The 56422-nt window shown below is 72.4% G+C and carries 52 protein-coding genes; 32 read left to right on the forward strand and 20 right to left on the reverse strand.

The window, feature by feature from the left end; translation table 11 throughout:
• Positions 1-117 precede the first annotated feature (117 nt).
• A complete protein-coding gene (locus D0Z67_RS08475) occupies positions 118-1734 on the reverse strand; it encodes an MFS transporter (protein WP_031179725.1) in 1617 nt (538 codons plus the stop codon).
• A gap of 121 nt (positions 1735-1855) precedes the next feature.
• Between D0Z67_RS08475 and D0Z67_RS08480 the strand changes: the two genes are divergently transcribed.
• The 3 genes from D0Z67_RS08480 (at position 1856) to D0Z67_RS08490 (ending at position 4746) form a co-directional block, all read left to right on the forward strand.
• Positions 1856-2482, forward strand: a complete 627-nt coding sequence (locus tag D0Z67_RS08480; protein WP_031179724.1) for a TetR family transcriptional regulator — start codon at positions 1856-1858, stop codon at positions 2480-2482.
• A gap of 125 nt (positions 2483-2607) precedes the next feature.
• Positions 2608-3828 (forward strand): alpha/beta hydrolase, encoded by a 1221-nt coding sequence (locus tag D0Z67_RS08485; RefSeq protein WP_031179723.1) that lies wholly within the window; start codon positions 2608-2610, stop codon positions 3826-3828.
• 66 nt (positions 3829-3894) lie between these two features.
• Complete coding sequence (locus tag D0Z67_RS08490; protein WP_031179722.1) at positions 3895-4746, forward strand: DUF4429 domain-containing protein; 852 nt, start codon at positions 3895-3897, stop codon at positions 4744-4746.
• Between the two features lie 3 nt (positions 4747-4749).
• On the opposite strand, the gene D0Z67_RS08495 is transcribed toward D0Z67_RS08490, so the two are convergent.
• Together D0Z67_RS08495 and D0Z67_RS08500 are read right to left on the reverse strand one after the other, a co-directional pair.
• On the reverse strand, positions 4750-5769 hold the full coding sequence (locus D0Z67_RS08495; RefSeq protein WP_031179721.1) for an aldo/keto reductase: 1020 nt from the start codon (positions 5767-5769) through the stop codon (positions 4750-4752).
• A complete protein-coding gene (locus D0Z67_RS08500; RefSeq protein ID WP_031179720.1) occupies positions 5766-6221 on the reverse strand; it encodes a MerR family transcriptional regulator in 456 nt (151 codons plus the stop codon). The genes D0Z67_RS08495 and D0Z67_RS08500 overlap by 4 nt, the downstream gene beginning before the upstream one ends.
• Before the next feature lie 97 nt (positions 6222-6318).
• Here D0Z67_RS08500 and D0Z67_RS08505 point away from each other — a divergent pair, with 97 nt between their 5' ends.
• Both D0Z67_RS08505 and D0Z67_RS08510 read left to right on the forward strand, forming a co-directional pair.
• Complete coding sequence (locus D0Z67_RS08505) at positions 6319-6789, forward strand: GNAT family N-acetyltransferase (RefSeq protein ID WP_031179719.1); 471 nt, start codon at positions 6319-6321, stop codon at positions 6787-6789.
• A gap of 19 nt (positions 6790-6808) precedes the next feature.
• The gene (locus D0Z67_RS08510; RefSeq protein WP_031179718.1) at positions 6809-7630 is read left to right on the forward strand and encodes a serine hydrolase domain-containing protein; all 822 of its coding nucleotides are present in this window, start codon (positions 6809-6811) and stop codon (positions 7628-7630) included.
• Between the two features lie 16 nt (positions 7631-7646).
• Here D0Z67_RS08510 and D0Z67_RS08515 read toward each other — a convergent pair whose 3' ends face one another.
• Positions 7647-8300 (reverse strand): pirin family protein, encoded by a 654-nt coding sequence (locus tag D0Z67_RS08515; RefSeq protein ID WP_031179717.1) that lies wholly within the window; start codon positions 8298-8300, stop codon positions 7647-7649.
• 118 nt (positions 8301-8418) lie between these two features.
• Here D0Z67_RS08515 and D0Z67_RS08520 point away from each other — a divergent pair, with 118 nt between their 5' ends.
• The 5 genes from D0Z67_RS08520 to fabF all read left to right on the forward strand — a co-directional run bounded on the left by D0Z67_RS08520 (position 8419) and on the right by fabF (position 13379).
• Positions 8419-9627 carry a PucR family transcriptional regulator gene (locus D0Z67_RS08520; RefSeq protein WP_031179716.1) on the forward strand — a complete coding sequence of 403 codons (1209 nt, stop codon included), beginning with the start codon at positions 8419-8421 and terminating at the stop codon, positions 9625-9627.
• Positions 9628-9716: 89 nt separating this feature from the next.
• Complete coding sequence (locus D0Z67_RS08525) at positions 9717-10655, forward strand: ACP S-malonyltransferase (protein WP_031179715.1); 939 nt, start codon at positions 9717-9719, stop codon at positions 10653-10655.
• A 16-nt stretch (positions 10656-10671) separates the two neighbouring features.
• Positions 10672-11703 (forward strand): ketoacyl-ACP synthase III, encoded by a 1032-nt coding sequence (locus D0Z67_RS08530; RefSeq protein ID WP_031179714.1) that lies wholly within the window; start codon positions 10672-10674, stop codon positions 11701-11703.
• An 83-nt stretch (positions 11704-11786) separates the two neighbouring features.
• Positions 11787-12035 carry an acyl carrier protein gene (locus tag D0Z67_RS08535; RefSeq protein ID WP_018545314.1) on the forward strand — a complete coding sequence of 83 codons (249 nt, stop codon included), beginning with the start codon at positions 11787-11789 and terminating at the stop codon, positions 12033-12035.
• An 81-nt stretch (positions 12036-12116) separates the two neighbouring features.
• On the forward strand, positions 12117-13379 hold the full coding sequence (fabF, locus tag D0Z67_RS08540; RefSeq protein WP_031179713.1) for a beta-ketoacyl-ACP synthase II: 1263 nt from the start codon (positions 12117-12119) through the stop codon (positions 13377-13379).
• A gap of 79 nt (positions 13380-13458) precedes the next feature.
• Here fabF and D0Z67_RS08545 read toward each other — a convergent pair whose 3' ends face one another.
• Positions 13459-13953 (reverse strand): DUF3145 domain-containing protein, encoded by a 495-nt coding sequence (locus D0Z67_RS08545; protein ID WP_031179712.1) that lies wholly within the window; start codon positions 13951-13953, stop codon positions 13459-13461.
• 266 nt (positions 13954-14219) lie between these two features.
• Between D0Z67_RS08545 and D0Z67_RS08550 the strand changes: the two genes are divergently transcribed.
• Together D0Z67_RS08550 and D0Z67_RS08555 are read left to right on the forward strand one after the other, a co-directional pair.
• Positions 14220-15101: an SGNH/GDSL hydrolase family protein gene (locus D0Z67_RS08550; protein WP_031179711.1), complete on the forward strand. Its 882-nt coding sequence runs from the start codon at positions 14220-14222 to the stop codon at positions 15099-15101.
• A gap of 15 nt (positions 15102-15116) precedes the next feature.
• On the forward strand, positions 15117-16088 hold the full coding sequence (locus D0Z67_RS08555; RefSeq protein WP_031179710.1) for an aldose epimerase family protein: 972 nt from the start codon (positions 15117-15119) through the stop codon (positions 16086-16088).
• A gap of 176 nt (positions 16089-16264) precedes the next feature.
• On the opposite strand, the gene D0Z67_RS08560 is transcribed toward D0Z67_RS08555, so the two are convergent.
• Together D0Z67_RS08560 and D0Z67_RS08565 are read right to left on the reverse strand one after the other, a co-directional pair.
• Positions 16265-17053 (reverse strand): EI24 domain-containing protein, encoded by a 789-nt coding sequence (locus tag D0Z67_RS08560; RefSeq protein ID WP_031179709.1) that lies wholly within the window; start codon positions 17051-17053, stop codon positions 16265-16267.
• Positions 17054-17114: 61 nt separating this feature from the next.
• Positions 17115-17567 carry a MarR family winged helix-turn-helix transcriptional regulator gene (locus tag D0Z67_RS08565; protein WP_031179708.1) on the reverse strand — a complete coding sequence of 151 codons (453 nt, stop codon included), beginning with the start codon at positions 17565-17567 and terminating at the stop codon, positions 17115-17117.
• 94 nt (positions 17568-17661) lie between these two features.
• Here D0Z67_RS08565 and D0Z67_RS08570 point away from each other — a divergent pair, with 94 nt between their 5' ends.
• Entirely contained in the window at positions 17662-18684 is a 1023-nt protein-coding gene (locus tag D0Z67_RS08570) for an NADP-dependent oxidoreductase (RefSeq protein WP_031179707.1), read from the forward strand.
• Positions 18685-18764: 80 nt separating this feature from the next.
• On the opposite strand, the gene D0Z67_RS08575 is transcribed toward D0Z67_RS08570, so the two are convergent.
• Positions 18765-19922 carry an EstA family serine hydrolase gene (locus D0Z67_RS08575; protein ID WP_031179706.1) on the reverse strand — a complete coding sequence of 386 codons (1158 nt, stop codon included), beginning with the start codon at positions 19920-19922 and terminating at the stop codon, positions 18765-18767.
• Between the two features lie 270 nt (positions 19923-20192).
• Positions 20193-21047, reverse strand: coding sequence for an SCO2400 family protein (locus tag D0Z67_RS08580; protein ID WP_031179705.1), 855 nt, complete (start codon positions 21045-21047; stop codon positions 20193-20195).
• 201 nt (positions 21048-21248) lie between these two features.
• Here D0Z67_RS08580 and D0Z67_RS08585 point away from each other — a divergent pair, with 201 nt between their 5' ends.
• From D0Z67_RS08585 to D0Z67_RS08635, 11 genes are all read left to right on the forward strand, one after another.
• Positions 21249-22406 (forward strand): mandelate racemase/muconate lactonizing enzyme family protein, encoded by a 1158-nt coding sequence (locus tag D0Z67_RS08585; protein ID WP_031179704.1) that lies wholly within the window; start codon positions 21249-21251, stop codon positions 22404-22406.
• Positions 22403-23392, forward strand: coding sequence for a zinc-dependent alcohol dehydrogenase (locus D0Z67_RS08590; protein ID WP_031179703.1), 990 nt, complete (start codon positions 22403-22405; stop codon positions 23390-23392). Before D0Z67_RS08585 ends, D0Z67_RS08590 begins: the two co-directional genes overlap by 4 nt.
• An 82-nt stretch (positions 23393-23474) precedes the next feature.
• Positions 23475-24443, forward strand: coding sequence for a hypothetical protein (locus D0Z67_RS08595; protein ID WP_031179702.1), 969 nt, complete (start codon positions 23475-23477; stop codon positions 24441-24443).
• A 59-nt stretch (positions 24444-24502) separates the two neighbouring features.
• Positions 24503-25621 (forward strand): multiple monosaccharide ABC transporter substrate-binding protein, encoded by a 1119-nt coding sequence (chvE, locus tag D0Z67_RS08600; protein WP_031179701.1) that lies wholly within the window; start codon positions 24503-24505, stop codon positions 25619-25621.
• Entirely contained in the window at positions 25621-27189 is a 1569-nt protein-coding gene (gene mmsA / locus D0Z67_RS08605) for a multiple monosaccharide ABC transporter ATP-binding protein (protein WP_031179700.1), read from the forward strand. The genes chvE and mmsA overlap by 1 nt, the downstream gene beginning before the upstream one ends.
• On the forward strand, positions 27186-28418 hold the full coding sequence (gene mmsB / locus D0Z67_RS08610) for a multiple monosaccharide ABC transporter permease (RefSeq protein WP_031179699.1): 1233 nt from the start codon (positions 27186-27188) through the stop codon (positions 28416-28418). Before mmsA ends, mmsB begins: the two co-directional genes overlap by 4 nt.
• A gap of 119 nt (positions 28419-28537) precedes the next feature.
• On the forward strand, positions 28538-30175 hold the full coding sequence (locus tag D0Z67_RS08615) for a pyridoxal phosphate-dependent aminotransferase (RefSeq protein WP_031179698.1): 1638 nt from the start codon (positions 28538-28540) through the stop codon (positions 30173-30175).
• A 275-nt stretch (positions 30176-30450) separates the two neighbouring features.
• Positions 30451-33420, forward strand: a complete 2970-nt coding sequence (locus tag D0Z67_RS08620) for a beta-galactosidase (protein ID WP_031179697.1) — start codon at positions 30451-30453, stop codon at positions 33418-33420.
• A gap of 129 nt (positions 33421-33549) precedes the next feature.
• Positions 33550-34146 carry a hypothetical protein gene (locus D0Z67_RS08625; RefSeq protein ID WP_031179696.1) on the forward strand — a complete coding sequence of 199 codons (597 nt, stop codon included), beginning with the start codon at positions 33550-33552 and terminating at the stop codon, positions 34144-34146.
• An 11-nt stretch (positions 34147-34157) separates the two neighbouring features.
• Positions 34158-35372: an MAB_1171c family putative transporter gene (locus D0Z67_RS08630; RefSeq protein ID WP_031179695.1), complete on the forward strand. Its 1215-nt coding sequence runs from the start codon at positions 34158-34160 to the stop codon at positions 35370-35372.
• A complete protein-coding gene (locus D0Z67_RS08635) occupies positions 35365-36759 on the forward strand; it encodes an NAD(P)/FAD-dependent oxidoreductase (protein ID WP_031179694.1) in 1395 nt (464 codons plus the stop codon). The genes D0Z67_RS08630 and D0Z67_RS08635 overlap by 8 nt, the downstream gene beginning before the upstream one ends.
• A 32-nt stretch (positions 36760-36791) precedes the next feature.
• Here the strand turns inward: D0Z67_RS08635 and D0Z67_RS08640 are convergent, their stop codons facing one another.
• Positions 36792-37637 carry an SMP-30/gluconolactonase/LRE family protein gene (locus D0Z67_RS08640; RefSeq protein ID WP_031179693.1) on the reverse strand — a complete coding sequence of 282 codons (846 nt, stop codon included), beginning with the start codon at positions 37635-37637 and terminating at the stop codon, positions 36792-36794.
• A complete protein-coding gene (locus D0Z67_RS08645) occupies positions 37634-38407 on the reverse strand; it encodes an IclR family transcriptional regulator (RefSeq protein WP_031179692.1) in 774 nt (257 codons plus the stop codon). The genes D0Z67_RS08640 and D0Z67_RS08645 overlap by 4 nt, the downstream gene beginning before the upstream one ends.
• 135 nt (positions 38408-38542) lie before the next feature.
• Between D0Z67_RS08645 and D0Z67_RS08650 the strand changes: the two genes are divergently transcribed.
• Positions 38543-39100 (forward strand): hypothetical protein, encoded by a 558-nt coding sequence (locus tag D0Z67_RS08650; protein ID WP_107059515.1) that lies wholly within the window; start codon positions 38543-38545, stop codon positions 39098-39100.
• Between the two features lie 3 nt (positions 39101-39103).
• Here D0Z67_RS08650 and D0Z67_RS08655 read toward each other — a convergent pair whose 3' ends face one another.
• Positions 39104-40000: an ATP-grasp domain-containing protein gene (locus D0Z67_RS08655; RefSeq protein ID WP_031179690.1), complete on the reverse strand. Its 897-nt coding sequence runs from the start codon at positions 39998-40000 to the stop codon at positions 39104-39106.
• A gap of 152 nt (positions 40001-40152) precedes the next feature.
• Here D0Z67_RS08655 and D0Z67_RS08660 point away from each other — a divergent pair, with 152 nt between their 5' ends.
• The 4 genes from D0Z67_RS08660 to D0Z67_RS08675 all read left to right on the forward strand — a co-directional run bounded on the left by D0Z67_RS08660 (position 40153) and on the right by D0Z67_RS08675 (position 45171).
• Positions 40153-41211, forward strand: a complete 1059-nt coding sequence (locus tag D0Z67_RS08660) for a MerR family transcriptional regulator (protein ID WP_031179689.1) — start codon at positions 40153-40155, stop codon at positions 41209-41211.
• A 38-nt stretch (positions 41212-41249) separates the two neighbouring features.
• Positions 41250-42704 (forward strand): acyl-CoA synthetase, encoded by a 1455-nt coding sequence (locus D0Z67_RS08665; protein WP_031179688.1) that lies wholly within the window; start codon positions 41250-41252, stop codon positions 42702-42704.
• A gap of 202 nt (positions 42705-42906) precedes the next feature.
• Complete coding sequence (locus D0Z67_RS08670; protein ID WP_031179687.1) at positions 42907-43944, forward strand: rod shape-determining protein; 1038 nt, start codon at positions 42907-42909, stop codon at positions 43942-43944.
• A 399-nt stretch (positions 43945-44343) separates the two neighbouring features.
• A complete protein-coding gene (locus D0Z67_RS08675; protein ID WP_031179686.1) occupies positions 44344-45171 on the forward strand; it encodes a glycoside hydrolase domain-containing protein in 828 nt (275 codons plus the stop codon).
• 10 nt (positions 45172-45181) lie between these two features.
• On the opposite strand, the gene D0Z67_RS08680 is transcribed toward D0Z67_RS08675, so the two are convergent.
• The 5 genes from D0Z67_RS08680 to D0Z67_RS08700 all read right to left on the reverse strand — a co-directional run bounded on the left by D0Z67_RS08680 (position 45182) and on the right by D0Z67_RS08700 (position 49062).
• Positions 45182-45706: a DoxX family protein gene (locus D0Z67_RS08680; RefSeq protein ID WP_031179685.1), complete on the reverse strand. Its 525-nt coding sequence runs from the start codon at positions 45704-45706 to the stop codon at positions 45182-45184.
• A gap of 75 nt (positions 45707-45781) precedes the next feature.
• Positions 45782-47320 carry an N-acetylmuramoyl-L-alanine amidase gene (locus tag D0Z67_RS08685; protein ID WP_031179684.1) on the reverse strand — a complete coding sequence of 513 codons (1539 nt, stop codon included), beginning with the start codon at positions 47318-47320 and terminating at the stop codon, positions 45782-45784.
• 86 nt (positions 47321-47406) lie between these two features.
• Entirely contained in the window at positions 47407-48147 is a 741-nt protein-coding gene (locus tag D0Z67_RS08690; protein WP_031179683.1) for a D-Ala-D-Ala carboxypeptidase family metallohydrolase, read from the reverse strand.
• Between the two features lie 40 nt (positions 48148-48187).
• The gene (locus D0Z67_RS08695; protein ID WP_031179682.1) at positions 48188-48610 is read right to left on the reverse strand and encodes a hypothetical protein; all 423 of its coding nucleotides are present in this window, start codon (positions 48608-48610) and stop codon (positions 48188-48190) included.
• A 50-nt stretch (positions 48611-48660) separates the two neighbouring features.
• On the reverse strand, positions 48661-49062 hold the full coding sequence (locus tag D0Z67_RS08700; RefSeq protein WP_031179681.1) for a hypothetical protein: 402 nt from the start codon (positions 49060-49062) through the stop codon (positions 48661-48663).
• A gap of 141 nt (positions 49063-49203) precedes the next feature.
• On the opposite strand from D0Z67_RS08700, the gene D0Z67_RS08705 reads away from it, so the two are divergent.
• On the forward strand, positions 49204-50202 hold the full coding sequence (locus tag D0Z67_RS08705) for a helix-turn-helix domain-containing protein (RefSeq protein ID WP_031179680.1): 999 nt from the start codon (positions 49204-49206) through the stop codon (positions 50200-50202).
• Here the strand turns inward: D0Z67_RS08705 and D0Z67_RS08710 are convergent.
• The 3 genes from D0Z67_RS08710 to D0Z67_RS08720 form a co-directional block, all read right to left on the reverse strand.
• A complete protein-coding gene (locus D0Z67_RS08710) occupies positions 50123-51103 on the reverse strand; it encodes an amidohydrolase family protein (protein ID WP_051887500.1) in 981 nt (326 codons plus the stop codon). The two genes, D0Z67_RS08705 and D0Z67_RS08710, sit on opposite strands and share 80 nt — an antisense overlap.
• On the reverse strand, positions 51100-52395 hold the full coding sequence (locus tag D0Z67_RS08715; RefSeq protein ID WP_051887499.1) for a methyltransferase domain-containing protein: 1296 nt from the start codon (positions 52393-52395) through the stop codon (positions 51100-51102). The genes D0Z67_RS08710 and D0Z67_RS08715 overlap by 4 nt, the downstream gene beginning before the upstream one ends.
• A gap of 71 nt (positions 52396-52466) precedes the next feature.
• Entirely contained in the window at positions 52467-53777 is a 1311-nt protein-coding gene (locus D0Z67_RS08720) for a prenyltransferase/squalene oxidase repeat-containing protein (RefSeq protein WP_031179677.1), read from the reverse strand.
• Between the two features lie 254 nt (positions 53778-54031).
• Here D0Z67_RS08720 and D0Z67_RS08725 point away from each other — a divergent pair, with 254 nt between their 5' ends.
• Positions 54032-54919, forward strand: a complete 888-nt coding sequence (locus D0Z67_RS08725) for an alkaline phosphatase family protein (protein ID WP_031179676.1) — start codon at positions 54032-54034, stop codon at positions 54917-54919.
• Between the two features lies 1 nt (position 54920).
• Positions 54921-56198 (forward strand): MFS transporter, encoded by a 1278-nt coding sequence (locus tag D0Z67_RS08730; protein WP_031179675.1) that lies wholly within the window; start codon positions 54921-54923, stop codon positions 56196-56198.
• Positions 56199-56422 lie beyond the last annotated feature (224 nt).

Raw genomic sequence — 56422 nt, forward strand, 5'->3', positions numbered from 1 at the left:
GGCTTGGGCGTGGCCGCGCGATCACCGTTCTTACTTCGGTGATCGCGCGGCTGCCGTTCCGTCGTGGCTGGTCGCGCAGTTCCCCGCGCCCCTAAAAGCGCCACCCGTACCCGGAATCTAGATGTGGCCCACCCCTGCGCCCGCCTCCGCGTTGACGCCTCGGCGGGTCAGCAGGGCCACCAGGATGGCGGCCGCCGCCACGCCTGCCGCCACCAGGGAGGCGAGGCTCATGCCGGAGATGAAGGTGTCGTGGGCGACGTCGGTGACCTTGGCGATGATCGCCGGGGGCATCTGCTTCGTGACCGGGGCGACGCCGACCTGGACGGCCTGGGACGCCTGGTCGAGCTGAGTGGGGGTCAGCGGGGGCAGGCCCGCGCCGGTCCAGTTGCCCGCGAGGTCGCTGTCGACCTTGGAGGCCATGACGGCGCCGAGCACGGCGGTGCCGAGGCTGCCGCCGATCTGCATGGCCGCCTGCTGGAGACCGCCCGCCACGCCGGAGAGGGCCATCGGGGCGTTGCCGACGATGACCTCGGTGGCGCCGACCATGACCGGGGCGAGGCCGAGGCCGAGGAGGGCGAACCAGATCGACATGGTCGCGCTGCCGGTGTCCGCCTTCAGGGTGGACATGCCGTACATGGCGACCGCGGTGAGCGTCATGCCGCCCGCGAGCGGGATGCGCGGGCCCAGCTTGGTGATGGCGAAGCCGGCCAGCGGGGAGCCGACGATCATCATGCCGGTGAGCGGGAGCAGGTGCAGGCCGGCGTCGACCGGGCTGAGTCCGTGCACGTTCTGCAGGTAGAAGGTGACGAAGAAGAGGCCGCCCATGAAGGCGATGGCCATCATCACCATCAGCACCACACCCGCCGACAGCGGGACCGAGCGGAACAGGGTGAGCGGGATCAGCGGTTCCGCGACCCGGGTCTCCCACCAGGCGAAGACCACGAAGAGCAGCGCCGAGGCGCCGATGAAGCCCCAGGTGCGGCCGTCGCCCCAGCCCCAGGCGGGGGCCTTGATCAGCGCCCAGACCAGGCAGAACATGGCGCCGGAGAGCAGCGCGATGCCGAGCAGGTCGAAGGAGCGCGGGGCGTTCTCCGCGCGGTGGTCGAGCAGGATCAGCGTGCCGAGCAGCAGGGCGAGCAGGCCGACGGGCACGTTGATGAAGAACACCGACTGCCAGTTGACGTGCTGGACCAGCACACCGCCGAGGATCGGGCCGCCGGCGGTGGAGGCGCCGATGACCATGCCCCAGATGCCGATCGCCATGTTGAGCTTCTCGGCCGGGAAGGTGGCCCGCAGCAGGCCGAGCGCGGCCGGCATCAGCAGGGCGCCGAACAGGCCCTGCAGGACCCGGAAGGTGACGACCATCGGGATGCTGTCGGACAGGCCGATCGCGCCGGAGGCCAGCGCGAAGCCGGTCACGCCGATGAGGAAGGTCTGCCGGTGCCCGAAGCGGTCACCGAGCTTGCCCGCGGTGATCAGGGCGACCGCGAGGGCGAGGAAGTAGGCGTTGGTGATCCACTGCACGTCGGAGAAGCTCGCGTGCAGGTCCTTGGCGATGGCCGGGTTGGCGATGGCCACGATGGTGCCGTCCAGGGCCACCATCATGACGCCCACGGCGACGGTGATCAGGGTGAACCAGGGGTGCCCGCGCAGTCCCGTGGCGGGCCGCGGCGACACGTCGGTGGGTGACCCGTCCTCCGGTCCCGTCTTGTCGATGGTGGTCTGACTAGTCATGTAATGAGGCTAGTGACAGTCACTGACAGTTGACAAACGCATTCACAAGTCAGCGTCTGACAGATGCCCGGCGTTCACTCGACCGCATACTCTGATCTGGAAGGACGTACAGGGAGAGGCCATGGAGACGCTGCGCGAGCGCAAGAAGCGGCGTACCCGCGAGGCGCTGGTGCGCGCCGCCCTCGAACTGTTCACCACCCAGGGGTACGAGCGCACGACCGTCGACGAGATCGCCGAGGCGGTGGACGTCTCGCAGCGCACCTTCTTCCGCTACTTCGCGGGCAAGGAGGACGCGGCCTTCGCGGTGCAGGAGATGACGGAGGCCCACTTCGTGGCCGCCGTCCGCGCCCGGCCGCCGCACGAGCCGCCGATGGAGGCGCTCCGGCAGGCCATGCTGGAGGGCTGGGACGACATACGGGAGACCGTCGAGGCGGTCGTCCCGGTCGAGCTGTATCTGCGGATGTACCGCATGATCGAGTCCACGCCCGCGCTGCTCGCCGCGCATCTGCGCCGGTCGGCGGCGACCGAGCAGACCATCGCCGGGCTGCTCGCGGAGCGCGAGGGCGTCGACGTGGACGCCGACCCCCGGCCGAGGCTGGCGGTGGCGGTGTTCGCCGGGGTGATCCGGGTCACCGAGCGGCAGTGGAGCACCGGGGACGACTTCAGCCTGGCGGCCATCCGGAGCCTCACGGCGGCGTACCTCGATCAGGTGGGCCCCGCGCTGACCGGGAACTGGCGCGCGGCCTGAAATCGTTGGCGGAACGGACGTGATCGTTCAGAAAGATCGTCCGTGTTCCGGCCCCGGCACACGAAACGTGATCCCCGCCACTCGATTGACCCGACACCCTTCCGTTCTCCTAGTGTGTCCTCCCAGTGACTTCCTTCGGCATCTCCCCCCAGCTCAGCGTATGGCGCACCCTGCTCGCCCTGGCCGTCGTGTTCGTGATGCTCGCGACCACCGGCTGGACGGCGCTGCACACCCACCGTGAGTCGACCGCGCTGCGGTCCTCCCTGTCCGCGTGGGTGCGCGACAGCGTGCACGGCAAGCCCCTGCCGGACCCGGCGAAGACCGCCCCGGCCCGGCTGGCCCGCTTCTTCGGCTCGCTCACCCCCTACGACCGCCACGACCTGGCGACGCGCTACCCGCTGGCGGTGGGCAACATGAACGGCGCCCCCGTCGGCTTGCGCTACGAGGCCAACCGGGTGGCGCTGGAGCGGGAGCGGGACGTGGAGGCGCGCCGGGTGCACGACAACCGGCTCAGCACCGCCGGCCAGCAGGACGCGGCCCGCCGGATGCACCGGTACGAGGCGCTGATGCGGCCCGAGCGGCACATCCTCGCCTTCGACCCCGAGGGTTCGGGCCGGATCGCCGAGGTCTTCGGCGACCTGCGCCGGGCCCAGCGGATCTCCGTGGTGGTGCCCGGTGTCGACACCGACCTGCTGACCTTCGAGAAGTCCTACCGCCCGTACAGCGCCCCGGTCGGCATGGCCAAGTCGCTGTACTCCGCCGAGCGGCAGGCCGCGCCCACGACCCGTACCGCCGTGATCGCCTGGGCCGACTACACCGCGCCCGCCGGGCTCGGGGTGGACGCGGCGACCGCGATGCGCGCGGTGGACGGCGCCGTGCGGCTGAACGCGCTGCTGCGCGGGCTGCCCGGCCGGGCCGAGGTGTCGATGTTCTGCCACAGCTACGGCTCAGTGGTCTGCGGGGTCGCCGCGCCCCGCATGCCCCGCCGGGTCAGCGACATCGCGGTGGCCGCGAGCCCCGGCATGCGGGCGGCCAGCGCCGCGCATCTGAACCGCACCGCCCGGGTGTGGGCGATGCGGGACGCGACCGACTGGGTGCAGGACGTGCCGTATCTGGAGGTCGGCGGGCTCGGCCACGGCGCCGACCCGGTGTCCCGGGCGTTCGGCGCGCGGGTGCTGTCCTCGCGCGACGCGCAGGGCCACGCCGGTTACTTCCAGCCGGGCACGGACAGCCTGCGCAACCTCGCCGAGGTCGGCGTGGGGGCGTACGGCTCGGTGACGTGCGCCCGCGGGGACGAGGCGTGCCGGGCCGGTGTGCCGGACGCGCCCGCCGCGGGACGCGCGTAGAAACAGCAGGAAGTGCGGTCCGCGCGGGTGGCGACGGAGGGACAAGTGCCGCATACGATGAGCCGCATGGGTGACGTACTGGCGGGTTTTCATGCCGTCTGGGAGTTCGGCCCAGACTCCGTGCTCATCCGCTACGAACGGGGGATACGCACGCCGAAACTCTTCCAGGCGCTCGGTGAGCGGCGGGTTCCGCTCGCCGCGCTGGAGGGCGTGAGCCTGGCCGAGGGCAAGCGGGGCACCGTCGTGCTGCGGCTCCGGCCGCGCGCCGGAGCCGACCCGCTGCTGGAGGCGGCGGCCGGCCAGCTTCCCGAGGGCCTGGACCCGTACCGGCTGGTGCTGCCGGCCGAGCGGGAGACGCTGGCCGAGTACTACGCCGACGAGCTGACGGACGCGCTCACCGAGTCCGGCCCCGCCGACCGGTATCTGATCGCCGCCCCCGAGGCTCCGCTCCGCTTCAAGGCGTACGACGGGAAGGCGTCCTTCGACGGGACCTCGGTGCGTTTCCGCTGGTCGTGGACGGGTGCGTCGTCGGCGAAGTGGAAGGCGGGCGACCAGCGGTTCGCGGTCGCGGACCTCGGCGGGGTGGAGTGGCGCTCCCCGGAGGCGTTCGAGGGGTACCTGCGGCTGCTGCCGAACGACGCCGGCGCCGGCGACCCCGTCCCGCCGGACCAGGACGCGGCGACCGTGGTCTTCGGGCTCGGCTACGGGCCGGTGCACGAGTCGCTGCCGTTCGCGGCGGCCGTCCTCGCGGCGGTACGGACGAGGGGCGCAGTGGCCGCGATACCGGCCGCCGCGCCGCGGCGGGACCCGGCCGACATCGCGGAGCGCATCCGCCACCTGGGCGAGCTGCACCAGGCCGGTCTGGTGACCGACGAGGAGTTCTCCACGAAGAAGGCCGAGCTGCTGGCGGAGCTGTGAGCCCTACTGCTCCCGGCCCGCCGAGGTGAACGTCATGTCGGCGTACCGGTCGCCCGCGACCTGCCCGGCGATCGGCTCCAGCAGGGCCAGTTCCTCCTCGGTGAGGACGAGGTGGGCGGCGCCGGCGTTCTCGGTGACCCGCTCGGCCTTGCGGGTGCCCGGGATCGGGACGACCGCGAGGCCGTACGCCGCAGCCCGCTGGTGCACCCAGGCCAGCGCGACCTGGCCGAGGGTCGCCCCGTGCGCCTCGGCGACCCGGCGCACCGGCTCCAGCAGGGCCGCGTTGGCGGTCGCGTTGTCACCGGTGAAGCGGGGCTGGGAGCGGCGGAAGTCGCCGTCGGTCAGCTCCTTGGCGGCGTCCGTGAAGGCGCCGGTGAGGAAGCCACGGCCCAGCGGGGAGTAGGGCACCAGGCCGACGCCCAGCTCGCGGGCGGCCGGGACGACCTGGGTCTCGATGTCCCGGCTGAACAGGGACCACTCGGACTGCACGGCGGCGATCGGGTGGACGGCGTGCGCAGTGCGCAGTTCGTCCGCGGTGACCTCGCTGAGCCCCAGGTGCTTGACCTTGCCCTCGCGCACCAGGTCGGCCATGACGCCGACGGTCTCCTCGATCGGTACGTTCACATCGCGGCGGTGCATGTAGTAGAGGTCGATCACGTCGACGTCGAGCCGCTTGAGGCTGTCCTCGATCGCCTGGCGGATGTACGGGGCGTCGTTGCGGATGATCCGCTTGCTCGGGTCGTCCGGCGGGATGGTCAGCGCGAACTTGGTGGCGATGACCACCTCGTCGCGGTGGGCCTTGAAGAAGGGGGCGAGGAAGCGCTCGTTGTCCCCGGCTCCGTAGGCGTCCGCCGTGTCGTACAGCGTCACGCCGAGGCCGAAGGCGCGCTCCAGGGCGGCCCGCGACTGGTCGGTGTCGGCGGGGCCGTAGCCGAAGCTCATGCCCATGCAGCCGAGGCCCTGGACGCTGGTCTCCGGGCCGGTCTCGCCCAGGCGTACGGTCGGCATCGTGCGGTCGGTCATCGGGTGGTCCCCTCCGTGGCGTAGAAACCGATCTTCAGGTCGAGCACGGCGAGCGTGTCGCGCAGCTCGTCGATCCGGGAGAGCACGTCCCGGCGGGTCGACTCCAGCAGCTCGCGCCGCTCGTCGTAGGTGCTCTCCCCCTGCCGCACCAGCTCGGCGTACCGGACCATGTCGGCGACCGGCATTCCGGTGAGCCGCAGCTTGGTGACGAAGACCAGCCAGTCCAGGTCGCGGTTGGTGTAGCGGCGCTGGCCGGTGTGCGAGCGGTCGACGTGCGGCATCAGGCCGATCCGCTCGTACCAGCGCAGGGTGTGCGCGGTCAGTCCGGTGAAGGCGACGACCTCACTGATCGTGTACCGGTCCTGGCCGTCGGGCCGGGGATGGCGCGGCGGGGGGCCGGAACAGATGTCCTGGCCGGCCGCCACCGCTTGCGTGGTCTGCATCACCGTCATGCCCTCAACGCTAAGACCTTCGAGCGCACTCCAAGCAAGCGGTACCCGGCAGAAATGGCCGGGACGGACCCGGGGCCCGGACGCTAGCGTGCCGCCCATGAGTCTCGTACGCCGGGCCCTGCCCGAGGACGCGCCGGAAGTGCTGCGCCTGCGCCAGGTGATGATCGACTCCGTCTCCGGGGGCGGTGACGCCGGGACCTGGCACGAGGAGTCCCTGCCCACCCTGCGCGCCCGGCTGGCCGACCCGGACGGCACCTTCGCCGCCTTCGTGGTGGACCACCCGGAGCGGCCGGGGGCGCTGGCCGCGCTCGCGGTGGGGACGGCCGAGTACCGGATCGGGCGGGAGACCAACCCGCACGGCGTGGTCGGCTTCGTGTTCAGCGTGGCCACCGATCCCGGTACCCGGCGCCGGGGGTACGCGCGTGCGTGCATGGACGGGCTGCTGGACTGGTTCCGCGTGCGGGGTGCCCGGCAGATCCAGCTCACCGCCTCCGCCGACGCCCGCCCGCTGTACGAGGCGCTGGGGTTCGAGCCCAAGCCCGACCCCTTGATGGAGCTGCGGCTGTGAGGCGCATAGGGTCGCCGGTATGTCGTTGCAGAGCCTGGCGCTGATCGAGAACTGGCCCGTCCCCACCGCCGCCGCGGGGGTGGTGCGGGCCGACGGGACCGTGCTGGGTACGCACGGTCCGGTGGACCACCGCTTCCCGCTGGCCTCGGTGACCAAGCCGCTGGCCGCCTACGCGGCGCTGGTCGCGTACGAGGAGGGCGCCGTCGAGCTGGACGAGCCCGCCGGGCCGCCCGGGGCCACGGTCCGCCATCTGCTGGCGCACACCTCCGGGCTGGCCTTCGACGAGCACCGCACGATGTCCGCGCCCGGTGAGCGGCGGCTGTACTCCAACGCCGGTTTCGAGCAGCTCGGCGACCACCTCGCCAAGGCCACCGACATCCCCTTCCCCGAGTATCTGCGCCAGGCGGTGCTGGAGCCGCTGGGCATGACCTCGACCTCGCTGGAGGGCTCCCCCGCCAAGGACGGCGTCTCCACGGTGGCGGACCTGCTGCGCTTCGCGGCCGAACTCCAGGCACCGCGCCTGCTGGACCCCAGGACCGTCGCGGCGGCGATGACCGTGCAGTACCCGGGTACCAAGGGCGTACTACCGGGATACGGCCACCAGAACCCCAACGACTGGGGGCTCGGCTTCGAGATCCGGGGCGCCAAGTCCCCGCACTGGACCGGGAGTTCGTCCTCCCCGCGCACCTTCGGCCACTTCGGCCAGTCCGGCACCTTCCTGTGGACGGACCCGGACGCGGGCATGGCCGCCGTCGCCCTGACCGACCGCGCCTTCGGGCCGTGGGCGGTCGAGGCGTGGCCGGTGTTCACGGACGCGGTGCTGGCGGAAGTCCGGGGCTGACCCGCCGGCCTGCCCCCTACGGGCCCATCTCCCACACCAGCAGCTCCGCCGCCGTCACCCCCACCGCCGCCAGCCCCTCGGCGCCGGTGATCCGGGCCGAGTCGCCGGGGCCGAGGGTCTCCCCGGCGAGGCCCACCTCGCCGCGCACCACGTGGACGTAGAGGTGCGCCGCGTCCGGCACGGCCGTCCGCTCCCCCGCCGCCAGCCGCCGCACGTGCAGCATCGCGCCCGCTCCGGGCAGGGCGTACGGGGTGGAGTCGGCGATGCCCGGCACGACCTCGTACGACGGCTCACCGCCGGGCTTCAGCGGGGCCAGCCACATCTGGAGGAAGGTCAGCGGGACCGTGCCGTCGTTGCGCTCGACGTGCCGGACGCCCGCGGCCGCGCTGAGGTGCTGTACGTCACCGGGACGCACCACGCTCTCGTGGCCGGCCGAGTCCCGGTGGGTCAGCTCCCCCTCCACGACCCAGGTGACGATCTCGGTGTGGCTGTGCGGGTGCTCACCGAACCCGGCGCCGGGCGCGAGCCGTTCCTCGTTGCAGGCGATCACCGCGCCGAAGCGCAGGTTCGCGGGGTCGTAGTGCGGCCCGAAGGACAGGGCGTGGCGGGAGTCGATGCCCGCCTCCGGGTCTCCTCCGTGGTAACGCTCAGCGGCGCGCCGTACCTCCATCACGCCCCCCACGGTAGTGCGCGCGGCGCCCGTGCCGCAGGCATGTACCGGCCGGTGCGGAAGGGCGAGACGGACCCGGCGGCACATGCGCGCGTCCCGATAAGGCAGTCTTGTCCACGTGCCCGAACCCGAATCCCACCACAGCGACCCCGCGGTATCCGCCGTCCACCCGCACACCGCGACCCTGCGGCGGCTGGAGAAGTCCTCGGGGAGTCTCGCCGCGCAGGCCATCGCGCGGATGGACGACACCCTGCCGTGGTACCGGGCCATGCCCCCGGAGAACCGGTCCTGGATCGGGCTCGTGGCGCAGGCCGGCATCGCCGCCTTCACCGAGTGGTTCCGGCACCCCGAGGCGCCCCAGGCCATCTCGACCGACGTCTTCGGCACCGCGCCCCGCGAGCTGACCCGCGCGATCACCCTGCGCCAGACCGTGGAGATGGTGCGCACCACCATCGAGGTCATGGAGAGCGCCATCGACGAGGTGGCCGCGCCCGGCGACGAGCGCGTGCTCCGCGAGGCGCTGCTCGTGTACGCCCGCGAGATCGCCTTCGCCACCGCCCAGGTCTACGCCCAGGCCGCCGAGGCACGCGGTGCCTGGGACGCCCGGCTGGAGTCCCTGGTGGTGAACGCGGTGCTCAGCGGCGAGGCCGACGAGGGCGCGGTGAGCCGGGCGGCGGCGCTGGGCTGGAACTCGCCGGAGCACGTCTGCGTGGTGCTCGGCACCGCCCCGGACGGGGACAGCGAGCTGACCGTGGAGGCGATCCGGCGGGCCGCCCGGCACGCCAAGCTCCAGGTGCTCACCGGGGTGCTCGGGGACCGGCTGGTGGTGATCGCCGGAGGCAGCTCGGTGCAGCCGCTGAACGTGGCCAAGTCGCTGATCGGGCCGTTCGCGCCGGGGCCGGTGGTGGCGGGACCGGTCATGCACGACCTCCAGGCCGCGACCCGGTCCGCGCAGGCCGCGGCGGCCGGGCTGAAGGCGTGCACCGCCTGGCAGGACGCGCCCCGGCCGGTGCTGGCGGACGATCTGCTTCCGGAGCGCGCCATCGCGGGCGATCCCGGTGCGCGCGAGCAGTTGGTGGAGGAGATCTACAGACCGCTGGAGGAGGCCGGCTCGGCGCTGCTGGAGACCCTGAGTGTCTACCTGGAGCAGGCGAGCAGTCTCGAGGGCGCGGCGAGGATGCTCTTCGTTCACCCGAACACCGTGCGCTACCGGCTGCGACGTGTGACTGACGTCACCGGCTGGTCGCCCTCCGATGTACGATCCGCGTTCACGTTGCGGATCGCCCTGATCCTGGGGCGGCTCACCGACGGGGAGTCCCAGCCCTAGCCTTTTGTCGGGGGCCCACAAAAGCCTTCCGAGTTATTCGTCCCTGTCCCCACGGGCGGCTTCGGCCGTCGACAAGAGAGAGTGTGAGAGTGCTCGTACTCGTCGCTCCCGGCCAGGGCGCCCAGACGCCCGGCTTCCTGACCCCCTGGCTCGAACTCCCCGGTGCCGCCGACCGCGTCGCGGCGTGGTCCGACGCCATCGGACTGGACCTCGTCCACTACGGAACGCTGGCCGACGCGGACGCGATCCGCGACACCGCCGTGGCGCAGCCGCTGCTGGTCGCGGCCGGGCTGCTGTCCGCCGCGGCACTGGGTGACATCGCGCCGGGCGCGGTCGCGGGCCACAGCGTCGGCGAGATCACCGCCGCCGCCTTCGCGGGCGTGCTGGACGACGTCTCCGCCCTGAACCTGGTGCGCAAGCGGGGTCTGGCGATGGCCGACGCCGCCGCGATCACCGAGACCGGCATGTCGGCGCTGCTCGGCGGCGACCCGGAGGTCTCCGTCGCGCACCTGGAGAAGCTGGGCCTGACCCCGGCCAACATCAACGGCGCGGGCCAGATCGTCGCGGCGGGCACGCTGGAGCAGCTGGCCGCGCTGGCCGAGGACAAGCCGGAGGGCGTCCGCAAGGTCGTCCCGCTGAAGGTGGCCGGCGCCTTCCACACCCGCCACATGGCGCCCGCCGTCGAGACGCTGGCCAAGGCCGCGGCCGAGCTGGCCCCGGCGGACCCGAAGCTGACCTACGTCTCCAACAAGGACGGCCGTACGGTCGCCTCCGGCACCGAGGTGCTGGAGCGGCTGGTCGGCCAGGTCGCCAACCCGGTCCGCTGGGACCTGTGCATGGAGACCTTCAAGGAGCTGGGCGCCACCGCGCTGATCGAGGTGTGCCCCGGCGGCACGCTGACCGGCCTGGCCAAGCGCGCTCTGCCCGGTGTACGGACGCTCGCCCTGAAGACCCCCGAGGATCTCGACGCGGCGCGCGCGCTCATCGCCGAGACCGCGAGTCCTGCCGCTGACGCGGCGGGCGCCTGACAAGGAGCCCATGCCAATGGCGAAGATCAAGCCCAGCAAGGGCGCCCCGTACGCGCGCATCCTCGGGGTCGGCGGCTACCGCCCGACCCGGGTGGTGCCCAACGAGGTGATCCTGGAGACGATCGACTCCTCCGACGAGTGGATCAGGTCCCGCTCCGGGATCGAGACCCGGCACTGGGCGGGCCCCGAGGAGACGGTCGCCGCGATGTCGATCGAGGCGGCGGGCAAGGCCATCGCCGACTCGGGCATCGACGCCGACCGGATCGGCGCCGTGGTGGTCTCCACCGTCTCGCACTTCAGCCAGACCCCGGCCGTGGCCACCGAGATCGCGGACAAGCTGGGCACCGACAAGGCCGCCGCGTTCGACATCTCGGCGGGCTGCGCGGGCTTCGGCTACGGCCTGACCCTCGCCAAGGGCATGGTCGTCGAGGGCTCCGCCGAGTACGTGCTCGTCATCGGCGTGGAGCGGCTCAGCGACCTGACCGACCTGGAGGACCGCGCGACGGCATTCCTGTTCGGTGACGGCGCGGGCGCGGTCGTGGTCGGCCCGTCCCAGGAGCCCGCCATCGGTCCCACGGTGTGGGGCTCGGAGGGCGACAAGGCCGGCACGATCAAGCAGACCGTCCCGTGGGACCGTTTCCACGTGGGAGACGTCTCCGAGCTTCCCCTGGACAGCGCGGGCAACATCAAGTTCCCCGCGATCACGCAGGAGGGCCAGGCGGTGTTCCGCTGGGCCGTGTTCGAGATGGCGAAGGTCGCCCAGCAGGCGCTGGACGCGGCCGGGATCTCCTCGGACGACCTGGACGTCTTCATCCCGCACCAGGCCAATGTGCGGATCATCGACTCGATGGTGAAGACTCTGAAGCTGCCGGAGCATGTCACGGTCGCCCGTGACATCCGCACCACCGGCAACACCTCGGCCGCGTCGATCCCGCTCGCTATGGAGCGGCTTCTGGCGACCGGCGAGGCCAAGAGCGGCGACACGGCGCTCGTCATCGGATTCGGGGCGGGTCTGGTCTACGCCGCCACTGTCGTTACCCTCCCCTAGGCACTCCGTGCCGGACCACCCGGTCCGATACGGGGACGAATGCCACCTCATTGTCTGAACATCGAAGAAGGAGAGCGCCTGACATGGCCGCCACCCAGGAAGAGATCGTCGCGGGCCTTGCCGAGATCGTGAACGAGATCGCCGGCATCCCCACCGAGGACGTCCAGCTCGACAAGTCCTTCACGGACGACCTCGACGTCGACTCCCTGTCCATGGTCGAGGTCGTCGTCGCCGCCGAGGAGCGCTTCGACGTGAAGATCCCCGACGAGGACGTCAAGAACCTGAAGACCGTCGGTGACGCCACCGACTACATCCTCAAGCACCAGGCCTGAGTCACCCTCGGACCTGGCTGCTAGGCCCCGCCACCCGGCGGTGGCGCCGTTGATCCCGCATCTGTTGGAGAAAGAATTCCCGTGAGCCCGACCAATCGCACCGTGGTCGTCACCGGTATCGGCGCAACCACACCGCTGGGTGGCGACGCAGCTTCCACCTGGGACGCCATGCTGGCCGGCCGGTCCGGCGTCAGCCGCCTGGAGCAGGAGTGGGCGGCCGAGCTGCCGGTTCAGATCGCCGCGCAGATCGCCGTCGAGCCGGGTGAGATCCTCCCCCGGCCGCAGGCCCGCAAGCTGGACCGGTCCGCGCAGTTCGCGCTGATCGCCGCCAAGGAAGCCTGGGCGGACGCCGGTTTCACCGCCAAGGCCGGTGAGGACCAGTCCGTGAACCCCGACCGCCTCGGCGCGGTCATCGCCTCCGGCATCGGCGGCGTGACGACCCTCCTGGACCAGTACGACGTACTGCGGGAGAAGGGCGTCCGCCGGGTCTCCCCGCACACCGTGCCGATGCTGATGCCCAACTCCCCGGCGGCCAACGTCGGTATCGAGCTGGGCGCGCGTGCCGGTGTGCACACCCCCGTATCGGCCTGCGCCTCCGGCGCCGAGGCCATCGGGTACGCGATCGAGATGATCCGTACCGGGCGTGCGGACGTGGTCGTGGCCGGTGGCACCGAGGCCGCCATCCACCCGCTGCCCATCGTCGCCTTCGGCAACATGATGGCGATGTCCAAGAACAACGACGACCCCGAGGGCGCGTCCCGCCCCTACGACTCGGGCCGTGACGGCTTCGTGCTCGGTGAGGGCGCCGGTGTGATCGTGCTGGAGTCCGAGGAGCACGCCAAGGCGCGCGGTGCCCGGGTCTACGCCGAGGCGATCGGCCAGGGCATCTCGGCCGACGCGCACCACATCACGCAGCCGGAGCCCTCGGGCAACGGCATCGCGCAGGCGCTGCAGAACCTGCTGGACTCCACCGACCTGAAGCCGGCGGAGATCGTGCACGTGAACGCGCACGCCACCTCGACGCCGCAGGGTGACGTGGCCGAGGTCAAGGCGCTGCGGAAGGTCTTCGGCGACGACGTCGACCACATGGCCGTCTCCGCGACCAAGTCGATGACGGGTCACCTGCTGGGCGGCGCGGGCGGTATCGAGAGCGTCGCGTCCATCCTGGCGCTGGTGAACCGCACGGCCCCGCCGACGATCAACGTCACCGAGCTGGACCCCGAGGTCAACGCGGACGTCGTCGTGGGCGAGCCGCGTCAGCTTCCCGAGGGCCGGATCGCCGCGCTGAACGACTCGTTCGGCTTCGGCGGCCACAACGTGGTGCTGGCGTTCCGCACCATCTGACCTGAAGCACCGAGGAAGGCCCCCACCGACCGGTGGGGGCCTTCCTCGCGTACAGACGCGTCACGCGCGTTACGGCGGCTCAGACGACCTGGTGGAGCCAGCGGACCGGGGCGCCCTCGCCCGCGTGGCGGAAGGTCTCCAGTTCGTCGTCCCAGGGCTTGCCGAGGAGCTTGGAGAGTTCGGCCTCCAGGTCGCTCTCGCCCTGGCGGCTGCGCTGGAGGGCGGCGCGCAGGCGGTCCTCGGGGATGAGGATGTCGCCGTGGATGCCGGTGACGGCGTGGAAGATGCCCAGCTCGGGGGTGCAGCTGTAGCGCTCGCCCTCGGCGGCGGCGGACGGCTCGGCGGTGACCTCGAAGCGGAGCAGCTGCCAGCCGCGCAGCGCGGAGGCGAGCTTGGAGGCGGTGGCCGCCTCACCCTGCCAGGAGAACTCCGAGCGCCAGGTACCGGGCGCGGCGGGCTGCCTGATCCAGTCCAGGCTGACGCGCGTGCCCAGCACCCCGGCGATGGCCCACTCGACATGCGGGCACAGCGCGCGCGGCGCGGAGTGCACGTACAGAACTCCACGTGTCGTCACCGGAACCTCCGGGCTGAGCGGGACATCTTGCGGGCTGGTCGAGCGGCCATGACGCGTCGGCCGCGTTGATGGCGAGGCTACCTTGCGGGGATGCAAGGAGTGTGACGTACCGTCGGTCCCGGTGCCAGGAAACCTCTGCCATTCACCCAGGGGGACGCTTGTACGGGGGTGTGCCGTTCCAGCGGGGGCGGACGGGAACCCTCGCACGTTGTGATGGGTGGAGGCACCGGCGGTCGGTGCGCGGAAGAACGAGGAGACCTGCGGGGATGCGGAAACCAGGCCACCGGGCGCGCGCCGTGCTCGCCGTGCTGACGGCGGCGGTGCTGGCGGGCGGCTGTGACTCCATCCGGGGCGGTGACGGAGGTACGGGCGTGTCCCGGCCCTCCGCGAAGCCCTCCCCGGTGTGGAACGCGCACCCGGACTCGGTCGCGGCCGTGGGCGACTCCGTCACCCGTGGCTTCGACGCCTGCCAGGTCCTCGCGGACTGCCCCGAGGTGTCCTGGGCGACGGGCGCGGACACCGGCGTGGACAGCCTCGCGGTCCGGCTGCTGGGGCGGCAGGGCGCGGCCGAGCGGGGCTGGAACTACGCGGTGACCGGCGCCCGGATGGCCGACCTGCCCGGCCAGATGGCCGCGGCGGTGAAGCGGCGCCCGGAGCTGGTGACGGTGATGGTGGGCGCGAACGACGCCTGCCGGTCCTCGGTGTCGGCGATGACCCCGGTGGCGGACTTCCGCGCGGACTTCGAGCGCTCGATGGCGACCCTGCGCGAGGAGCTGCCCAGGACGCAGGTGTACGTGGCGAGCGTGCCGAACCTGCTGCGACTGTGGTCGGAGGGGCGGGCCGATCCGCTAGGCAAGGAGGTGTGGAAGCTGGGCATCTGCCCCTCCATGCTGCGCGGCGCGGACGACCTGACCGAGGCGGCGACGGCGCGCCGGCAGGAGGTCCAGGCCCGGGTGGAGGCGTACAACACGGTGCTGGCCGAGGTGTGCGCGAAGGACGAGCGCTGCCGCTCCGACGGCAACGCGGTCTTCGACTACCGCTTCGGTACCGGGCAGTTGAGCCAGTGGGACTGGTTCCACCCGAGCCGGGACGGGCAGGCCCGGCTCGCGGAGATCGCGTACCGGACGGTCACAGAGCACAGACCGTGACCTAAGGTTTCCCACATGGGCGAACTTTTCGGCACACTTTCCGACGGGACCCCGGTGCACCGCTGGACGCTCGAGCGCGGTGGGGTACGGGTCCGGGTGCTGTCGTACGGCGGGATCGTGCAGTCGGCCGAGGTGCCGGACCGGGAGGGGCACGCGGCGGACGTGGTGCTCGGGTTCCCCTCCGTCGAGGGCTATGTGGACCATCCGGGGCCGTATCTGGGCGCGTTGGTGGGCCGGTACGCCAACCGGATCGCGGGCGGCCGCTTCACCCTGGACGGGCGGACCTACACGCTGGCCCGGAACAACGGGCCCAACTCGCTGCACGGCGGCGACCGGGGCTTCGACCGGTACGTGTGGGACGCGGAGCCGGTGGAGCACGGGGTGCGGCTCAGCCGGGTCAGCCCGGACGGCGAGGAGGGCTTTCCGGGGCGTCTGGAGGTCTCGGCGACGTACACCCTGGACGAGGCGGGTGCGCTGCGGATCGCCTACGAGGCGGTGACGGACGCGCCGACGGTCGTGAACCTCACCAACCACTCGTACTTCAACCTCGGCGGATCGGGGCACGCGGGCGGTCATGAGCTGCGGCTGGCCGCCTCGCGGTACACGCCGGTGGACGACGGGCTGATCCCTGCGGGCGATCCGGTGGACGTGACGGACTCGCGCTTCGACTTCCGCGCCTCCCGCAAGGTCGGCTCGGGGTACGACCACAACTACGTGCTGGACAAGGGCGTCACGCCGGCCGCCGAGGAGGTGGCCGAGCTGTACGACCCGGCGTCGGGGCGGGTGCTGACGGTGGCGACGACCGAGCCGGGCATCCAGCTCTACACCGCCGACCACCTCGGCGCCCCGTTCGCGCCGGGCGAGGGGATCGCGCTGGAGACCCAGCACTTCCCGGACTCCCCCAACCGCCCGGACTTCCCCACCACCCGGCTGGAGCCGGGCGAGGTGTACCGCTCCGCGACGGTGTACGGCTTCGGGACGCGCTGAGCCGCCCCGGACAGTATTCAGCCCCGGTCCGGGTGTCAGGTTCCGGGACCGGGGCTGCTGTCGACGGTAATCAACGCCGGGCGGCCGAGGGCGCCGGATCGGGGGTGCGGGCGGGTTCTCCCACGAACCCTTCACTCCCGGGTCACGAGTTCGCCTTCTCCGCCGCCGGGGCGGGCTCAGGCGGTGACCGGCCGGTCGCTCTCCGGCTGCTCCTCGGCGAGGGGTTCACCGAGGAGGTCGCGGGTCAGGAGGGTGGCCCCGGCGACCGCGCCGGGCATCAGGAACACCGCGACCACGGGGACCAGGAAGGCGAGGCCCAGCGGGACCCCGAAGCCCCAGGCGAGCATCTTGCGGGAGCGCAGCAGGGCGAGCCGGGCGCGCAGGTCGACGTCACGGCGCTGGAGGGCGACCGAGGTGAGTTCCTCGGTGAGGAAGAACCCGGTGACGAAGAAGCCGAGGACGGGTACGACGGTCTGGCCGACCACGGGCAGGAAGCCGAGCGCGAACAGCAGCACGCCCCAGACGCAGGCCCTTACCAGGATGCGCAGGCTGTCCCGGGCGGAGATCCACAGGTCGCGCCACATCGGCCGGTCGGAGCTGGGCGCGGTCCCGTCGGGCGAGACGTCGGCGTCGGTGCGCTCGGAGAGGCTCTCGTAGAAGGGCTGGCCTATCAGCAGGGTGGCCGCGGTGAAGGTGAGGACCGCGAGCAGCAGGCCGAGCGCGAACAGCACGACGGTCAGGAAGCCCCGGAAGAGGCCCTGCCAGGGGCCGGACCAGTCGTCGGCGAACGGGGTCGCCCAGGTGACGGCGTCGGAGCCCCACAGGGCGAGCGCGACCAGCGCCAGCAGGTAGAGGACGAGGGTGATCAGGCCGGGCAGCAGGCCGAAGCCGTACTGCCGCCCGTGCTGTGCCACCCACCGCTGGCCGTTGAGGAGATGACGGAACCCCACCCCGAGATCGCGCATGGCGGGCACTGTACCCGCAGCTGTGGGTTTCAGACGCCGGGGGTTTCAGACGCCGGGGGTTTCAGGCGTCGAGCATCCGGCGGAGCAGGTCGCGCAGGGCCGAGCGTTCGTCGGCGGAGAGGCCGGCGAGCGGTTCACGGGCGAAGTGCAGGCCCTCGCGGAGGTCGCGGGCGACCCGCAGACCCTCGTCGGTGGCGGCGGCGAGCTTGACCCGGCGGTCGGCGCTGTCGGGGCGGCGCTCGACCAGGCCCCGCGACTCCAGCCGGTCCACGATCCCGGTCACGTTGGACGGCTCGCACTTCAGCCGCTGCGCGAGCTTGCGCATGGGCGTCGGCTCCAGGGCGAGAAGGCTGAGCAGGCGGGCCTGCGGTCCGGTGAGCGCGTGGCCGGCCGCGGCCTCCTCGTAGTCCGCGTGGAAGCGGGCCACGACGTCGCCGATCAGCCCGACGACCTCCATGGTCAGGGGGTCGGCGGAGCGGTGACGCACGGGGGGACGCGGCGGCTGGGTGGACATGCCGTCCAGGATACCGGGTTACTTGACATCCTGAAATATTCAGGAGCATGGTTGTTTCAGGTACTGAAGTAGTTTGAGGAAGAGAGCCCCCCACATGTCCGACTCCCCCGCCCTTCCCGCCGTGAGCCGTGAGTGGCACCTGCTGCAGCGTCCGGTGGGCTGGCCGAAGCCCGAGGACTTCGCGCTCGTCGAGGTGCCGATGCCGGTACCCGGCGCGGGCCAGGTACTGGTACGGAACGAATACCTCTCGGTGGACCCGTACATGCGGGGCCGGATGAGCGCCGCGAAGTCCTACTCCGCCCCCTTCGAGCTGGGTGAGCCGATGGAGGGCGGCGCGGTGGGCGTGGTCGTCGCCTCCGACGTCGACGGCATCGAGCCCGGCGACCACCTGCTGCACTTCCTCGGCTGGCGCGAGTACGCGGCCGTGGACGCGGGGAAGGCCGTCAAGGTCGACCCGGATGCCGCGCCGCTCTCCACCTACCTCGGCGTGCTCGGCATGACCGGTCTGACCGCGTACGCCGGTCTGCTGCGCACCGCCGGGTTCAAGGAGGGCGACATCGTCTTCGTCTCCGGCGCGGCCGGCGCGGTGGGCAGCCAGGTCGGCCAGCTCGCCAAGCTCAAGGGCGCCTCGCGCGTCATCGGCTCGGCCGGGTCCGACGAGAAGGTCCGGCTGCTGGTCGACGAGTACGGGTTCGACGCCGCCTTCAACTACAAGGACGGCCCGGTGGGCGAGCAGCTCCGCGAGGCCGCGCCGGACGGCATCGACGTGTACTTCGACAACGTCGGCGGCGACCACCTCCAGGCCGCCATCGCCGAGCTGAACCTGCACGGCCGGATCGCCATCTGCGGCGCGATCTCGGTCTACAACAACACCGAGCCCGCCCCCGGCCCGAACAACCTCACCCGGCTGATCCAGACCCGCGGCCGGATCGAGGGCTTCCTGGTCGGCGACCACTACGACCTCCAGCCGGAGTTCGTCCGCGAGATCGCGCCGCTGGTCGCGTCGGGCAAGCTGAAGTACCGCGAGACGGTCGTGGACGGCATCCAGAACATGGTGGAGGCGTTCATCGGGGTGCTGCGCGGGGACAACACCGGGAAGATGATCGTCAAGCTCTGACCGGTGACGCGTCACCGGCAGCGGGACCTCGCGGAGGCCGCATCCCCTGGACGGGGGGTGCGGCCTCCGCCGTGTCCCGATCAGCCCTTGAGCGCCGCCTCGTGCACGGCGGCGGCCAGCCGGTCGTTCTCCGGGGCCGCGCCGCCGGGGTAGGCGAAGCGGCGGCGGGTGTAGCCGTAGGCGAGGCCGGCGCGCGGGTCGGCGAACGCCTGCGCACCGGACGCGCCGCAGTGGCCCACGGTGCCGGCGCCGAGGAAGGGGTGCCAGACCTCGGCCGTGCACTCGAAGCCCAGCCCGAACACCGAGTGGGAACGGCACACCAGGTCGTGCCCTGCCGAGTGCGGCTGGCCGAACTCGGCGAGCGTGTCGCCCTTGAGCAGCGGCGCCTTCTCGTCCACCTCGCTGATCATCGCCGCGTACATCCCGGCCAGGCCGCGCGCCGAGGCGACACCGCCCACCGAGGCGGGACCGCTCGCGCGCACGGCGCGGTCGTTGGGCAGCGACTCCAGGTCGGTGGGGGTGGGGGCGTGCTGGTTGCGGGCGATGGAGGGCAGGGTGTGCGGGCCGGTGCGGCACAGCTCGGCCTCCGCCTGCTGGGCGGGGTTGGGCATCATCGGCTGGGTGGTGCGGAAGCGGGGCTCGCGGGAGGCGGGCAGGCCGAGGTGGAAGTCCAGCCCGTAGGGGGCGCGGACGCGCTCCTCGTACAGCTCCTGGACGGTGTGGCCGGTGGCCCGGCGGACCACCTCGCCGGTGAGGGCGCCCATGGTCAGCGCGTGGTAGCCGAAGGCGTTGCCGGGGCGCCAGAAGGGGCGCTGGTCGGCGAGGCGTTCGGCGAGCGCGCGGTCGTCGGCCAGCTCGGCCGGGCTGAAACCGGTGTCGGTGCCGACGAGTCCGGCGCGGTGGGCGAGGAGGTCGCGCAGGGTGAGGGTGCTCTTGCCCTCGACGCCGAACTCGGGCCAGTAGTAGGTGACTTTGCGGTCCAGTTCCAGGGTGCCGTCCTGCACCAGGAGGGCGGTGACCAGATGGGCGGCGCCCTTGGTGCAGGAGAAGACGCCGTACAGCGAGCCGGCGTCGACGCCCTCGCCCGCCCACAGGTCGACGACCCGGCGGCCGTCCACGTAGGCGCACAACTGGCCTTCGTAGTCCGGCTGTTCACCGGCGACGAAGGCGGCGAACTCCTCGCGCACCGCCTCGTACCCCTCGGCGACGGTGCCCTGGACGGTGCTGTCCTGTGTCATCCGGTTCTCCTCAACTGAGCCGCTGCTCGCTGCTCCTCCTCGCACGGCGCCGGGTCCGGCCGGCGCATTCCGAGGTCGTGTACGGCGAGATGTACCTGTTCGACTCAACCGCCGAGGGGCCCGGTTGGTGTCACCGTTGCCCCGGATGGCGTACTGCGCGGGATTCGTATGACCGGTGACGGGCCCCGGACGGGCGGCCGGGTCGTCGGGTCCGCCTACCCGGGACGGCGCGGGTCACCGCACGTCGTCACCGGGAGGGCCGCGCGCCTCTCAGCTGCACCACCACAGGAAGCGGTCGCAGGTCTTGGTGGGGGTGGGCTCCGGAGCGGGCTCGGAGGTGGTGGGGGCCGCCGTGGGTGTGGAGGTGGGCTTCTGCGGGGCCGGGTCGGCCGGGGCGGGGGCCTGGGAGTGCCGGGGGGTGGTGGCTGGGCGGTCGGTGGTGGGGTCCGTCGTCGGGGACTCGGACGCCTTCTTCGTGGGGGACGCGGACGGGGAGGCCGAGGGGGAGTCCGACGCGGAGGCGGAGGTGCCGGCGGCGGCGGACGCGCCTGCCGTGGTGCCGGTGAGGGGGACACTCGACCGGGCCGGGGAGACGGAGGCGGAGCCGCCGTCCGGGGAGGCGTCGGAGGCTGCCGGGCGGTCGAAGGAGAAGGGGGTGTCGGCGCTGAGTTCGGCGAGGCTCAGGGCGGCGGCCGCGAGGACGAAGCCGGTGACGACGAGGAGGGTACGGCGCCTGCGGCGGCGGTGGGCGGCGGCCTTGCGGTCACGGCGGCTGCCGTCGGGGGCGGGGTCGTCGGAGGCCGGGCCGTCGGAGGCCGGGGCGTCGTAGGGGTCGTCGGGGATCTCGTGGTCCACGGGGGGCTCGTGGGTGCCGCGCCGGTCGGCCTGCCGGGGGACCTTCGGCCGCTCGGGGGCGGCCGGGGGTGCGGGTGTGGGGGCCGGGGTGTCTTCCGCGTAAGGGGCCACGGGAGTGGTCTCGCCGTACGCGGGCGGCGGGGTGTCCTGCCCGTAGGGGTCCGCCAGACCGCCGGAGGCACTCGCGACGGCTGACAGGGCGGGCGCACCGCAGCCGGGGCAGGCCAGGGCGCCGTTGAGGTGCCGTCGGCACGGGTGGCAGTAGTCCATGACGCGGGAAGACTAGATTCCACCCGGGTCCCGTTCCTAGGTGCCGCTGTGAAGGTTTGGTGCGGGAGAGACACGTGAGCACACGCCTTTGCCGGAACCGTTACGTGTTCGACCCATTGACACCCCCCACGCGCCCTCCCTACTGTCACGCCAGCATTTCGAACGCATGACGAAATTTCGAACACCGAGGGGTGGACGGGCGTGCGTATCACCGGAATCAGCACCCATGTGGTCGGGACACCGTGGCGGAATCTGACCTATGTGCAGGTCCACACGGACGAAGGGCTCACCGGCGTCGGGGAGACCCGCATGCTCGGTCATACCGACGCCCTGCTCGGCTACTTGCGGGAGGCCGAGGCCAACCACATCGCGGGCTCGGACCCGTTCGCCGTGGAGGATCTGGTCCGCCGGATGAAGTACGGCGACTTCGGCCGGGCCGGGGAGATCGTGATGTCCGGCATCGCGGTGGTCGAGATGGCCTGCTGGGACATCAGGGGCAAGGCGCTCGGCGTACCGGTGTGGCAGCTGCTCGGCGGGAAGGTCACCGACCGGGTCAAGGCGTACGCCAACGGCTGGTACACCACCGAGCGCACTCCTCAGGCGTACCACGAGGCGGCGCGCGCGGTCGTGGCGCGGGGCTACCGGGCCCTGAAGATCGACCCGTTCGGCACCGGCCACTTCGAGCTGGACCACGAGCGCACCCGGTACGCCGTCTCCCTGATCGAGGCCGTACGGGACGCGATCGGGCCGGACACCGAGCTGATGCTGGAGATGCACGGCCGCTTCTCCCCCGCGACCGCGATCCGCCTCGCCCGCGAGCTGGCGCCCTTCGACCCCGCCTGGCTGGAGGAGCCGGTGCCGCCGGAGAACCTGAAGGCGCTGGAGAAGGTGGCCGCCAGGGTGGACATCCCGGTCGCCACCGGGGAGCGGATGCACGACCGGATCGAGTTCCGGGAGCTGCTGGAGAGCCAGGCGGCGGACATCCTCCAGCCGGACGTCGGACACATCGGCGGCATCTGGGAGACCCGCAAGCTGGCCGCGACCGCCGAGACCCACTACGTACTGCTCGCCCCGCACAACGTGGGCGGCTCGGTCCTCACCGCCGCCTCGCTCCAAGTCGGCTTCAGCACACCGAACTTCAAGATCCTGGAGCACTTCAACGACTTCGCGGACGCGGAGATCAAGACGGTGGTGAAGGGCGCCCCCGAGGTGGTCGACGGCTACTTCCACCTCTCCGACGCCCCCGGCCTCGGCGTCGAGCTGGACACCGACGCGGCGGCCGAGTTCCCGCAGCAGCAGGCCCGGTTCGACCTGTGGGCCGAGGGCTGGGAGCGCCGCCGGCCGAAGGGGACGGCGTGAGCGTCGAGGTGGTGGTCGAGGCGCCGGGCACCCATCGGCTCGCGCCGCACACGCCCCGACCGCCCGGCCCCGGCGAGGCGCTGGTCGCGGTGCACGCGGCGGGGATCTGCGGCAGCGACCGCGAGCTGTACCGGGGCAACCGCCCCGCGCCGTACGTGCGTTACCCGGTGGTGCCCGGCCACGAGTGGTCCGGCACGGTACGCGAGGTGGGCGCCGGCGTGCCGGAGGGCCTGGTGGGCCGCAAGGTGGTCGGCGAGGGCTTCCGCAACTGCCAGGTGTGCGCCCGCTGTCACGCGGGCGAGACCACGCTCTGCGAGGCGGGGTACGAGGAGACCGGCTTCACCCACCCGGGTGCGATGGCCCCCACCCTGACCCTGCCCGCCCGGCTGCTGCACCCCCTGCCCGACGACGCCGACCTCACCGCGGCCGCCCTGCTGGAGCCCGCCGCCTGCGTAGCGGCCGCCGCCCTGCTCGCCGACGCCCGGCCCGGCGAGCGGGTCGCGGTGGTCGGCACGGGGACGCTCGGGATGCTCGCGGTGCGCTTCCTCGCGGCGGTCTCCCCCGCCGAGCTGCTGGTAGTGGGCCTGGACCGCGAACGGGAAGCCCTGGCAGCGGAGTTCGGCGCCACCGGCTTCGCCGTCAGCGGTCCCGGGCTGCCCGGCGGGTACGACGTGGTGATCGAGGCGGCGGGCTCCGCCGAGGCGGCAGTCACGGCCGCCGCCCTGCTCCGGCGCGGCGGACGCCTGGTCCTCACCGGCATCCCGGCGCCGGGCGCGGCGGGCCTGGACCCGGCCGACCTCGTCCTCCGGCGGCTGGAGGTGCGGACGGTCTTCGGGGCGCCCCCGGCCGCCTGGGCGCACGCCGTCCGGCTGCTCGGCGCCGGGCTGCTGGACCCGCTGCCCCTGGTGTCGCACCGGCTGCCGCTGACCGAGTTCGGGCGGGCGGTCGAGGAGAAGGGTCCCGGAAAGGTGCTGCTGCTGCCCTGACCTGGGCGGAAGCAGCCCCTGGGGGCCGCCTCCGCCCGAAGATCCGAACCCTGTCCGGTATTCCGAACACGAAAGGCAGCCCGTGACCGACCTCTCCGCCCCGGCAGTCCGCAGGCCCGGTGAGCAGGCGCTCGCCGCTCTGGGGCTGGCCGCGCCCGCGCCCGACCCCGCCGACGCCTCCCCGCACCGCTTCCCGGGCGGCGGGAGCTGGCGTACCGAGATCCCGTCGTGCGAGGGGCCCGAGGCGCTGGCCGTCGTGCTGGCCGAGGCCGCGCGGCTGGAGGTGCCGGTGCACCGGGTCAGCCAGGGCAGCGGCGTCTGGATGCTCACGGACGCCGAGATCACCGAGATGGCCGGGGCGACCCGGGAACGCGGCATCGAGCTGTGCCTGTTCACCGGGCCGCGCGGCACCTGGGACACCGGGGGCGCGGTGCGCTCCGACTCGCGCGGCGGAGGCCCGCGCGCCCGGGGGTACGACGCGGTGGCCGGCTGTGTCGAGGACGCGGTGCGCGCGACCGAACTGGGCGTGCGCTGCCTGCTGGTGGCCGACGAGGGCGTGCTGTGGGCCCTGCACCGGGCACGGGAGTCGGGGGTGCTCCCGGCGGACACCACGCTGAAGGTCTCCGCGCTGATCGGCCCGGTCAACCCGGTCTCCTACGCGGTGTTCGAGCGGCTGGGCGCCGACTCGGTCAACGTGCCCAGTGATCTCACCCTCGCCCATCTCACCGAGATCCGCCGGGTGTCCGGCGCCCCCATGGACATGTACATCGAGGCACCGGACGACCTCGGCGGCCAGGTACGGATGTACGAGGTGGCCGAGCTGATCCGGCGCGGCGCCCCGCTGTACCTGAAGTTCGGTCTGTCGAAGGCGCCCGGCATCTACCCCTGGGGCGCCCACCTCCGCGCCGTCGCCCTGGACACCGCGCGGGAGCGGGTGCGGCGCGGCCGGCTCGTCCTCGACCTGCTCGCCCGGCACGGCGCCGACGGCGGCATGGCCCCGCTCGGCTCCCGGCTCCCCGGCCCCCTGCACCGCTTCCCCACCACGGACTGATCCCGCACCACCGCACGGCCCGACCCGCTCAACGCCAAGACGAACAAGGACGGTTCCCCATGCGCGACCGGTACATCGCACGCCCCCGCAGAGTCGCCTTCGCCGCGACCGCCGTACTCGCCCTCACCCTGTCCGCCTGCGGGCAGAGCGGGGAGGGCGGCAGTGACGACAAGGGCGGTGGCGACAAGGGCGGCACCATCGGCGTCGCCATGCCGACCAAGTCCTCCGAGCGCTGGATCGCGGACGGCGCCAACGTCGTCAAGGACCTGCGCGCCAAGGGCTACAAGACCAAGCTGGTCTACGGCGAGGACGACCCGGACCAGCAGGTCGCCCAGATCGAGAACCTGATCACCCAGGGCGTCAAGGGCCTGATCATCGCGGCGATCGACAACAAGTCCCTGAACAACGTGCTCCAGGAGGCGGCCGACGCCCACATCCCGGTCATCGCCTACGACCGGCTGATCCTCGGCACCAAGAACGTGGACTACTACGCCTCGTTCGACAACGAGAAGGTCGGCGAGCTACAAGGCACGTACATCGTGCACAAGTTGGGGCTGGACAGCGGCAGGAAGGGGCCGTTCTCCATGGAGTTGTTCGCCGGGTCCAACGACGACAACAACACCAAGTACTTCTTCGGCGGGGCGATGAAGGTGCTCCAGCCGTACATCGACAAGAAGCAGCTCGTGGTGAAGTCCGGGCAGACCGCGCTCAATCAGGTCACCACGCTGCGCTGGGACGGCACCACCGCCCAGCACCGCATGGAGGACGTGCTGACCTCGGCGTACCGCTCCGGCCGGGTGGACGCGGTGCTCTCGCCGTACGACGGCATCTCCATCGGCATCCTGTCCGCGCTGAAGTCGGACGGGTACGGCTCCAAGGGCAAGCCGCTGCCGGTCGTCACCGGGCAGGACGCGGAGCTGGCGTCGGTGAAGTCGATCATCGCCGGGGAGCAGACGCAGACGGTCTACAAGGATCTCCGCAAGCTCGCCGAGGTCGCCGCGACCATGGTGGACGACAGCCTCAAGGGCAAGAAGCCCGAGGTCAACGACTCCAAGACCTATGACAACGGTGCCAAGGTGGTGCCCGCCTATCTGCTCCAGCCGGTCAGCGTCGACAAGGGCAACTACCGCAAGGTGCTGGTCGACGGCGGCTTCTACACCGAGTCCCAGCTCAAGTGATGGCCGAGTCCACCGGCACGGCCGGGCCCGTGCTCGAGATGCGCTCGATCGTCAAGACCTTCCCCGGCGTCAAGGCCCTCTCCGACGTCACCCTGACCGTCCGGCCCGGCGAGGTGCACGCCATCTGCGGGGAGAACGGCGCCGGGAAGTCCACCCTGATGAAGGTGCTCTCCGGGGTTCACCCGTACGGCAGTTACGAGGGCGAGGTGCTCTTCGAGGGTGAGGAGTGCCGCTTCAAGGACATCCGGGCCAGTGAGCGGCAGGGCATCGTCATCATCCACCAGGAGCTGGCGCTGGTGCCCTATCTCTCCCTCGCGGAGAACCTGTTCCTCGGCAACGAGCACGCCCGGCGCGGTCTGATCGACTGGACCGAGACGCTGCGGCACGCCACGAAGCTGCTGCGCCGGGTCGGTCTGGACGAGCATCCGGAGACCCGGGTCGCGGACATCGGCGTCGGCAAGCAGCAGCTGGTGGAGATCGCCAAGGCGCTGGCGAAGTCGGTGCGGCTGCTGATCCTGGACGAGCCGACGGCCGCGCTGAACGACGAGGACAGCGGCAAACTCCTGGATATCATCCTGGAGTTGAAGGCCCAGGGCATCACCTGCATCGTGATCTCGCACAAGCTGAACGAGATCCGCCGGGTCGCGGACTCGGTGACCGTGCTGCGCGACGGCCGCTCGGTGGAGACGCTGGACGTGCGGGCGCCGGGGACCACCGAGGAACGGATCATCGCGGGCATGGTCGGCCGCGATCTCGACCACCGTTTCCCCGAACGCCCGCCGCACCGGGCGGAGCCGGGGGCGGCTCCGGCGCTTGAGGTGCGCGGCTGGACCGTACGGCATCCGATCGACCGGCAGCGCAAGGTCGTCGACGACGTGTCGATCGAGGTGCGCCGGGGTGAGATCGTCGGCATCGCCGGACTGATGGGCGCGGGCCGCACCGAGCTGGCGATGAGCGTGTTCGGCCGCTCCTACGGCCGGTACGCGGGCGGCACGGTCCTCAAGGACGGCCGGGAGATCCGTACCCGGACCGTGGCGGAGGCGGTGGGGCACGGGATCGCGTACGTCACCGAGGACCGCAAGCACTACGGGCTCAACCTCATCGACACCGTGCACCGCAATGTGTCGCTCACCGCGCTGGGCAAGGTGGCCCGGCGCGGGATCGTGGACGAGCACGCGGAGCGGCGGGCGGCGGAGGGGTTCCGCACCGCCATGAACATCAAGGCGCCGACCGTGCTGGAGCCGGTGGGCCGGCTGTCGGGCGGCAACCAGCAGAAGGTCGTCCTCAGCAAGTGGATCTTCGCGGACCCGGACGTGCTGATCCTGGACGAGCCGACGCGGGGCATCGACGTGGGCGCCAAGTACGAGATCTACACCGTGATCGGGCGGCTCGCGGCCGAGGGCCGGGCGGTGGTCTTCATCTCCTCCGAACTGCCCGAACTGCTCGGCATGTGCGACCGGATCTACACCATGGCCGCCGGCCGGCTGACCGGCGAGGTGCCACGGGCCGGGGCCACGCAGGAAGCGCTGATGCGCCTGATGACCAGAGACGAAGAGGTGACGCCATGAGCGCGGACGTGACGGCCCCGGCCCCGCCGGAGCGCGGCGGGCCGCCCGCCGGGCCGGGCGTGCTCCGGCTGATGCTGGACGGCCTGCGCCGCAACATGCGCCAGTACGGGATGGTGATCGCGCTCGGCCTGATCGTGGTGCTGTTCGCGGTGTGGACCGACGGGGACCTGCTGCTGCCGCGCAACGTCTCCAACCTGGTACTGCAGAACAGCTACATCCTGGTACTGGCGATCGGGATGATGCTGGTGATCATATCGGGGCACATCGACCTGTCGGTGGGCTCGCTGACCGCGTTCGTCGGGGCGTTCCTGGCGGTGCTGAACGTACGGCACGACGTGCCCTGGCCGCTGGCACTGGTGCTGTGTCTGCTGGTGGGCGCGGCGGCGGGGTCGGTACAGGGATATCTGATCGCCTATCTCGGTATCCCGTCGTTCATCGTGACGCTCGCCGGGATGCTGCTGTTCCGGGGGCTGACGGAGATCCTGCTGAAGGGGCAGACCCTGGGGCCGTTCCCGGACGGGCTCCAGAAGATCGGCAACGGCTTCCTGCCCGCGTTCGGCCCCGACACCGACTACCACAATCCGACCCTGCTGCTGGGGCTGGCGCTGATCGCGGCCGTGGTCTGGCAGGAGGTCCAAGGCAGGCGCAGGCAGCGGGAGTTCGCGCTCCAGCTGCCCCCGCTCAGGCTGTTCGCGCTGAAGCTGGCCGCGCTGGTCGCCGCGATCCTCGCCCTGACCCTGCTGCTCGCCAGCTACAAGGGCGCCCCGATCATCCTGATCGCCCTCGGCGCGCTGGTCGTCGGATACGGGTATCTGATGCGCAACGCGGTCTTCGGCCGCCATGTGTACGCGATCGGCGGCAACCTGCCCGCGGCGAAGCTGTCCGGGGTGAAGGACAAGAAGGTCACCTTCCTGGTGTTCCTGAACATGGGCGTCCTCGCCGCGCTCGCCGGCCTGGTGGTCGCCGCCCGGCTGAACGCGGCCTCGCCGAAGGCGGGCGTCAACTTCGAACTGGAGGCAATCGCCTCGTCGTTCATCGGCGGCGCGTCCATGAGCGGCGGGGTCGGCACGGTGCTCGGCGCGATCATCGGCGGGCTGGTGCTCGGGGTGCTGAACAACGGGATGAACCTGCTGAGCGTCGGCACCGACTGGCAGCAGGTGATCAAGGGGCTGGCACTGCTGCTGGCGGTCGGCTTCGACGTGTGGAACAAGCGCAGGTCGGGGGCGTGAGCGGCGCACGCCGGGTGAAGGAGGTCACAGCGGGGGCGAGTTGAACACCATCCCGGAGTCCTCCGTATGCATGGGTGGCCCGCGCCCCCCGCGCGGGCCACCCTTCGACGGAGGTCCCCTTGCCTGACAACGTCACCTCGTTGTTCCGCAGCGCCGCCGCGCACAGCCCTTCGATGGCGGCGCTGGCGCGGGAGAGCGACGGTACGGGTCCGGTGGACTTCTGCATCCCCTGCAACCCCTATTTCCCGACGCCGGCCATGTTCGAGGAGATGGCGTCCCGGCTGCGCGAGATCATCACGTACTACCCGAGCAGCGCCGACACCATCACGGCCGAGCTGTGCGAGTTGCTCCACCTGCCGCCGCAGTGCGTGGCGATGGGGAACGGCTCGACCGAGCTGATCACCTGGATCGACCATCTGCTGGTCCGCGAGTCGCTGGCGGTGCCGGTGCCGACCTTCGGCCGCTGGACCGACCAGCCGATGGAGACCGGCAAGCGGGTCGACATGTTCCCGCTCCAGGAGGCAGGCGGCTTCGCGCTGGACCTCGGCCGGTACGCCGAGTTCATCCGGGCGCGCGGGACGCGGGTGGCGGTCCTGTGCAACCCCAACAACCCCGACGGCGGCTTCCTGCCCCGGCAGTCGGTGGTGCAGTTCATGGACGCGATGGCCGACCTGGATCTGGTGGTGATCGACGAGTCCTTCCTGGAGTTCGCGGACGCCGAGGCGGAGCCGAGCGTGGTGCAGGAGGCGATGCTGAGACCCAACGTGATCGTGCTGCGCAGCCTCGGCAAGAACTTCGGGCTGCACGGCATCCGGTTCGGGTATCTGGTCGCCAACCCGGGCCTGGCGCACAAGGTCCGCTCGATGCTGCCCAAGTGGAACCTCAACTCCTTCGCCGAGTACGTGGTGTTCATGCTGAAGCGGCACGGCGCCGAGTACACGCAGAGCCTGCTCCAGGTGCGGCGCGACCGGCTGGAGATGGCCAGCCAGCTGTCGGCGCTGCCGGGGCTCACCGTCTATCCCTCGCAGGGCAACTTCCTCTTCGTGCGCCTCCCCCTCGGCGCCGAGGGCACCGTGGTCCGGGACCGGCTGCTCACCGAGCACCGGGTCCTGGTCCGCGAGTGCGGCAACAAGATCGGCTCGTCCAGCCGCTTCCTGCGGCTCGTGGTGCGCCCCGAGACCGACGTCCACCGTCTGGTGGCCGGTCTGGAGCAGGTGCTCTACGAGCCCGCCGTGCCCGAGCTGGGCTACAGCTCCGGCACGGCGGCGGTGGACCGGCTGATCGGCGAGACGAACGGGGCCGGAGCCCGGCTGACCGCCTCCTCCGGCTCCCCCGTCATCGCCGCCGCCCTGGCCGCCGGTACCGGTATGCCGCTCCCCGCCGCCCCACCCCCACAGGGCGCCGGGATACCGGTATCGGCGACGGTCCAGCCGACGCCCCCGCAGCAGCTCCCCCAGCAGCCGGCCCCCGCACCCGTGGCACCCCCGTCCCCCATGGCACCGCCGCCCATCCCGGCACCCGTATCCCCGTACCCGGCCCCGGCCCCAGCAGCGGCCGCACCCCCCATGCAGGCTCCCGCCCCCGCCGCCGCCCTCGGCCCCACCCCGCCCGGCGTCCCGGCCCGCGGGGGTCTCACGGCCGCCCAGGTACGCGGCATGACCGCCCCGCCCCCCGCCCTCGGGTGGCCCAACGCCCAGAGCTGGCCCAACGCGGCGGGCGCGGGGGCTCCGGCGCCGGCGCCGGCGCCGATGGGCTGAGCCCGGTCGGGGGGGGGCAGGTCGCGGAGGCCGAGTCCGGCTGCCGCTCCCCGCGCCCTCAGCGGCGCCTTGTACCCGTATACCCGTCATACCCGTATACGCGTACACCTGTACGAACTCCGTAATCCCGCGATTCACGCCCCCCTCACCAGGGCGCCGTATCCCCGTAGTGGGTGATTCACCCACGCCCGGGGCACCCTTGGTCGGCCGGGAGCTGACGGGGCGTGGACAATGGCCGGTGCCACGCTTCTATGGGGGCCGACCGGAGGACGACCTTGGCGCTCAGCAGACGTACTTTCAGTGCCCTGACCGGCTGTGCCGCGCTCGGGTTCGCCATGGGCGGGAGCGGAGGGCCGGGCGCGCCCGCGGCGTTCGCGGCACGCGGGGTCCCGACCGGTCCCGCGCCCGCGCCGCCGCGTGCGGACGGCCGGCGGCACACCGTCGGGTACGACCCGCACTCGCTGCTGGTCGACGGCAGGCGGCTGGTGGTGTGGTCGGGCGAGATGCACCCGTTCCGGCTGCCGAGCCCGTCGCTGTGGCGGGACGTGCTGCAGAAGATGCGGGCGCACGGCTTCAACGCGGTCAGCGTGTACGTCTCCTGGAACTACCACTCCCCCGCCCCCGGCCGCTTCGACTTCACCGGCGTGCGGGACCTGGACCTGTTCCTGCGCACGGCCGCCGAGACCGGTCTCTACGTCATCCTGCGCCCCGGCCCGTACATCAACGCCGAGGTCGACGGCGGAGGTTTCCCCGGCTGGCTGACGGTGACCAAGGGCACCGCGCGCACCGCCGACCCCACCTATCTGCGCCATGTCGACGCATGGCTGACGCAGGTCGACCGGATCGCCCGCCGGCACCTGTACACCCAGGGCCGGGGCACGGTCCTGCTGTACCAGCTGGAGAACGAGTACGACTCCCACGTCACCGAGCCGACCGGCCGCGCGTACATGTCCCACCTGTACAAGAAGGTGCGGGCGGACGGCATCGACGTACCCCTCTTCCACAACGACAAGGGGCGCAACGGCTATTGGACGCCCGGCTCCTTCGACACCGGTGGTGAGGAGGGCGGTTACCTGTACGGCTTCGACGGATACCCCTCGCCCTCCCAGAACCCGCCGGACTGGGGGAAGTTCGGGAAGGGCGGCCAGACCGGGGGCTCCACCGCCTCACCGAACACACCGGGTTTCACACCCGAGTTCGGCGGCGGCTGGTTCGACCCGTGGGGCGGGGCCTGGTTCGACGGCAAGGGGTACCCGGAGGCGCGGCGCACCCGCGACTCCGCCTACGAGCGTCGCTTCTACCTGACCAACCTGGCCAACGGGCTCACCCTGCACAACGTCTACATGACGTTCGGCGGCACCAGTTGGGGCTGGCTGCCCGCACCGGTGGTCTACACGTCGTACGACTACGGCGCCGCCATCGACGAGGCGCGCAACGTCACCCCGAAGATGGCGCCGATGCACCAGCTCGGCCATCTCTTCCAGCGGGTACCGGACTTCGCGCGGCTGGACCGGGCGGCGGACGTGACGGTGGCGGGGCTGAGGGTCTACCACCTGGCCAACCCGGACACCGGCGCCCATGTGTACGTCACGCGCAACGACGGCACGAAGCCGGTCACCGCCGAGCTGCCGACCGATGCCGGGAAGCTGCGCATCACCGTCCCCGCCCGCGACGCCCGGATGCTGGCGACCGGACTGCGCCTCGGCAAGCGGAAGATGCGGTACAGCACCGCGCAGCCGGTGATGAGCGTGACGGCGGGCGGGCGGGACGTCGCCGTGTTCGCGGGCCGCCGGGGTGACATGGCGGACCTGGTGCTGGACTGCCCCGTCGAGCCGAACGTCACCCGGCTGGACCCGGAGGCCGGCTGGGCGTACGAGCGCGGGGAGCTGCACGTCAGCGCCCCGCTCGGGGAGGCCGGGCTGAGCCGGGTGCTGGTCAGCGGCGGCGAGACCGAGACCCCGCTGGTGCTGCTCTTCGCCGACGACGACACCTCGCTGCGGATCTTCCCGTACGACACCGCCGCCGGGACCCTGATGGTGTACGGCCCCGCGCTGCTGCGCCACGCCGAGGTGCACGGCTCGGAGGTGCGGCTCACCGGCGACCTGGCCGGCGAGTCGGTGATGGAGGTGTGGGGCCCTCGCGGTGTCGACACCCTGGTGTGGAACGGGCGCCGGATGCCGACCCGGACCACCCTCTCCGGCAGCCTCATGACCACCGCCCCGCTGCCCCGGGTGCCCGAGGTCCGCCTCCCGGAGCTGACCGGCTGGCGCATGCGCACCGAGAACCCGGAGGCGGGCCCGAGCTTCGACGACTCCGGGTGGCGCCGGGCGGACCGTACATCCTCGTACAGCACCACACCGGTACCCGAGGGCGGCCCGGTGTTGTTCGCGGACGACTACGGGTTCCACTACGGGGATGTCTGGTACCGGGGTGGTTTCAGCGGCAGTACCGGTATCGAGCAGGTCTCGCTCTCCTACAGTTCCGGTACCCAGGGTCTGTTGATGGCCTGGCTGGACGGGGAGCCGCTGGGCACCCACCGGCTCCCGGTACCGGACAGGACGACCACCATCCGCAAGGGAACCTGGGAGGCGACGGCCACCTTCCCCGTCCGCCCGGAGCTGCGCTCCCCCGGCCGCCATGTGCTGTCGGTGCTGGTGCGGCGCATGCAGCACGACCAGGACGGCAAGGGCGACGACACCCACAAGGCGGCACGCGGTCTGACCTCGGTGTCCTTCACGGGGGCGGCCCCGGAGGTGTCCTGGCGGCTCCAGGGCGAGCGGGGCGTGGATCCGGTGCGCGGGCCCATGAACACCGGCGGGCTGTACGGGGAGCGGGAGGGCTGGCATCTGCCGGGCCTGCGCGACCGGGACTGGGAGCCGGTGACCTTCCCGAGGGAGGAGCGGCGGCAGGGCGTCACCTGGTACCGCACCACCTTCCGGCTGTCGGTGCCGGGCGATGTCGACGCCTCGGTGGGGCTGCGCCTGGAGGACGATCCGTACCGGGCCTACCGGGCGCAGATCTTCCTCAACGGCTGGAACATGGGGCAGTACATCAACAATGTGGGTCCTCAGCACACCTTCGTGCTGCCGAACGGGATTCTGCGCACACGTGGCACCAACACACTGGCGCTGGCGGTCCTGTCGGAGTTCACCACACTGTCCGGTCCGGGCACGGTGGGCCTGACCCTGATGGGTGCCGCCGCGGGCGGCCTGCCGGTGATTCCGGTGCCCTCCCCCGGCCACTGAACGACCGTACGCGCACGGGTGGTTTTCGGTTGAACCACCTCCGCTGATCCGCATGACGTGGACACACCCGTGCGCGTACGCTCGGACGGTCCGGCGACGGCGTCGGGGCGAAGGAGGAGAGGGCGGCACATGGTCAGCGCGGACGCACGGGCGCGAGCGGCACGACTGACCGCCCGGCTGCGCCCCTCCCGTCCGGCCCGCGCGATGCGCGCCCTGGCCAAGCAACTCGCCTCCGACATTGCTGAGTTGCCGGAGCCGCCGGCCGGGGTGCGCGAGGTCTGCCGCGCCCTGTGCGCCGCGATGGGCGACCGGCGCGGGGGGCGGCCGGTGGAGCTGCGGTTCGAGCGCTTCCCGGACGAGATCGAGGTCACCGGGCTGTGGGTGGAGTTCCAGGACTTCGATCTGGTCATCGTGGAGGAGCGCGCGGAGGCCGTACAGCAACTGGTCATCCTGGGACATGAGTTGTGGCATCTGCACGCCGGGCACCGGCATCATCCGCCGCTCGGTCCGGCCACCCTGGCGCTCGCGGACGGGTCCGGCTGGGAGGGGGCCGCGCTGACGGTGGCCGCCCGTGACGGCTCCCGCGAGGACGACGAGGCAGCCGCAGAGGACTTCGGCCACCGTCTGGCCACCCTGTTCCGTCCCCACCTGGGACGCTCCGCCGAACCCCTGGACCTCGTCCAGCGTTCCCTCGGCTATCGCGGCCGGGACGGGGCGGCGCGGTGAGCGCGGCGGTCATGGAACCCGCCGCCACCCTGCGGGACTTCTCGATCTCCTTCTGGATTCCCACGGCGGTGCTGGGCATCGCCCTGGTGATCAAGCTGCCCACGATCATCCGGCTGTGGCGGGACCCGCTGCTCCGCGCGGTCGGCGGTCTGCTGCTGCTGGCCTGCGCCGTCTTCGTGTTCTGCTCGCCGTCCACCATCGCCCGGGTGAACCGGCTGACCGGGGTGTCCAACATCTCGGCGCCCTGGTGCTATTCGCTGCTCACCGCGTTCTGCGGCTCCTGTCTGCTGCTGATCATCACCTGGCGCAACGGCCCCGACCGCTCGGCGGTGACCCGGCGGGCCCGGCGCTGGGTGCTCTCGGTGTACAGCGGGGTGATCGGCGTACTGTGGCTGCTGTTCCTGCTGGCCGACGTGCCGGTGGAGCGGCTGCGGGACCTGGACACCTACTACGCCACCACCCCGTTCATGCGCGAGGAGATCCTGCTCTACCTCGGCGCCCACGCCCTGGCCTGCCTGATCACCGCGCGGCTGCTGTGGAACTGGGTGCGCGCGGAGGGGCTGGACGCCTGGCTGCGCTGGGGGCTGATGCTGCTCGGCGCGGGCTACGTACTCAACCTGATCTTCGACGCGGCCAAGCTGGCGGCGGTCGGCGCCCGCTGGGTGGGCGGTGACCTGGACTGGCTGAGCACCGACCTCGCGCCGCCGGTGGCCGCCCTGTCCGCCATCCTGATCGCGGTCGGCTTCATCCTGCCGCACGCCGGCCAGTACGCGAGCGACCGCTGGCGGGTCCGGCTCGCCCACCGTGAACTGCGCCCGCTGTACCTGCTGATGCGCGCCTCGGCCGGAGAGGGCGTGCCGCGCGTGCTGCGGGCGACGCCGGAGCTGCGGCTGACCCGGCGCGAGACCTTCATCCGGGACGTGCTGCTGCCGCTGGCCCGGCACCTCGACACCGCTCTCGGCGCCCGCGCGTACGAGGCGGCGCTGAGCCTCGGCCATCCGCCGGAGCGGGCGCGGGCACTGGCCTCGGCGGTGACCATCCTGGACGCGGTCGAGGCGAAGGCCCGGATGCCCGAGCCGCCCGCGACGGTGACCGCGCCGGACACCACCGACCTGCTCCAGGAGATCGGGCCCGTCTCCCGGGCCCTCCGCCGTCCCGACGAGATCGCGGCGGTCCGTGCCCGTGCGGCCGCCGACCCAGCAGAGAGCGTTGCCGCACATGAGTGAAGTGAAGACCACGGCCGTCGTGCTCGGCGGCTCCCTGGCCGGCATGCTCGCGGCCCGCGCCCTGGCCGCGACGGGCGCCCGGGTCACGGTGGTGGAGCGGGACCCGCTGCCCGCCGGGCCGGAGCCGCGCAAGGGGCTCCCCCAGGCCCGGCACGTCCACCAGCTCTGGTCGGGTGGTGCCCGCGCGCTGGAGGAGCTGGTGCCGGGCGCGCGGGACGCGCTGAGCGCGGCCGGGGTGCGCCGGGTGCCGATGACCACGGACATGGTGGCGCTGTCGGCGCACGGCTGGTACCGGCGCTGGCCGGAGTCGGCGTTCATGCTGCCGGCCGGGCGGGACCTGCTGGACTGGGTGGTCCGGGATCTGGTGCGGGCGGACGGCGCGATCGAGTTGCTGGACCGCACCGAGGTCGTCGCCCTCACCGGCACCGGCCGCGCGGTGACCGGGGCGCGGGTGCGGGCCGACGGCGCCGAACGCACCCTGGAAGCCGGTCTGGTGGTGGACGCCACCGGGCGCGGTTCCCGTGCCGCGCACTGGCTGGCGGGGCTGGGACTGCCCGAGCCGGAGCGCCGGGAGGTCGACTCGGGGCTGACGTACGCCAGCCGGCTGTTCCGGGCGCCGGAGGGGGCGCGGGACGGCTTCCCGGTGGTCAACATCGAGCCGGACCAACGGGGTTCGCGCATCGGGCGCGGCGGGGTGCTGCTGCCGGTCGAGGACGGCCGGTGGCTCGTCACCCTGATCGGCGCCCGCCCCGACGAACCGCCGTCCACCGGCGATGAGTTCCTCCGGTACGCGCGTGAGGAGCTGCGGCACCCGCTGATCGGGGAGTTGCTCACCCACGCCGAACCGCTGACGGACGTCACGGTCACCCGTACGACCGCCAACCGGCGTGTTTTCTATGAGCGGTTGACCGAGTGGCCCGAGGGGTTCGTCGTGCTCGGCGACGCCCTGTGCGCGCTCAACCCGGTGTACGGGCACGGCATGTCGGTGGCGGCCCGGTCGGCGCTGGCCCTGCGGGACACGGTGCTCCGGCGGGGCGGGCCGGGTACGCCCGGTCTGGCCCGGCGGGCGCAGCGGGCGGTGGGCCGTACGGTGCGGACCGCGTGGGACCTGGCGATCGGCGCCGACGTCTTCTACCCCGGCGCCACCCCGGCCGGCCCGACGGTCCGGGACCGGCTGGTCGCCGGATACGTCGGCCGGCTGCTGCTGACGGCCACGGGCAACGGCCGGGTCGCGCGCCGGGTGACCGACGTGACCTCGCTGGAGGCGGGCGCCCAGGCGCTGCTCGCCCCGCGCATGCTGCTGGCGGCCGCCGTGGGCCCGCTGCGCCCGCCGCTGACGGGACCACCGCTGACGGCGGAGGAGCGCAAGGCGGCGGGACTCGTCTAGGGCCTGTCTTCCGGATCTCGCCGGAGCGGTCCCTACCCCGCGAACGGCGGCTGCGGGAGCCCCTCGCCCGCGTCCGGCACCACCAGTACCGAGCCCGACAGGGGGGTGGGGGCGGTGAGGCCGACGCGGGCGGTGGTGACGTAGAGGTCGCGCAGGCCGGGGCCGCCGAAGGCGCAGGCGGTGGTGCGCGGGACGGGGAGGCGGATCTCCCGGTCCAGGGTGCCGGAGGGGGTGTAGCGGCGGACCGCTCCGCCGTCCCACAGGGCCACCCAGACGCAGCCGGCCGCGTCGACCGTCAGCCCGTCCGGGAAGCCAGCGCCGTCCTCGACGACGGCCAGGGTGCGCCGGTCGCGGACGCCGGTGCCGTCGTAGTCGAAGACGTCGACACGGCGGGTGGGGCTGTCGACGTAGTACATCAGGGTGCCGTCCGGGCTCCAGCCGATGCCGTTGCTCACGGTGGCGTCGGTGAGGACCGGCTCGGCGGTGCCGTCGCCGGTCAGACGGGTCAGGGTGCCGCCGCCGGGGGCCTCGTCGTAGCGCATGGTGCCGGCCCAGAGGGAGCCGTCGGGGGCCACGGCCGCGTCGTTGGCGCGGCGGCCGGGGACCGGGTCGCGGTGCAGCCAGCCGAAGGCGCCGTCGGGGTCGAGCAGGGCGACGCCGTCGCGGAGGTTGAGGACCAGGCCACCGTGGGCGCGGGGCTTGGCGGCGCCGACGTGCTGGCCGGTGGTGCGGACGGTGCGGCGGCCGGTGGCCGGGTCGTAGGTGTGGACGCGGCTGCCCAGGACGTCGACCCAGAGCAGGCGTGCGGTGGCCGGGTCCCAGGTCGGGCCCTCGCCCAGCTCGGCCTGGGCCGCGACGGCGACCTCGTAGCCGCTCACGCCGCCTCCCGGTACCCGAGGCGCCCGGAGAGTTCGGCGGCGCCCTGGACGGCGAGCGCCTCCAGCTCGGGACGGCGTTCCTCGCTCCAGCGGACCGTGGGCACCGAGATGGACAGCGCGGCCACCACCCGCCCGGTGCGGTCGCGGACCGGGGCGGCGACGCAGCTCACGTCCGGGTTGGACTCCCGGCGCTCCACCGCGACCCCCCGGCGCCGGATCTCCGCGAGCACGTCGCGCAGTTGCCCCGGGTCGGTGAGGCTGTCCGGGGTCATCGCGGCCAGTTCGGCGCCGTCGGGGACGCGTGCGGCCAGCTCCGGCGCGGGCAGCGAGGCCAGCAGCATCTTGCCGACGGCCGTGCAGTGCGCGGGCAGCCGGCGTCCGGCGGCGGAGACCATGCGGACGGCGTGGGTGGAGTCGACCTTGGCGATGTAGATGACGTCGGTGTCCTCCAGCAGCGCCACATGGACCGTCTCGTCGCAGGTCTCGGCGACGGTACGGGCCACCTCGCCGCCCTCGGCCGCGAGGTCGAGCTGCTCGGCGTACCGGCTGCCGAGCTGGTACGGGCGTACGCCGAGCCGGTACCGGCCGGGCTGTCCTGGTACCGGTACCAGGTAGGAGCGGGCGGCAAGGGTGGTGACCAGCTCGTGCACGGTGGTGCGCGGAAGGCCGAGTCTGCGCACGATGTCCGGCGCGGAGAGGGTGCCGTCCCCGTCGAGGAACAGCTCCAGGATGTCGAAAGCCCGCGTCACGGCGGGCACGAGGCGTCCCACGTCCGGCCTCCTTGCTCTACGGGCACGGTGTCCCGTGTTCGATACCCAGACCGGCGACCGGCGGGGCGAACACAGGCTAGGTCAGCGCGGGTCGCGCGGGCAACGGTCATCCGGGTACCGGGCACCATGGGAGGCATGGCTCGCGACTTCTCCCTGGTGCTGCTGCGCCGCATGGCCGACCACAATCCGGAGCTGGCCGAGGACGCCCGCCGGCGGCTCGGCGCCTCCGCGACCGAGATGCGGGAGGCGAACAAGCGCTGGCAGGCGATGGCCCGTTCTCCCAGGTCACGCCCGGCCGTATCCCGGTACCGGGCGATGCTGGGCGAGCCGGAGTCGGTCGAGCCGCGCCGGGTCGGCGACCTGGAGTGCGAGGCGATGCGGTGGGCGCTGCCGCTCTGGCCGGACCTTCGCTTCGAGCTGCTGACCGGACCGGGCGGAGCGGTCCTCACCGAGTGGCTGGTGCGCGCCCCCGGCGCCCCGGCGCCCGGACTCGGCACGCTGGAGGACCTCACCCCCTGGTCCTGCACCCTGGAGGAGGTGGCCCGCGCCTTCGCCCCGGCCCGCCCGGTCCAGAGCACCGCCCCGACCCGTCAGGCACTGACCTTCACCGCGCCGGACCGGGACGGGGTACCGCACGAGATGGCCGCCGAGTTCACCTGGGGGCTGCTCCAGCGGACCGCCCTGCGGGACTGAGCCTCAACTGCTCTGCGCCGCCTCGATGATGAGCCGGGCCACACGGGGGCGGGACTCGGGATGCAGGTCGAGGAAGAGATGCGGCTCGACGAGTTCCAGCTCCAGCACGCAGGGTTGCCCGTCCGCGCCGTCGATGAGGTCGACCCGGCCGTAGAGCAGCCGCTCGGCGCCGCCCGGCACGGCCGCCAACGCCCGCTCGGCCACGTCCAGTTCGGCGGCGGTCGGCTGCCACTTCTCCAGCTTCGGGTGGGCGGTCTTGACGGCGTCGAAGGGCGTACCGGGGACGAGGACGGCACCCTTGCGGCTGGCGTGCAGCAGGCGTCCGCCGAAGAAGTGCAGGGCCCGCTCGCCGTGTTGGTCGACGCCCCGCATGTAGGGCTGCACCATCGCGGTCAGGCCCTCGGCGTGCATGTGCGCCAACTGCTTTACGGCAAGCTCGCGTTCCTCGGGGGTGTACCGGGCCGCGTACCGGGCTCCGGCGCCCGAGGCGGGCTTGATCACGTACTCGTGCCCGGTCGGGAGGCCGGGCTCGGCGCCCGGCGGTGGGGGCGGTCCGGGCGGGAGGTAGCGGGTGGGGACCGTGGGCACGCCGGCCGACGCCAGTTCACCCAGGTAGCGCTTGTCGACGTTCCAGTGCACCACGTCCACCGGGTTGAGCAGCCGGGTGAGCGCGTCGACCCGGTCGGCCCAGGCCAGGAACTCGGCGGTGCGCCAGGTGTAGTCCCAGGTGGAGCGGATGAGGACGAGGTCGTAGCCGGCCCAGTCGGCGTCCGGGTCGTCCCAGAACCGGGCCTCCGCGTCGGCGCCCGCCGCCCGCAACTCCGCGACCAGACCAGGCAGATCGGGGTCCTTGCTCGGCGCGGTGCCGGGGTCGTAGGTGGCGAGGGCGATACGCGGCACGGCGGGCTCCCTGGTCGTCTGCGTCGGCTCGGTGATCGCGAGGCTAGCAACCGCCCCGGAACCGGCACACCCCTGTTGACCTTCCCCTTCGGTGAAGCCCCAGCATCGGTGGCGAAGCGAGGAACCGGCCTTTCGAAGGAGCCTGGACGGACATGGATCTGCTGACCATCGGCGCGTTCGCCAAGGCGTCCGGACTCTCCCCCAAGGCCCTGCGGCTCTACGACGAGCTGGGCCTGCTGCGCCCGGCACGCGTCGACCCGTACACCGGCTACCGCTACTACGCCGTAACCCAGTTGGACCGGGCCCGGCTGGTGGCGTGGCTGCGGCGGCTCGGCATGCCGCTGGCCCGGATCCGCGCGGTGAGCGCCCTGGACGGGGCGGACGCGGCGCGGGAGGTCCGGGCGTACTGGGCGGGTGTGGAGGCGGAGACGGCCGTGCGGCGGGATCTGGCCGCGTTCCTCGTGACCGAGCTGACCGAGGCACCGAGAGAGGGAACCACCATGCTGGAACTGCGCTGCGCCGCCCACTCGGACCAGGGGCACGTCCGCCCCGCCAACCAGGACACCGTCTACGCCGGCCGCAGGCTGCTCGCCGTGGCCGACGGCTTCGGCCCGGCCGGGGCACCGGCCAGCGGTGCCGCCGTCGAGGCGCTGAGGTTCCTCGACGGGGAGGACGGGCCGCGACCGGGCAACGTGCTGAACCTGCTGGCCGACGCCGTGCGGGGCGCGAACGCTGCCGTACGGGACGTCACGGAGGGGGCCGAGGACGCGGGCACCACGCTGACCGCGCTGCTCTGGACGGGGTCGCGGCTGGCCCTGGCGCACATCGGGGACAGCCGGGCCTATCTGCTGCGCGGGAGCGGGCTGTTCCGCATCAGTCACGACCACAGCGTGGTGCAGTCCCTGCTGGACGAGGGCCGCCTCACCCCGGCGGAGGCCGAGAGCCACCCGCAGCGGTCGCTGCTGCTGAAGGTCCTCGGGGCCGACTCCGACCCGGACCTCCGGCTGCACGAGGCCCTCCCCGGCGACCGCTACCTGCTCTGCTCGGACGGCCTGACCGGGGTCGTCCCCGACGACCGGATCAGGGAGCTGCTCGCCGCCGCCCCGGACCCGGAGACGGCCGTACGGTCGCTGGTCGACGCGGCGAACACGGCGGGCGGTCCGGACAACGTGAGCTGCGTGGTCGGGGACGTGATGCCCCCCGTGGGGTAGGAAGGGGCTGTCGTACCCGGCAGCGAAGGAGTCCCCGCGTGTCCTCCCTGTTCCCCGCCCTGACGGACCCCCGGACGGCCGGAAGGACGGCGCTGCGCTTCGGCGCCCGGTCGCTGTCGTACGCGGAACTCGCCTCCGCCGCCGGGGCGGTGGCCGGGCGGCTCGCGGGCCTCGGCCGGGTAGCGGTGTGGGCGACGCCCGAGCTGGAGACCGCCGTGGCGGTGACCGGGGCGCTGCTCGCCGGGACGGCCGCCGTGCCGCTCAACCCGAAGTCGGGGGACGGGGAGTTGGCGCACATCCTCGCCGACAGCGACCCGGCGCTCGTCCTGACCGCGCCCGGCGCCGAACTCCCGCCCGTCCTCGCGGACCTGCCCCGGCTGGAGGTCTCCGGCACCGGGCCGGTCCCGGAGGACGTCTACGGGGACGAGGACCCGGCGCTGATCGTCTACACCTCCGGCACCACCGGCCCGCCCAAGGGTGCCGTCGTCCCGCGCCGGGCGCTCGCGGCGACCCTGGACGCGCTGGCCGACGCCTGGCACTGGACCGGGGACGACGTGCTGGTGCACGGGCTGCCCCTGTTCCATGTGCACGGGCTGGTGCTGGGCGTCCTCGGCCCGCTGCGGCGCGGCGGCTCGGTCCGCCACCTGGGCCGTTTCTCCCCCGAGGGCGTGACCCGCGAGCTGAACGACGGCGCGACCATGGTGTTCGGCGTGCCCACCATGTACCACCGGCTGGCCGAGGCCCTGCCGGCCGACCCCGGGCTGGCGAAGGCGCTCGGCCGGGCCCGGCTGCTGGTGTCCGGCTCGGCCGCGCTGCCCGTGCACGACCACGAGCGGATCGCGGCGGCGACCGGGCGCCGGGTGATCGAGCGGTACGGCATGACGGAGACCCTGATGAACACCTCCGTACGCGTCGACGGCGAGGCCCGCGCGGGCACCGTCGGCGTACCGCTGCCCGGGGTGGAGCTGCGGCTGGTGGAGGAGGACGGCACCGAGCTGACCGCGCGGGACGGGGAGAGCGTGGGCGAGATCCAGGTACGTGGCCCGAACCTGTTCACCGGGTATCTCAACCGGCCCGACGCGACCGGGGCCGCGTTCACCGCCGACGGCTGGTTCCGCACCGGGGACGTGGCGGTGCGGGAGGCCGACGGGTATGTGCGGATCGTCGGCCGGAAGGCCACCGACCTGATCAAGAGCGGGGGTTACAAGATCGGGGCCGGCGAGATCGAGAACGCGCTGCTGGAGCTCCCGGCGGTCGCGGAGGCGGCCGTCACTGGGGAGCCGGACGCGGACCTGGGCGAGCGGGTGGTGGCCTGGGTCGTACCGGCGGACCCCGAAGTGCCGCCGCTGCTCGCGGAGTTGGCCGGTCATGTGGCCGCGCGGCTGGCCCCGCACAAGCGGCCCCGCGTGCTCCATCTGCTCCCGGCGCTCCCCCGCAACGACATGGGCAAGATCATGAAGCGGGCCCTGACACCCCCGGACCCGACCCGCTGACACCCCCGGACCCGGCTCAGTGACACTCCCGGGCCCCGAGGGCCAGCCCGACACGGCATGGTCGCGCCGAAACCCCCCATTCAGCGGCGCCCCGCCCGGCCCCCTCCAGAAGGCACCCGCGCCGGTGCCCGCGCAGGATTTCCAGTGAGGCCCGCCGGACCAGGGGGCCCGCCCATGGTCAGCGCACTCGGGAGGAACTGCCGTGACCGTCAGCCTGGAGCAGTTGAGCCGCTGCCACTTCGCCGTCGACCTGGGCGCGGCCCGCACCCGGGTGTTCGTGAAGGGTGCCGGACTCGTCGTCGACCAGCCCTCGGTGGCGGCCGTGAACACCCGTACCGGCGCGCTCATCGCGGTCGGTGACTTCGCGGAGCAGATGACCGGGCGCACCCCGCAGTACATCCGGGTGGTGCGGCCGGTGTCCGGGGGCACGGTGGTCGACATCGAGATGGCGCAGCGCATGCTGCGGCACCTGATCGGCGACCGGATGCGCCGCGCGCTGCGCCGCAAGCCCCGGCTGCGCGCGGCCGCCTGCACCCCGCACGAGGCCGACCCGCTGGCCCGCCGGGCGACGATCGAGACGCTGGTCGGGCTCGGCGCGCGCCGGGTGGAACTGGTGGACACCCTGATCGCGGCGGCCGTCGGCTGCGGGCTCCCGGTGGAACGCCCCGAGGCCACCATGGTGATGGTGTGCGGGGCGGCGGCCACCCAGGTCGCGGTGCTGTCGCTGGGCTCGATCGTCACCGCCGAGCGCATCCCGGTCGGCGGTGAGGCGGTGGACCGGGCGATCGTGCAACACCTGCGGCACGAGCACGAGTTGATGCTGCCCAGCCAGTCGGTGCGGCCGCTTCAGATCGCCCTCTCGGACAACGGTCTGACCCCGCAGGGCCCGGTGTCCACCGAGATCCACGGCCGGGACGTGGCCACGGGCCTCGCCCGGAGTGTGCGGGTGGACACGGCCGCGATGCGCGACGCGATCCACACCCCGCTGCTGGCCGTCCTCGACGGCATCGGCAAGGTGCTGCGGGACTGCCCGCCGGATCTGGTGGCCGATCTGGTGGACCGGGGCATCATGATGGTCGGCGGCACCGCGCTGCTGCCGGGCCTGGACAAGATGCTCCAGGAGGCCATCGGCATCCCGGTGCACATCGCGGAACGCCCCGACATCTGTGCCGTACAGGGCCTTGGCGCCATGCTGGAAGGGCGGATCGCCCCGCTGGTCCTGGCCCCGCTGGCCGCCTGAAGCCCGTTTCTCAGTAGGGCAGGACGCGCCCCGACGGCGTCCTGCGGTCGATCTCCTGGCCCCGCGGAGCCGCTGGCCGACGACTGACCCGCACTCGAATCTGACGCTCCACGTCACCCTCCTCCCAACCGACACCGAACACCGGTAGGAGGACGGTGCCCAGAACGCGACCGCCCCAAGCCCGCCCGGCGAAAAGAATGCGATCACCCCGTTCCCGGCCCCACGGCCGGGCAACCGGCACACCGGGCACACAACCCCCGCGCGCACCCCTTGCATTAGAGTGCTGTCACTTCGTACGCCCGCCGCCCCGGAGCCGGACGGCCGCCGTACCGGAAGTCACATCGTTCGCCCCGCGCCGCGCCGTCCGCCTGCCGTGGGGCATGAGCATCTGGGGTGGGGATGTCCAGCCATCGGCTGTCCAAGAAGAGTCGTTACATCGCCTGGGCCACCGCCGGTGTCGCGGTCGTCGCCGGGGCCGGCGTCGCGGCGCAGGTGTCCAGCGCGGCCACCGTCTGGCCCGCGCAGAAGACCTTCGCCGGCCGTGCCTTCGACACCTGCACCGCGCCGTCCGTGGCCGCGATGAAGGCGTGGAAGACCGGTTTCTACGGCGCCGCCGCCGTCTACATCGGGGGCAGGAACCGCGGCTGCGCCCAGCCGAACCTCACCGCGTCCTGGGTGAAGACGGTCAACTCCCAGGGCTGGAAGCTGATCCCGCTCTACGTCGGCGCCCAGCCGCCCTGCCAGAAGAGCGCCAACCCGGAGAAGATGACCGCCGCCAACGCGACCTCCCTCGGCGCCACGGACGCCAAGGACGCGGTGTCCAAGGCGTCCGCGCTCGGCATGAGGGCGGGCAGCGCGGTCTACCTCGACATGGAGCCGTACGACACCACGGACAAGGCGTGCGACAACGCCGTGCTGTCGTACGTCCGTTCCTTCACCAAGACGCTGCGCGGCAAGGTGTACCGGGCGGGCTACTACGGCTTCACCAGCTCCAGCGCGAAGGCCGTGGCGACCGCGACCGACAAGACCGACCTCCCGGGCAACCTCTGGTACGCCCTGTGGGACCAGCAGAACACCACCACGACCGACTGGCCCTGGGACCCGAAGACCTTCACGAACCACAGCCGCGCCCACCAGTACATGGTCAACAGCAAGGAGTCGCGCGGCGGTCACACGATCACGGTGGACCGCAGCGCGTGGGACGCACCGGTCGCGATCGTCGGCTGACGGGACACCCCTAGAGGCTGAGCGTGATCGCCGCGCCGATGCCGCCCAGGCCGAGGGCCAGGGCGGCGGAGGGCCAGCCGCCCCGGCCCCAGGGGAAGAAGCGGTCGAGGGCCAGGCGGCCGGGGCCGGTGGCGGCCATGCCCGCGGCGACGGCGGCGATGCCGAGGTTGTACTCGAGACCGCCGTCGGACGCCCACAGGCCGTGCTGGGCCGTGACCAGCGCCATCGCGTTGATCATGACGCCGATCAGCGCGGCGCAGGCCAGGGGTGTCAGCAGGCCGACGGCGAGGCCGAGGCCACCGGCCAGTTCGGACAGTCCCGCGATGGTGGCGAAGACCTTGCCCGGCCGGTAGCCGAGAGCCTCGAACCCTTGGCCGGTCACGGTCAGCCCCTGGCCGCCGAAGACCCCGAACAGCTTCTGCGCCCCGTGGGCCGCCATCACCAGACCGAAGGTCACTCTGATGAGCAGCAGCCCCCAGTCGGCGGCGGAGCCGAGCGTGGCACGGGCGGGTCGGTCGGTACGCGTTGTGGTCATGGGCGATGCTCCGAAGGCCCCCCACCTGGATCGGAAGGTACGGGCGGCTCCCCCCGCGCGTGCCTTCCCAGGCTATTAGCGTCCGGCCTGCAGCGCGCCCCAGGTGGCGGGTCCGACCTGACCGTCGACGCCGAGCGAACGGCTGGTCTGGTAGTCCCGTACCGCCTGCTGGGTGCCCGAGCCGAAGTCGCCGTCCGCCGTGACCGTCCGCCCGAGGGCCGCGGTCAGGGCCCGCTGGAGTCGCTGGACTGCGGCGCCGGTGCTGCCCTGGCTGAGCGCGGGCGTGCTGCCGGCCGAGAGGAGCGCGGTCCAGGTGCGGGCGCCCACCACACCGTCGGCGCCGAGTCCGCGCGCCTTCTGGAAGGCGGTCACGGCCGAGGTGGTCTTCGTGCCGAAGCTGCCGTCGACGGTGCCCGCGTCGAAGCCCTGCGCGTTCAGCAGCGACTGCGCGGCCGAGACCTGGGCGCCGGTGGAGCCGGAGCGCAGGGTGTCGTACGACGGGAAGCCGAGCTGGACCTCGCCGCCGCCGGTGGAGCCGCCGACCAGCTGCATGTAGTAGGTCCAGTTCCAGTTCGGACCCGGGTCGGTGTGGTCGTTGCCGGGCACCTCGGAGTGGCCGACGATGTGCGCGCGGTCCTTGGGGATGCCGTAGCGCGCGCAGATGGAGGCGGTCAGCGCGGCGGAGGAGCGGTACATCGCGTCGGTGAACCAGCTCGGGTCGTCGACGTACCCCTCGTGCTCGATGCCGATACCGCTGGCGTTCCCGGAGCGGGCGTGCCAGGCGGTGTCCTTCTCCCGCACCATCTGGGTGATCTGGCCGTCCGAGGACCGCACCACATAGTGCGCGCTGACCTGCGCCGACGGGTTCTGGAACCAGCTGATCGTCCCGGCGTACGAGCCCTCGGTGACGTGGATGACGACCTTGCTGACCGACGCCGTGCGGCCGACCGCGTAGTTGGCCGCGTTGGCCGGGACCCAGAGGGCGGAGGGGTAGTCGGGGCTCTGCGCGGCCGGAGCGAGGCTGCCGCGCTCCGGGGCGACCTTCCGGGCGGGGAGGGTCAGCCTCTCGCCGCCCTCGGCGCGGGCGGTGACGCCCTTGGCCAGGAAGGTGTAGACGGTGTCGGCGTAGAGCCGGGCGGTGGCGGGGTCGGTGGCGCCGCCGTACCGGGCCAGGAGCGGGTACCAGGAGTCGGTGTCACGCCGTTCGGCCTTGCTCAGCCCGGCATGGTCGGCGTAGGAGCGCAGGACGGCGGCGCCGCCCCGGATGTTGGCGGCCGTGTCGGTGCGCAGCTCGCGGGCGGTGTCGCCGGTGAGCCGGGAGGCCAGCTCCAGGGTGTGCTGGTCGGGGTTGCTGACCAGGTGCATCACGCCGTAGCCGCCCGCCTGGCTGGGCAGGCCGTGGTGGCCGTCGAGGTGGGTCTCGCTGTAGCCGAGGGCGATCAGCAGGTCGCGCGGGACGCCGTACTCGGCCGCCGCGCCGCTGAAGGCGTGGGCGACGGGGCCCTCGGCTCTGTCCGCGCGGGGCGCGGCGCTGACGGGCTGCACGGCTGCGGCGACGACGGCCAGGGTGCCGAGGCCGGCGAGGGCCGCGCGGCCCAGGGGTATGCGGGGCATGGGGGTGTGACCTTCCGGGTGGGGGGGTGGTGGGCGTGCGGGGGGCCGGGGACCTCGTGCGGTCCCCGGCCCCGGGCTGCGGCGGATCAGATGGTGCCGCTCTCCCACCACCAGGAGCGGCCGAGGTCGGCACGGCTGTCCACGTGCTGGTGGTCGGTGTCGTAGTGCTCGAGGCCGGAGAAGCCGCAGGTCTCGGCCTTCTGGTAGACGGTGCGGTTGGAGACGCCGGGCACGTCCAGGTCGGCCGCGGTGCCGTACAGGTGCATGCTGTCGCTGGCGCCGCCGATCTCGGCGTTGTGCGCGATGCTGCGGAAGCCGGAGTTGACGGTGATCGGCACGTTGCCGAGCTTCTTGCGCAGCGCCTCCAGCTTGTACATGGCCCGGCGGGCGTTCTCCTTGACGGCGGCCGCGCTCACCTTGCCGCCGTTGAAGTTGCCGTTCGAACGGTCGTAGAACTCGCTCCAGTTGAAGTGCGCGGTCGAACCGTCCGACTGCTCAAGGGCGTTGAGCTGCGCCTGGGTCGCGGGGCCGGCGCTGCCGTCGGCGGAGAGACCGTACGCGGCCTGGAAGCGGCGCACCGCGGCGGCCGTGCCGGGGCCGAAGTCGCCGTCGATGCTCACCCGCGACTGCGAGGCGGAGTCCGCCGCCCAGCCGGCCACCCGGATCTGCAGCTCGGTCACGTCGGCGCCGGTGGCGCCCTGGTTCATGGTGCGGGTCCAGTTGTACGCCTGCGCGCTGCCCGAGAGCAGGACGGGCCCGGCGAAGACGCCCGCGGTGGCGGCGAGGGTGCCGCGCAGGATGGTGCGGCGGTTCGGCGAGAAGGTCATCGTGAACTCCCTTGTATTTCCGGTCAGAAGGCGTCTGCGGTCAGAAGGCGAGCTGGAACGGGACGTTCTGGGCGTCGGAGTCGTAGGCGTGCACGCGCAGCTTGAAGCGGGTGCCGTCCTTGACGTCGGTGGCGACGGTCGCCCACTGGGGGCCGAACGTCGAGTAGGTGTTGTCGTGGTTGCACAGCGTGGTGTGGTCCACGAAGACGATGCAGGCGTCCAGGAAGCCGGTGGCCGAACTGCTGAGCTTGATGTTGATGTCGGAGCAGCGCGAGGTGGTGGTGTAGGTGCCGTACTCGACCGCGGCGGTGGAGTAGCGGTAGGTGAGGGACTTGGCGCCGCCGTAACAGGAGGTGGCGGCGGCGGCCTTCCCGGGCTGGGCGACGGCCGGGGCGGTGGCGCCGGCGGCGAGCAGCGCGGTGGCGGCGGCGAGTACGGCCGCGGTTCTCCGGGTGCGGGTCATGGTGGGTCCGATCACTTGTGGAGAGCGGGAGTTGGGGCCCTTGCGGGGCTTCAGAAGGCGATCTGGACGCGCGCCGAGGCGCCTTCGAGGTCGACGCCGAGGGGCATGGTGAACTTGCTGCCGTCCTTGACGTCGGTGGCGATGGTCTTCCAGCTCCGGCCGACCTTGGTCCAGTAGTTGCACTCGCCGACGCGAACGAACTTCACGCAGGCCCAGACGAATTCGGCGTCCCCGCTGATCATGCGGAGGTTGATGTCGGCGCAGCGGGAGGTCGTGGTGTACGGGCCGAACTCGACGGCGTCGCCGTAGCTGACGGTGACGGCGCCGCCGTAGCAACTGGTGGCCGCCGACGAGGTGTCGGCGGGTGCGGCCGACGCGGTGGCGGGCGCCGAGACGGCGAGGGCCGCGAGCAGGGCCGCCGCCGCGGCCGGGTGGGTGAGGATCTTCGCCATCGGGTTCCTTCGGTCTGCGGAAGGTGCGGGTGGTGCCTCGGAGATCGGTGCGGCGGAGCGAGTTCATGCTCCGGTGTGCGCTTTCGGCTGTCATGCTCATTCGAACAGGGTGAAATGACCCCGGTGGAAAGGGTGTTGAGCGTGCTTCGCTTCCATTTCTCGGCCGAGGACGTGGCCCGGACACGGGTCGCCGCCGCCCCGCACGCCCTGTGGGAGATCGCCGCGAGCCTGCACCGCTTCCAGACACCGGCCGGCCGCTGGGCCTATGCGCACTGGTACCGCACGGCCCGTGAGCGGTTACGGCAGGCGGGGCTGGAGAGCGCGGTACGGCAGTTCCTGCTCCCGCTGTACCCGCGCGCCTCGTACTGGCCGGACTTCCTCACCCCGCTGGAGGGCGTGGCCGGCCTGGAGGCGGGGCTGAAGGCCATCCTGGCGACGCCCCCGGCGCAGGTGACGGCGGAACTGGCGGCGCTGGCCCGGATACGGCGCGTGCCCGCGCACCTCGCCCGGCTGCCGGAGAGGGAGTCGCGCACCGAGCTGGTGAGCGTCCTGCGGGCCTACCACCGCGCGGTGATCGAGCCGCACGAGGAGTGGATGCACGAGGGCGTGCACACCGAGCGCGTACGGCTGGCCCGGCACTCCCTGGACGGCGGCACCGAGGGCCTGCTGGGCGGCCTCGGCCCGACGGTGCGGTGGCGGCACCCCCGGCTGGAGATCGGCACGTACCCGACGGAGCACGACATCCGCCTCCAGGGCCGGGGCCTGCTGCTGATCCCCTCCTATTTCTGCTGGAAGGGCCCGGTCTCCCTGGCCGACCCCGCCCTGCCCCCGGTCCTCGCCTACTCCCTCCACCACGAGCCACCCCGGCCCACGGCTGGCTCACCCTCCCTGGAGATCCTCCTCGGCCGGGCGAGAGCGAGAGTCCTGCGCGCCACCGCCGCCGGCGCCACCACCACCGAGGCCGCCCACCGCGCCGGCGTCACCCCCGCCACCGCCACCCACCACACCACCGCCCTCCGCGACGCCGGCCTCATCACCAGCCACCGCCACGGAAACTCCGTCATCCACACGCTGACGCTGCTGGGGGCGACGATGCTGAGCCGGAACGTACGGGAGGCTCCGCCGGGGACCGGGAGCTGAAGCGGTGCCCGGCGGCACGTGCCTGGAGATCCCGGATCGCCTCGGGAGTCACCCCCAGGACGTCTGCCGCGAGGCGGAGTTCGTCGTCCAGGGTCCGGCCGGTGTGCAGCGGCACGTCGGAGTTGAACGAGACCGGAACTCCCGCCTCCAGGAACGCGGGGAGCGGGTGCGCGACCGGGCCGGGGACGGCTCCCAGGACCACGTTGGAGGTCAGGGAGACCTCCAGCAGGATGCCGTCACGCGCCATCCGCCGCAGCAGGGCGGAGCTGGTGGCTGCCGACACCCCGTGGCCGATGCGCTGAGCGCCCAGGACGTCGAGTGCCCGCCAGATGTGCTCCTTCGGGCCGAACTCGCCCGCGTGGACGGTCCGTCCGAGCCCCGCGTCGGCGGCGGCACGGAAGAGGGGCACGGCAGGCCGTACGTCGGGATGCTGGATCTCGTCGCCGGCGAGGTCGACACCCGTGAACACCGGGGGCAGTTCGGCGAGCCGCTCGGTGACCATGGCGAGGAACGGTGCGGGGCTGTCCCGGTTGACGAGCAGGACGGCCCGCACCACGGGGTCACGCAAGGGAGCCAGGCAGTCCTGGACGGTGTCGGTGAACTCCTGCCAGGTCATGCCGTCCCGCAGGAATCGGCGGGGCGAGAGACGCAACTCGACGTGGTCGACGCCCTGTTCACGCTGCTCGTCGTGCACGTCGGCGAGGAAGCGCCGAAGATCCCGGCCCGCGACCGGAACGGCGTCCGCCCGGTCCACCCGGTGCGCCTCGAAGAACAGGTGGCGGTCACCGAAGTCCCGGCCCGGCATGCCGAGTTCGCGCCGCTTGCGCTCCTCGGGTTCGAGGTGGAGGTGCAGATGGGGCAGCACCGGCGCGCGGGCGGCCGGAGCGGGGGACGGAATCACTCCGTCTTCCGCAGCCAGAATTTGACCCAGCGCTGCATGTCCTCGGAGGAATCCTTCTCCTCCTCGACCCAGGACCGCACCACCTCGAACCGTGCCTGCCGGGCGAGCGTGACCAGGTCGTCGATACGGTAGTAGAAGAAATGCCGGAGAAATGTACTGTCGGCCCCTATCGGCAAAGAGGCGTGCCCCTCGCCTTCCTTGACCGAAATGTGCGTGATGCCTCCGGGGCGCAGTACGCGATGGAATTCGGCCAGCGCCCTGAGTAATTGCGCCGCCGGCAGATGAAGCAGCACCGCCGAGCACCAGACGCTGCCCATCGACGCACCGGCCAGCGGAAGGGCCCGCACGTCACCGCTCACCTTGCGGACCCGGGGATGATCCGGTGCCAGGCCGAGCAGAGGCAGACAGGCGTCCAGGGCGATCACCTCCTTGCCCGCGTCCCCGAATGCCACCGCGTCACGTCCGGCCCCCGAGCCCGCGTCCAGCAGCGGACCCTCGTGGGAACGGGCGAAGGCGACGATGTCCTGCGGCATCGACGAACCGGCGGCGAAGCGGCGGGTCCGTTCCGCGTAACCGGCCGCCCCGGCCCCGTAGGCGAAGAGGGTCTCGCGCATCTGCCGCTCCTCGGGGGAATCCGCCGAGCCGCTCAGCCGCCGTGCGGTGTCCGCGCAGTGATCGAGGAAGGGGAAGGCCGCCCAGTCCCACAGGTGCGGCCGCTCCAGCGTTTCCGACCAGACGCGCCGCGCGAACTGCGAGGGAAGATCAGGATCGGCCAACAGGTACACCTCGTCACGTTTCCATGTGCAGAAGTAATAGTTTTCCCCGCGCCGTGCGGTGTCAACGACATCGGCGAACTCGGAGCTTTTCCGACTTCCCGGCGCCACGAACCGGGCAGAATGCGCCGCGTTGAGAAGCGGGAATATATGGAGGTGCGAATGTACGATGCAGGACCCGCCTCCGCCGCCGGTCGCGCCGGAGGAGCCGTGCTCCACCAGGACGGTGGCGTGGCCGAGTTCCCTCTCGATCAGGCCGGCGTACCGCCAGGCGACAGAGAGCGCCTCGGCCAGTTCCCGGGGCGGGAGTTCGCCGAGGCTCGCGGTGTGCCGGTGCGGCACGATCAGCGCGTATCCGGGCAACAGCGCGCCGAGTCCGGCCAGTACGTCGACCCCGCCGGTACGCCGGATCAGGCGCGAGAAACCCTGGCGCCGGACGCGCAGGCCGCCTCGCGGGGTCCGCTCCGGGACGAAGCTTCCGGTGGCGTGGGCCCCGAACGCGCCGACCTCGTCGCACATTTCACAGGGGGCGCCCTCCTCGGCCGGCAGGAGCGCGGGCCCGTCCCGTAACTCCCGGCGGGTACCGGCCCTCATCCGCTCGCCCCGGCCCGCGCGGCCCGACGGTCCCAGATGACCTGAAAGGCCATCAGCAGCACCGGGAAGATCAGTGCGGTGAGGAAGTCCTTCACCGAGAACGTCCCCGCGAGGAGCAGGGCCACGGGGACCCCTGTCGTCACGGCCGCGACGAGCCAGAGGGCGAGCACGGCCTTGCGGTTCCTGATCCAGTCGAACAACGCGTTCTGGATCAGCAGCCGTCTCGTCAGATCCTGGGCCACGTCCTCGCTCTGGACGATGGCACAGCCGGGGAAGAGCAGGGCCGCCTTGGCCCGTGGCGTGGAGAGAATGGCCGAGCGGGCGGAGGCCAGCGCCGAGACGAAGGGCCACAACGCCCACACCGACGGTCTCATCGGGCTGCGCGGCAGCTCCCAGTGACCGCCCTCGAGCTGGGTGTCCATGATCGCGTTGACCGAGTCGAACACCTTCTTCTGCAGGGGGTCGACCACTCCGGTCGAGAGGATCGCGGAGAGGGCCAGCGGCCCGGCGAAATGCGGCAGCGAGTTCTGGAAGACGGCCTGGATGTCGCCGTCCGCGTAGGGGACGTCGTACTCCTCCACCGTCGTACTGCGCTCGACGTGGATGCCCGGCTCGATCCGCTCCAGCAGCCACTCCGCCGTCTGCCGCATGGTGTTGGCGCTGAGCGCTCCGGGGGTCCGGGACAGCGCCAGCAGGGCGACGCTGGTGTGCAGCATCGTGGGCTCCGCGCCGGGGGTGGGACCCCAGGCGGGGGTACGGGCGTTCTGCCCGTCGATGAGCCAGCGCTGCGCCCCGGCCAGCGCGTCCGTTCCCGCCCCGCTCTCCTGGAGCGCCAGCATGTTCAGCGCGGTGTGGAAGACGCGGGAGGGCTGACCGAGATAGGAGCCCCAGCCGAAGTCGACGTTCTGGTTCACCCGGAGCCATTCCGCGCCGCGCGCCAGCGCCGCGCCGCCCAGCACCCCGGTGCCCGGCCTGCTGAGCGCGCGCACCACCCACGACGTGGCCTCCGCGATCGGGAACCCGTTCGTCGTACGGACCGACCAGCCGCCGTCGGTGCTGTCCTCCGACGCCCGCTGCTGACTCAGCAAATAGGCCACCACGTCCGGCGTCCGCTCGAACCGGACCCCGGCCACGCTGAAGCAGAACAGCCCCACGGCCGATGCGGTGACCCCGGGACTCGGATCGTCCAGGTAGTGGTACCAGCCCGCCGCTCCCCGCACCGTACGGAAGTTGTGACGCAGACAGCCGAGCGCACGGTCGATGCTCGCCGTGAGGCCGGTACCCGATAATTCCGCGGTCGCGCGCACTGTCCAGTTCCCCCCGGTCGGCTCGGCCCCCGCATGAAGCGCCCCACCGGGCGCGCACCGGAATCGGTGCGAGGAGTATGCCCGTCCGGACGGACGGCGACACGGACCACCGGTCCGGGCCCAAGGCGGCCGTGGGGAGCGGGCGTTCATCCGGATTTCATCTGGCGGGACGGGGGCCGTCGGGCGAGGCTGGGTTGGCGCGTACATGCTCATGCCGCACCGCCCACGCCCCCGCTCCTCACCGGAGGTCAGAAGTGTCCGGCAGAAACGTCCCCCGTCGCGGCCGTGCCGCCGTGGCGTCCGCTCTCGCCCTCGTCGCCGCCGCGGCCGGACTGTGGTCGGGCCTCGGCGGTTCCTCGCCCGCCCAGGCCGCGGCCGCGGTCCCGACCCCGGACCACACGGTCGTCGTGGTCTTCGAGAACCACGCCTACAGCCAGGTGATCGGCTCCTCCAGCGCGCCGTACATCAACTCGCTGCGCACCGGCGGCGCGAGCCTCACCGCGTCCTACGCCGAGACCCACCCCAGCCAGCCCAACTACTTCGCCCTGTTCTCCGGTTCGACCCAGGGCATCACCGACGACAGCTGCTACACCCCCGGCTTCTCCTCCGCGCCCAACCTCGCCTCCGAGCTGATCGGCGCGGGCAAGTCGTGGGCCAGCTACAACGAGACGCTGCCCAGCCAGGGTTCGACCACGTGCAGCAGCGGCGACTACGCACGCAAGCACAACCCGTGGTTCGGCTTCAGCAACGTCCCCACGTCCAGCGCCAAGACGTTCACCCAGTTCCCGACGGACTACTCGACGCTCCCCCAGGTCTCGTTCGTCACCCCGAACCTGTGCAGCGACATGCACGACTGCTCGGTCTCCACGGGCGACACCTGGCTGAAGAACAAGCTGGGCGTGTACGCGAGTTGGGCCAAGACCCACAACAGCCTGCTCGTCGTCACCTTCGACGAGGACAACCGGCTCAGCGGCAACCGCATCCCCACGGTGCTGTACGGCCAGCGTGTGGCGGCGGGCGCGACCTCCTCGACCACGTACAACCACTACGACCTGCTGCGCACGCTGGAGGACATGCACGGCCTGCCGCACGCCGGCAACGCCGCCTCCGGCAAGGACATCACCGGCATCTGGACCTCGTGACATGTACGTAGCGGACAGCCGCTCCGGGGCGCCCCGGACGGCCACGTCCGCGGCGGACGCCGTCCGGCCCCGGGCCGGGCGGCGCCTCCCCGCGGTCGCGCCCACCGTGCTGGCGCTCGGCACGGTCAGCCTGATCACCGACGTCTCCTCGGAGATGGTCACCGCCGTGCTGCCCCTGTACCTGGTGGCGGGTCTCGGCCTGTCCCCGCTGGGCTTCGGGCTGCTCGACGGCATCTACAACGGCGTCTCGGCGCTGGTCCGGCTGGCCGGCGGCCACCTCGCCGACCGGGGCGGCGGACGCCACAAGTGGGTGGCGGGCGCCGGGTACGCCCTGTCGGCGGCCTGCAAACCATTACTGCTGGTGGCTCATACCCTTACCCCGATCGGCCTGGTACTGGCACTCGACCGCACCGGCAAGGGCCTGCGCACCGCCCCGCGCGACGCGCTGATCTCCCTGTCCAGCACCGCCGAGAACCGCGGCCGCGCCTTCGGTGTGCACCGGGCGATGGACACGGCGGGCGCGCTGCTCGGCCCGCTGGCCGCCTTCCTCGTCCTGCGCGCCACGGTCGACGGCTACGACGCGGTCTTCACCGTCAGCTGCTGCGTGGCGGTAGTGGGGGTCCTGGTACTGGTGCTCTTCGTACCAGGAGGCGCGGCCACTCCCCGCGCGCAGAACGCCACCCGCGCCACCCTGCGCGCCGCCTTCGCCCTGCTGCGCCGCCGGGACCTGCGACGCATCGCCGTCTGCGCGCTGCTGCTCGGACTCGCCACGGTCAGCGACTCCTTCGTCTACCTGCTGCTGCAACGCCGGCTCGGCGTGCCGGACCGCTGGTTCGCCCTGCTGCCACTCGGCACGGCGGCGGTCTTCCTGCTGCTGGCGGTGCCGCTGGGCCGGATCGCCGACCGGGCCGGCCGCTGGCGGGTCTTCCTCGGCGGCCACCTCGCCCTGCTCCTGACGTACGGGCTGCTCCTCTTCCCCTGGCACGGCACCGCCCTGCCGTACGCCGTCCTACTCCTGCACGGCGCCTTCTACGCGGCCACCGACGGCGTACTGATGGCGGCCGCCGCCGACAGCGTGCCGCCCGAACTCCGCTCCTCCGGCCTCGCCCTGGTCCAGACGGGCCAAGCCCTGGCCCGCTTCACCTGCTCCCTGTCCTTCGGCGCGGCGTGGACGGCGTGGGGCGACCGCGCGGCGCTGACCGGGTCGGCCGTGGCGCTGGCGGTGTGCGGCGGGGTGGCGCTCGTTTTGCGGCCGGGCGGGTTGCGGGGCGCGGCGTGATCCTGGGTTTCGGCAGGGGGTCCTGGTACCGGCGTACGGGTTCCAGTACCTGCCTACGGGTCCTGGTACCGACGTATGGGTTCCAGTACCTGCCTACGGGTCCTGGTACCGACGTACGGGCTCCGGTACCGGTGTACGAGTCCCGGTACCGGCGTGCGGCTCCCAGTACTGGCATACGGATCCTGGTACCCGCGCACGCATCCCAGTACTGACGTACGGGTCCC

Origin of the sequence: Streptomyces seoulensis, from assembly GCF_004328625.1 — a bacterium.
Classification (GTDB): domain Bacteria; phylum Actinomycetota; class Actinomycetes; order Streptomycetales; family Streptomycetaceae; genus Streptomyces; species Streptomyces seoulensis.

Excerpts from the sequence above, each read along its gene's own strand:
- D0Z67_RS08475 (WP_031179725.1), bottom strand. The coding sequence starts at position 1,734 with ATGACTAGTCAGACCACCATCGACAAGACGGGACCGGAGGACGGGTCA.
- D0Z67_RS08480 (WP_031179724.1), top strand. The coding sequence starts at position 1,856 with ATGGAGACGCTGCGCGAGCGCAAGAAGCGGCGTACCCGCGAGGCGCTG.
- D0Z67_RS08490 (WP_031179722.1), top strand. The coding sequence starts at position 3,895 with ATGGGTGACGTACTGGCGGGTTTTCATGCCGTCTGGGAGTTCGGCCCA.
- D0Z67_RS08495 (WP_031179721.1), bottom strand. The coding sequence starts at position 5,769 with ATGACCGACCGCACGATGCCGACCGTACGCCTGGGCGAGACCGGCCCG.
- D0Z67_RS08500 (WP_031179720.1), bottom strand. The coding sequence starts at position 6,221 with ATGACGGTGATGCAGACCACGCAAGCGGTGGCGGCCGGCCAGGACATC.
- D0Z67_RS08505 (WP_031179719.1), top strand. The coding sequence starts at position 6,319 with ATGAGTCTCGTACGCCGGGCCCTGCCCGAGGACGCGCCGGAAGTGCTG.
- D0Z67_RS08510 (WP_031179718.1), top strand. The coding sequence starts at position 6,809 with ATGTCGTTGCAGAGCCTGGCGCTGATCGAGAACTGGCCCGTCCCCACC.
- D0Z67_RS08515 (WP_031179717.1), bottom strand. The coding sequence starts at position 8,300 with ATGGAGGTACGGCGCGCCGCTGAGCGTTACCACGGAGGAGACCCGGAG.
- D0Z67_RS08530 (WP_031179714.1), top strand. The coding sequence starts at position 10,672 with ATGGCGAAGATCAAGCCCAGCAAGGGCGCCCCGTACGCGCGCATCCTC.
- D0Z67_RS08535 (WP_018545314.1), top strand. The coding sequence starts at position 11,787 with ATGGCCGCCACCCAGGAAGAGATCGTCGCGGGCCTTGCCGAGATCGTG.
- D0Z67_RS08550 (WP_031179711.1), top strand. The coding sequence starts at position 14,220 with ATGCGGAAACCAGGCCACCGGGCGCGCGCCGTGCTCGCCGTGCTGACG.
- D0Z67_RS08555 (WP_031179710.1), top strand. The coding sequence starts at position 15,117 with ATGGGCGAACTTTTCGGCACACTTTCCGACGGGACCCCGGTGCACCGC.
- D0Z67_RS08560 (WP_031179709.1), bottom strand. The coding sequence starts at position 17,053 with ATGCGCGATCTCGGGGTGGGGTTCCGTCATCTCCTCAACGGCCAGCGG.
- D0Z67_RS08565 (WP_031179708.1), bottom strand. The coding sequence starts at position 17,567 with ATGTCCACCCAGCCGCCGCGTCCCCCCGTGCGTCACCGCTCCGCCGAC.
- D0Z67_RS08570 (WP_031179707.1), top strand. The coding sequence starts at position 17,662 with ATGTCCGACTCCCCCGCCCTTCCCGCCGTGAGCCGTGAGTGGCACCTG.
- D0Z67_RS08575 (WP_031179706.1), bottom strand. The coding sequence starts at position 19,922 with ATGACACAGGACAGCACCGTCCAGGGCACCGTCGCCGAGGGGTACGAG.
- D0Z67_RS08580 (WP_031179705.1), bottom strand. The coding sequence starts at position 21,047 with ATGGACTACTGCCACCCGTGCCGACGGCACCTCAACGGCGCCCTGGCC.
- chvE (WP_031179701.1), top strand. The coding sequence starts at position 24,503 with ATGCGCGACCGGTACATCGCACGCCCCCGCAGAGTCGCCTTCGCCGCG.
- mmsA (WP_031179700.1), top strand. The coding sequence starts at position 25,621 with ATGGCCGAGTCCACCGGCACGGCCGGGCCCGTGCTCGAGATGCGCTCG.
- mmsB (WP_031179699.1), top strand. The coding sequence starts at position 27,186 with ATGAGCGCGGACGTGACGGCCCCGGCCCCGCCGGAGCGCGGCGGGCCG.
- D0Z67_RS08625 (WP_031179696.1), top strand. The coding sequence starts at position 33,550 with ATGGTCAGCGCGGACGCACGGGCGCGAGCGGCACGACTGACCGCCCGG.
- D0Z67_RS08630 (WP_031179695.1), top strand. The coding sequence starts at position 34,158 with ATGGAACCCGCCGCCACCCTGCGGGACTTCTCGATCTCCTTCTGGATT.
- D0Z67_RS08635 (WP_031179694.1), top strand. The coding sequence starts at position 35,365 with ATGAGTGAAGTGAAGACCACGGCCGTCGTGCTCGGCGGCTCCCTGGCC.
- D0Z67_RS08650 (WP_107059515.1), top strand. The coding sequence starts at position 38,543 with ATGGCTCGCGACTTCTCCCTGGTGCTGCTGCGCCGCATGGCCGACCAC.
- D0Z67_RS08660 (WP_031179689.1), top strand. The coding sequence starts at position 40,153 with ATGGATCTGCTGACCATCGGCGCGTTCGCCAAGGCGTCCGGACTCTCC.
- D0Z67_RS08675 (WP_031179686.1), top strand. The coding sequence starts at position 44,344 with ATGTCCAGCCATCGGCTGTCCAAGAAGAGTCGTTACATCGCCTGGGCC.
- D0Z67_RS08680 (WP_031179685.1), bottom strand. The coding sequence starts at position 45,706 with ATGACCACAACGCGTACCGACCGACCCGCCCGTGCCACGCTCGGCTCC.
- D0Z67_RS08685 (WP_031179684.1), bottom strand. The coding sequence starts at position 47,320 with ATGCCCCGCATACCCCTGGGCCGCGCGGCCCTCGCCGGCCTCGGCACC.
- D0Z67_RS08690 (WP_031179683.1), bottom strand. The coding sequence starts at position 48,147 with ATGACCTTCTCGCCGAACCGCCGCACCATCCTGCGCGGCACCCTCGCC.
- D0Z67_RS08695 (WP_031179682.1), bottom strand. The coding sequence starts at position 48,610 with ATGACCCGCACCCGGAGAACCGCGGCCGTACTCGCCGCCGCCACCGCG.
- D0Z67_RS08700 (WP_031179681.1), bottom strand. The coding sequence starts at position 49,062 with ATGGCGAAGATCCTCACCCACCCGGCCGCGGCGGCGGCCCTGCTCGCG.
- D0Z67_RS08715 (WP_051887499.1), bottom strand. The coding sequence starts at position 52,395 with ATGTGCGACGAGGTCGGCGCGTTCGGGGCCCACGCCACCGGAAGCTTC.
- D0Z67_RS08730 (WP_031179675.1), top strand. The coding sequence starts at position 54,921 with ATGTACGTAGCGGACAGCCGCTCCGGGGCGCCCCGGACGGCCACGTCC.